General features: G+C 73.1%; 42 protein-coding genes. 22 read left to right on the top strand and 20 right to left on the bottom strand.

All coding sequences use genetic code 11. The features are described from left to right. Window positions 1-40 precede the first annotated feature (40 nt). On the bottom strand, window positions 41-2,905 hold the full coding sequence (locus ACFXMF_RS23920; protein ID WP_379992063.1) for a LuxR C-terminal-related transcriptional regulator: 2,865 nt from the start codon (window positions 2,903-2,905) through the stop codon (window positions 41-43). Between the two features lie 611 nt (window positions 2,906-3,516). Between ACFXMF_RS23920 and ACFXMF_RS23925 the strand changes: the two genes are divergently transcribed. Beyond that, complete coding sequence (locus ACFXMF_RS23925; protein WP_379992064.1) at window positions 3,517-3,756, top strand: DUF397 domain-containing protein; 240 nt, start codon at window positions 3,517-3,519, stop codon at window positions 3,754-3,756. Between the two features lie 99 nt (window positions 3,757-3,855). Next, window positions 3,856-4,806, top strand: coding sequence for a helix-turn-helix transcriptional regulator (locus ACFXMF_RS23930; RefSeq protein ID WP_360315192.1), 951 nt, complete (start codon window positions 3,856-3,858; stop codon window positions 4,804-4,806). Window positions 4,807-4,833: 27 nt separating this feature from the next. On the opposite strand, the gene ACFXMF_RS23935 is transcribed toward ACFXMF_RS23930, so the two are convergent. From ACFXMF_RS23935 to ACFXMF_RS23945, 3 genes are all read right to left on the bottom strand, one after another. Beyond that, the gene (locus ACFXMF_RS23935; protein WP_379992062.1) at window positions 4,834-5,646 is read right to left on the bottom strand and encodes an SAM-dependent methyltransferase; all 813 of its coding nucleotides are present in this window, start codon (window positions 5,644-5,646) and stop codon (window positions 4,834-4,836) included. A gap of 198 nt (window positions 5,647-5,844) precedes the next feature. Continuing rightward, window positions 5,845-6,354 (bottom strand): hypothetical protein, encoded by a 510-nt coding sequence (locus ACFXMF_RS23940; RefSeq protein WP_360315188.1) that lies wholly within the window; start codon window positions 6,352-6,354, stop codon window positions 5,845-5,847. Beyond that, the gene (locus tag ACFXMF_RS23945) at window positions 6,344-7,486 is read right to left on the bottom strand and encodes a helix-turn-helix domain-containing protein (RefSeq protein ID WP_379992061.1); all 1,143 of its coding nucleotides are present in this window, start codon (window positions 7,484-7,486) and stop codon (window positions 6,344-6,346) included. Before ACFXMF_RS23945 ends, ACFXMF_RS23940 begins: the two co-directional genes overlap by 11 nt. Before the next feature lie 906 nt (window positions 7,487-8,392). Here ACFXMF_RS23945 and ACFXMF_RS23950 point away from each other — a divergent pair. Next, window positions 8,393-9,205 (top strand): SAM-dependent methyltransferase, encoded by an 813-nt coding sequence (locus ACFXMF_RS23950; protein ID WP_379992060.1) that lies wholly within the window; start codon window positions 8,393-8,395, stop codon window positions 9,203-9,205. Window positions 9,206-9,296: 91 nt separating this feature from the next. Here ACFXMF_RS23950 and ACFXMF_RS23955 read toward each other — a convergent pair whose 3' ends face one another. The 6 genes from ACFXMF_RS23955 to ACFXMF_RS23980 all read right to left on the bottom strand — a co-directional run bounded on the left by ACFXMF_RS23955 (window position 9,297) and on the right by ACFXMF_RS23980 (window position 15,146). Continuing rightward, entirely contained in the window at window positions 9,297-11,600 is a 2,304-nt protein-coding gene (locus ACFXMF_RS23955) for an ABC transporter permease (protein ID WP_379990894.1), read from the bottom strand. 20 nt (window positions 11,601-11,620) lie between these two features. Beyond that, window positions 11,621-12,301 (bottom strand): ABC transporter ATP-binding protein, encoded by a 681-nt coding sequence (locus tag ACFXMF_RS23960; RefSeq protein ID WP_360315180.1) that lies wholly within the window; start codon window positions 12,299-12,301, stop codon window positions 11,621-11,623. Next, the gene (locus tag ACFXMF_RS23965; protein WP_360315178.1) at window positions 12,298-12,822 is read right to left on the bottom strand and encodes a PadR family transcriptional regulator; all 525 of its coding nucleotides are present in this window, start codon (window positions 12,820-12,822) and stop codon (window positions 12,298-12,300) included. The genes ACFXMF_RS23960 and ACFXMF_RS23965 overlap by 4 nt, the downstream gene beginning before the upstream one ends. A 230-nt stretch (window positions 12,823-13,052) precedes the next feature. Beyond that, on the bottom strand, window positions 13,053-13,844 hold the full coding sequence (locus tag ACFXMF_RS23970; protein ID WP_360315176.1) for a serine protease: 792 nt from the start codon (window positions 13,842-13,844) through the stop codon (window positions 13,053-13,055). A gap of 181 nt (window positions 13,845-14,025) precedes the next feature. Beyond that, on the bottom strand, window positions 14,026-14,343 hold the full coding sequence (locus ACFXMF_RS23975) for a peptidylprolyl isomerase (RefSeq protein ID WP_360315174.1): 318 nt from the start codon (window positions 14,341-14,343) through the stop codon (window positions 14,026-14,028). Window positions 14,344-14,537: 194 nt separating this feature from the next. Beyond that, window positions 14,538-15,146 (bottom strand): PadR family transcriptional regulator, encoded by a 609-nt coding sequence (locus ACFXMF_RS23980; protein WP_360315172.1) that lies wholly within the window; start codon window positions 15,144-15,146, stop codon window positions 14,538-14,540. A 150-nt stretch (window positions 15,147-15,296) separates the two neighbouring features. On the opposite strand from ACFXMF_RS23980, the gene ACFXMF_RS23985 reads away from it, so the two are divergent. The 4 genes from ACFXMF_RS23985 (at window position 15,297) to ACFXMF_RS24000 (ending at window position 17,768) form a co-directional block, all read left to right on the top strand. Continuing rightward, window positions 15,297-15,749 (top strand): hypothetical protein, encoded by a 453-nt coding sequence (locus ACFXMF_RS23985; RefSeq protein WP_360315170.1) that lies wholly within the window; start codon window positions 15,297-15,299, stop codon window positions 15,747-15,749. A 233-nt stretch (window positions 15,750-15,982) separates the two neighbouring features. Further along, the gene (locus ACFXMF_RS23990) at window positions 15,983-16,444 is read left to right on the top strand and encodes a hypothetical protein (protein WP_360315168.1); all 462 of its coding nucleotides are present in this window, start codon (window positions 15,983-15,985) and stop codon (window positions 16,442-16,444) included. 20 nt (window positions 16,445-16,464) lie between these two features. Next, window positions 16,465-16,971 (top strand): thiol-disulfide oxidoreductase DCC family protein, encoded by a 507-nt coding sequence (locus tag ACFXMF_RS23995; RefSeq protein ID WP_379990893.1) that lies wholly within the window; start codon window positions 16,465-16,467, stop codon window positions 16,969-16,971. An 11-nt stretch (window positions 16,972-16,982) separates the two neighbouring features. Beyond that, complete coding sequence (locus tag ACFXMF_RS24000) at window positions 16,983-17,768, top strand: TetR family transcriptional regulator (RefSeq protein ID WP_360315164.1); 786 nt, start codon at window positions 16,983-16,985, stop codon at window positions 17,766-17,768. On the opposite strand, the gene ACFXMF_RS24005 is transcribed toward ACFXMF_RS24000, so the two are convergent. Then, the gene (locus ACFXMF_RS24005) at window positions 17,696-18,715 is read right to left on the bottom strand and encodes a DJ-1/PfpI family protein (protein ID WP_360315162.1); all 1,020 of its coding nucleotides are present in this window, start codon (window positions 18,713-18,715) and stop codon (window positions 17,696-17,698) included. The genes ACFXMF_RS24000 and ACFXMF_RS24005 overlap by 73 nt on opposite strands. Window positions 18,716-18,805: 90 nt before the next feature. Between ACFXMF_RS24005 and ACFXMF_RS24010 the strand changes: the two genes are divergently transcribed. The 5 genes from ACFXMF_RS24010 (at window position 18,806) to ACFXMF_RS24030 (ending at window position 22,849) form a co-directional block, all read left to right on the top strand. Next, window positions 18,806-19,528 carry a DJ-1/PfpI family protein gene (locus ACFXMF_RS24010; protein ID WP_360315160.1) on the top strand — a complete coding sequence of 241 codons (723 nt, stop codon included), beginning with the start codon at window positions 18,806-18,808 and terminating at the stop codon, window positions 19,526-19,528. Window positions 19,529-19,715: 187 nt separating this feature from the next. Beyond that, on the top strand, window positions 19,716-20,333 hold the full coding sequence (locus ACFXMF_RS24015) for an HD domain-containing protein (protein ID WP_360315158.1): 618 nt from the start codon (window positions 19,716-19,718) through the stop codon (window positions 20,331-20,333). A gap of 86 nt (window positions 20,334-20,419) precedes the next feature. Beyond that, window positions 20,420-21,184, top strand: a complete 765-nt coding sequence (locus tag ACFXMF_RS24020) for a nucleotidyltransferase domain-containing protein (RefSeq protein WP_379990891.1) — start codon at window positions 20,420-20,422, stop codon at window positions 21,182-21,184. A 140-nt stretch (window positions 21,185-21,324) separates the two neighbouring features. Continuing rightward, the gene (locus ACFXMF_RS24025) at window positions 21,325-22,119 is read left to right on the top strand and encodes an SDR family NAD(P)-dependent oxidoreductase (protein ID WP_379990890.1); all 795 of its coding nucleotides are present in this window, start codon (window positions 21,325-21,327) and stop codon (window positions 22,117-22,119) included. A gap of 136 nt (window positions 22,120-22,255) precedes the next feature. Further along, window positions 22,256-22,849 (top strand): DUF1349 domain-containing protein, encoded by a 594-nt coding sequence (locus ACFXMF_RS24030; RefSeq protein ID WP_360315152.1) that lies wholly within the window; start codon window positions 22,256-22,258, stop codon window positions 22,847-22,849. A gap of 18 nt (window positions 22,850-22,867) precedes the next feature. On the opposite strand, the gene ACFXMF_RS24035 is transcribed toward ACFXMF_RS24030, so the two are convergent. The 3 genes from ACFXMF_RS24035 to ACFXMF_RS24045 all read right to left on the bottom strand — a co-directional run bounded on the left by ACFXMF_RS24035 (window position 22,868) and on the right by ACFXMF_RS24045 (window position 24,887). Further along, entirely contained in the window at window positions 22,868-23,083 is a 216-nt protein-coding gene (locus tag ACFXMF_RS24035) for a hypothetical protein (RefSeq protein WP_360315150.1), read from the bottom strand. Between the two features lie 108 nt (window positions 23,084-23,191). Continuing rightward, window positions 23,192-23,824 carry a YigZ family protein gene (locus ACFXMF_RS24040; RefSeq protein WP_379990889.1) on the bottom strand — a complete coding sequence of 211 codons (633 nt, stop codon included), beginning with the start codon at window positions 23,822-23,824 and terminating at the stop codon, window positions 23,192-23,194. A 166-nt stretch (window positions 23,825-23,990) separates the two neighbouring features. Next, the gene (locus ACFXMF_RS24045; protein WP_360315146.1) at window positions 23,991-24,887 is read right to left on the bottom strand and encodes a LysR substrate-binding domain-containing protein; all 897 of its coding nucleotides are present in this window, start codon (window positions 24,885-24,887) and stop codon (window positions 23,991-23,993) included. A 158-nt stretch (window positions 24,888-25,045) separates the two neighbouring features. Here ACFXMF_RS24045 and ACFXMF_RS24050 point away from each other — a divergent pair, with 158 nt between their 5' ends. Both ACFXMF_RS24050 and ACFXMF_RS24055 read left to right on the top strand, forming a co-directional pair. After that, window positions 25,046-26,287, top strand: coding sequence for an MFS transporter (locus ACFXMF_RS24050; RefSeq protein WP_379990888.1), 1,242 nt, complete (start codon window positions 25,046-25,048; stop codon window positions 26,285-26,287). Window positions 26,288-26,390: 103 nt separating this feature from the next. Beyond that, window positions 26,391-26,804, top strand: a complete 414-nt coding sequence (locus tag ACFXMF_RS24055; RefSeq protein WP_360315142.1) for a VOC family protein — start codon at window positions 26,391-26,393, stop codon at window positions 26,802-26,804. A gap of 4 nt (window positions 26,805-26,808) precedes the next feature. Here the strand turns inward: ACFXMF_RS24055 and ACFXMF_RS24060 are convergent, their stop codons facing one another. Further along, on the bottom strand, window positions 26,809-27,498 hold the full coding sequence (locus ACFXMF_RS24060; protein ID WP_360315140.1) for a helix-turn-helix domain-containing protein: 690 nt from the start codon (window positions 27,496-27,498) through the stop codon (window positions 26,809-26,811). A gap of 75 nt (window positions 27,499-27,573) precedes the next feature. On the opposite strand from ACFXMF_RS24060, the gene ACFXMF_RS24065 reads away from it, so the two are divergent. Next, window positions 27,574-27,783, top strand: coding sequence for a hypothetical protein (locus ACFXMF_RS24065; protein ID WP_379992769.1), 210 nt, complete (start codon window positions 27,574-27,576; stop codon window positions 27,781-27,783). On the opposite strand, the gene ACFXMF_RS24070 is transcribed toward ACFXMF_RS24065, so the two are convergent. From ACFXMF_RS24070 to ACFXMF_RS24080, 3 genes are read right to left on the bottom strand one after another with little or no spacing between them, the layout of a single operon-like run. After that, a complete protein-coding gene (locus ACFXMF_RS24070) occupies window positions 27,771-28,352 on the bottom strand; it encodes a GNAT family N-acetyltransferase (RefSeq protein WP_379992770.1) in 582 nt (193 codons plus the stop codon). The genes ACFXMF_RS24065 and ACFXMF_RS24070 overlap by 13 nt on opposite strands. Then, window positions 28,349-29,422 (bottom strand): tRNA (adenosine(37)-N6)-threonylcarbamoyltransferase complex transferase subunit TsaD, encoded by a 1,074-nt coding sequence (gene tsaD / locus ACFXMF_RS24075; protein ID WP_360315136.1) that lies wholly within the window; start codon window positions 29,420-29,422, stop codon window positions 28,349-28,351. Before tsaD ends, ACFXMF_RS24070 begins: the two co-directional genes overlap by 4 nt. A 9-nt stretch (window positions 29,423-29,431) precedes the next feature. Then, window positions 29,432-31,321, bottom strand: a complete 1,890-nt coding sequence (locus ACFXMF_RS24080) for a hypothetical protein (RefSeq protein WP_380017748.1) — start codon at window positions 31,319-31,321, stop codon at window positions 29,432-29,434. 216 nt (window positions 31,322-31,537) lie between these two features. Here ACFXMF_RS24080 and ACFXMF_RS24085 point away from each other — a divergent pair, with 216 nt between their 5' ends. After that, entirely contained in the window at window positions 31,538-33,820 is a 2,283-nt protein-coding gene (locus ACFXMF_RS24085) for an excinuclease ABC subunit UvrA (RefSeq protein ID WP_379992724.1), read from the top strand. 89 nt (window positions 33,821-33,909) lie between these two features. Here ACFXMF_RS24085 and ACFXMF_RS24090 read toward each other — a convergent pair whose 3' ends face one another. Further along, window positions 33,910-34,704 carry an ABC transporter permease gene (locus ACFXMF_RS24090; protein ID WP_360315130.1) on the bottom strand — a complete coding sequence of 265 codons (795 nt, stop codon included), beginning with the start codon at window positions 34,702-34,704 and terminating at the stop codon, window positions 33,910-33,912. Further along, complete coding sequence (locus tag ACFXMF_RS24095) at window positions 34,701-35,720, bottom strand: ATP-binding cassette domain-containing protein (RefSeq protein ID WP_379991028.1); 1,020 nt, start codon at window positions 35,718-35,720, stop codon at window positions 34,701-34,703. The genes ACFXMF_RS24090 and ACFXMF_RS24095 overlap by 4 nt, the downstream gene beginning before the upstream one ends. 265 nt (window positions 35,721-35,985) lie before the next feature. Here ACFXMF_RS24095 and ACFXMF_RS24100 point away from each other — a divergent pair, with 265 nt between their 5' ends. From ACFXMF_RS24100 to ACFXMF_RS24125, 6 genes are all read left to right on the top strand, one after another. Beyond that, window positions 35,986-36,783: a TetR/AcrR family transcriptional regulator gene (locus ACFXMF_RS24100; RefSeq protein ID WP_360315126.1), complete on the top strand. Its 798-nt coding sequence runs from the start codon at window positions 35,986-35,988 to the stop codon at window positions 36,781-36,783. Between the two features lie 134 nt (window positions 36,784-36,917). Next, window positions 36,918-39,569, top strand: coding sequence for a DEAD/DEAH box helicase (locus ACFXMF_RS24105; protein WP_379991029.1), 2,652 nt, complete (start codon window positions 36,918-36,920; stop codon window positions 39,567-39,569). Further along, window positions 39,566-40,384 (top strand): SWIM zinc finger family protein, encoded by an 819-nt coding sequence (locus ACFXMF_RS24110; protein WP_379991030.1) that lies wholly within the window; start codon window positions 39,566-39,568, stop codon window positions 40,382-40,384. The genes ACFXMF_RS24105 and ACFXMF_RS24110 overlap by 4 nt, the downstream gene beginning before the upstream one ends. Before the next feature lie 260 nt (window positions 40,385-40,644). After that, complete coding sequence (locus ACFXMF_RS24115) at window positions 40,645-48,753, top strand: SDR family NAD(P)-dependent oxidoreductase (protein ID WP_379991031.1); 8,109 nt, start codon at window positions 40,645-40,647, stop codon at window positions 48,751-48,753. Between the two features lie 178 nt (window positions 48,754-48,931). Next, window positions 48,932-49,381: a nuclear transport factor 2 family protein gene (locus ACFXMF_RS24120; protein ID WP_360315121.1), complete on the top strand. Its 450-nt coding sequence runs from the start codon at window positions 48,932-48,934 to the stop codon at window positions 49,379-49,381. A 49-nt stretch (window positions 49,382-49,430) separates the two neighbouring features. Next, window positions 49,431-50,846 (top strand): FAD-dependent monooxygenase, encoded by a 1,416-nt coding sequence (locus ACFXMF_RS24125; protein WP_360315119.1) that lies wholly within the window; start codon window positions 49,431-49,433, stop codon window positions 50,844-50,846. Window positions 50,847-50,883: the final 37 nt, after the last annotated feature.

Consider the following 50,883-nt stretch of genomic DNA (forward strand, 5'->3'; position numbering starts at 1 on the left):
GTGCGGTGCCGGGCGGCGCGGCCCCACCGCCGGACCGGGCCTAGTTCGGCGCCAGGCGGGTGGACAGGGCGGAGCGGCCGGTGATGCCCAGCTTGCGGTAGACGTGGGTCAGGTGCACCTCGACCGTGCCGCGGGTGACGCACAGGAACTCGGCGATGGCACGGTTGGTGTGCCCGGCCGCGGCGAGTTCGGCGATCTGGCGTTCCGAGGGAGTCAGTGAGCCGGGACCGGACAGGCTGGTGCGGCGCAGTCGGCCGCCGCAGGCCAGCAGGTCCTTGTGCGCCCGCTCCACCAGCAGGTCCCAGCCGCACTCCTGGGCCAGGCCCATCCCGCGCCGCAACGACTGTCGGGCCGCAGCGGCCTGCCCGGCCAGCGCGTGGACCCGACCCGACTCGACGAGGGACTCGGCCAGTTGCAGTCGGGCTCCGGAGTTCTCCAGGACGGCGACCGACTCCTCCAGCAAGCGGGCCGCGACGCGCGGGGGTTCGATCCGGGCCCGGTTGCGCAGCGCCTCGCCGATGGTGGCCGCCGCACCCCAGCGCCGGGCCGTCTCCAGGCCCTCGTCCAGCAGTGACACCGCCTCGTCGCGTCGGTCCAGTTCGGTCAGCGCCAGGCCAGCGCCGCCGCGCCAGTCGCTCGACGCCGGGTTGACGATGCCCAGTTCGGCCAGTCGGCGGCCGCATTCCAGATAGTCGGCCAGTGCTCCGCGCAGGTCTCCCGTCGCATGGCGACATCGCCCGCGCACGCCCAACGCGGTGGCCCGCGCGCGCGGGACGCCCAGTGCCCCGCGCAACATCACGGCGGCGGTGTCGTATTGGCCCAGGACGACCCGGATCCGGGCCAGTTGCACCCGGGTGAGCTGGGCCAGTGCGGACAGTTCGGGGCCGCGCGCGAGTCGGCCGGCGGTGCGCGCCTCGGTCAGCGCCTCGGACAGGTTCCCGGCCCGCAGCGCGATGTCCGCGCACAGGCAGTGGGCGACCACGGCGGGCAGGCCGATCCGCGAGTGCGCGGGCCCGATCGCCGCGCCCGCGGTCAGACCGGCGGCCCAGGTGCGTGCCTCGTCCAGCCGCCCGGCCCAGGCCAGCACCACCACGCTGCGCAGCAGCAGCAGCCCCGAGGCGCTGCCTCGGGCCGGCTCGCCGGCGAGCGCGCGTTCGATCAGGTCCAGCGCCACCGTGCTCGGTTCGGCCCGGCACGCGCTGTCCGAGGCCAACGCGGCGAGCAGTTCGCGTTCGCCTGCGGTGACCCCGGTGACCTCGGCCGGGAGTTGGGCGCCGTACCGGATTTCCCGGGTCGAGGGGGCGCCACCGGGTGCCGCCTGGTGCATCACCGCGCGTAGCCGCAACCGCAGGTCCGGGTCGAGGCAGTCCTGTGCGGCCAGTTCGCCCAGCCGGGACGCGGCGCCGTGGGTCGGGCGCATCACCGATTCGACGCAGTCGCCCTCGCGCAAAACCTGCGCATGGCACAGTTCGAGGATCGCCTCGGCGCGCTCGACCGGATCGGTGAGCAGCCGCAGCGCCTCCTCCAGATGGCGACCGGCGGCCTCGGGTGCGGTCGGCACCTCGGCCCGGCCGAGCAACACGAGCAGCCGCGCGCGGTGTTCCGGGGCCGGGTCGTCGCGCAGCGCGCGCCGGGCGTACTCGGCGCAGCGCAGCGTGGCCCCCGTCTCCAGCGCGATGCGCCCCGCCTCGTAGAGCACCGCGCCCGCCCAGGCGTGGTCGTCCGCGTCCAGCGTGTCGATCCGCAACAGGTGGTCGGCGACGCGCGTAACCGGCGCGCCGTAGTCGCCCAGCCGGCGGGCGGCCCGCAGGTGCCGATCGCGCAGCAGTGCCTCCGGGATGGTGTCGTGCACGGCGTCGCGCAACTCGGGGGTGCGGAACATCAACCGGCTGCCCGCCGGCGCCCGGCGCAGCGCGCCGATCCGGACCAGTTCGGCCAGCGGGCCGTCCAGCCGGTCCGGGCCGGTGCCCAGCAGGTCGGCCACGATGTCCAGGTCGGCGCCGTCGCCGAAGAGCGCGGTGGTCCGGGCCAACGCCCGGACCCGTTCCGGTTGGCGGGCCAGTCGGGTGGTCACCGCCGCGGCCTCGATCCGGGCGGCGATCCGGCGGATGTGGTCGGCCCGGGTCAGCCGGGGCCTGCCGTCGACGTGGCCGGCGACACGGGTGATGCCCAGTTCGGGCGGCAGCCCGGCCTGGAGTTGGGCCTCGATCAGCCGGGTCAGGTATTCGGGCACGCCGCCGGTGACGTGGTGGCACAACCGGACGAAGGGGTCGTCGGGCACGCGCCCTGCGTAGGCCCGTTGGACGAGTTCGCGGGCGCTGTGCACGGAAAGCGGACGCAGCGTGGTCTCGTGGCAGGCGGCCTGGGCGCCGATGTCGTCGAGGACGTCCCGGGCCGGGAGGTCGTCGTCGGTGCGCACGCCCAGGACCACCAGCAACGGCAGCCGGGACAGGCGCCGGACCAGGTAGGCGAACCAGCGCAGCGAGGCGTCGTCCATCCACTGCGCGTGGTCGGCGACAATCACCCGGGGACAGCGGCGCACGGCGGGCAGCAGTGCCTCGTAGAGTTCGTCGAAGAGTTGCCGATCGTTGTCGGGGACGGTGTGCGGCAGGGCTCGGCGCAGTTCGTCGAAGCGGCCGTCTCCGGGACTGTCCGTCGCGTCGTCGAAGCCGGTGAGCAACTGGCGCAGCGCGGCGAAGGGTTCGTGCGCGTCGCGGTGCTGGCAGGAGACCAGGATCGGCGCGGCGCCGGCCCGGCGTTGCCGGTCGGTGAACTCGACGAGCAGTGCGCGGCACCACATCCCGGACGGGGTGCGGATGATCACGGCGCGACCACCGGCGCCGGTTCGCGAGGCGCGTGCGTGCGCCAGCAGATCGGAAAGTTCGGATACCCGCTCCGGTTCCACTGAAGCGTTCCCCTTCCCCCGGGCGCGGCCCGCACCGCGGCGCTGTGCGGGGAGATGACAGCGTTGCTCGTCGGGAACGCCGCCGACGGCTCCCCCGCGGGGCCGGTGCGGTGTGTCGCGATCGGGGACGTGGGGTGCCGCCGTCCCGTCCTGGTCCGGTCGTGCGTTGGTCGATCCGGTTCGTACGACGCCGCCCCCCGTGGTCGGGTTCCCGCGGTCGCGGAACCGCGGTGTGGGGCACGCCGATCAGCTCTGTCACACCGTCAGCGGGTTCCTTGTTACGCCATCGTGGCGGCCTGCCACAAGCCCCGATTGCCAACTGTGCGCAAGGATCTTGTGACCATCCGTCGAACGCCGGGCAACTTCGCTCGGGGCTTCGGCAAACCCCTGGATTTCGGCTGAATCCGGCCGCCGGCGACCGGATTCGGGGGGTCGCGTCGGCGAGTGGGCGCCGGGGGTACGGGCACTCTTTCGAGGGACTTCGCTCCGGGATTCCCGTGACTAGGCTTCTCGTCGGTTCCATGATGCAAATGCAGGTGGCTTTGCACGACCGCGGTCGCGTCCGTGATCGCGCCGTGGCGGCCACGAGCGGGCGGGATCGGAAGGGAATGATGACCATGCGTGCCGGCAACGGGGATCCGGCGGACTCGTTCGGGTCCGTGACGTGGGTGAAGAGCAGTGCGAGCACGGCCGAGGGCAACTGCGTGGAACTGGCCGCGCTGCCCGGCGGGGAGGTCGCGGTCCGCAATTCACGGTTCGCGCGGGGACCCGCGCTGGTCTATACGCGAGCCGAGTTGGCCGCGTTCGTGGCGGGTGCCAAGAGCGGCGAGTTCGACTCCTTGATCGACTGATCCCGGCGGTTCGGCCGGACCGCGGCCGACCGGATCGACGGACAGGCGGGTTCCGAACTCGGGATAATGGGGCGTCGACATCCCATTCCTGGAGCCCGCATGTCCGCCGACCGCCCGGCCCGCGCACCGTCGATCGCACCCGTGGTGTCACTGACCCAGCAGAGCAGTCCGGCCGCCGCGGTGAAGGTACTGGGCGCCACACTGCGCAAGTTGCGCCTGGACAACGGCAAGGGACTCAAGGACGCGGCCGAGGCGATCCGGGCTTCGATGTCCAAGATCAGTCGGTTGGAGCGGGGCGAGAGTCCGCCGCGGGCCCGGGACGTCTTCGACCTGGTCCGCTTCTACGGCGTGCACGACGAGCAGTCCCTCTCCGAAATAGAGGAGTTGCTGAAGAAGGCGCTGGAGCGTGCCTGGTGGAGCCACTACAGCGACGTGTTGCCGGGCTGGTTGGCCCGGTTGATCGGCATGGAGGACGCGGCGACCAAGATCGACACCTACGAGGTGCACGTGGTCCCGGGCCTGTTGCAGGTGCCCGCCTACACCCGCGCGATCGTCCGGACGGGACTGCCCCGGGCGGATCGCGAAGAGGTCGAGCGCCGGATCGAACTGCGGCGACAGCGACAGGCGTTGCTCGCCGACGAGCGCCGGCCGGACCTGACCGCGCTGCTGGACGAGGGCATCCTGCGGCGGCCGGTCGGCGGTCCGGAGGTGATGGCCGAGCAGATGCGGCACCTGCTGGCGGAGTCGGCCCGGGACCGGATCAACATCCGGGTCGTGCGCTTCGACCGGGCGGCCAGCATCACCCCGCCGTCGCCGATGACGTATCTGCGCTTCGCCTCGGGCGGCCCGAGCGAGATGATCTACCTGGAACAGGCCAACAGTGCCACGTACTTGAGCAGGCGCACGGACATCGACGCCTATCGGGAGATCCTGCTGCGGCTCTGGGCCGTGGCCGAGGACCGCCAGTCCAGCCAACGCATGTTGCGCGACGCCGAGCAGCGCTTCACCGCGGCCGGCCAGGACCCGGACGATGCCCGGGCCCTGCCTTAGGCCGCACACCCGTCCCGCCGCGCCGGTTCAGGAAATTCGGCCCAGGCCGCCGTACTCGATCCACTCCTCGGTCTTCTGGCGCACGGTGACATGCGAGTCGGGCCGCCAGGTGGACACCTCGACCAGGCCCGGCTCCAGGATGGTCAGTCCGTCGAAGTAGCCGTCCACCTGTGCGGGTTCGCGCACGCGACCCCAGTTGTTCCCGGTCGCCTCGGCCATGAAGTCGCTGACCCCGTCCCGAATCGCCGGGTCGTCGCTGACCAGTTGGCAGATCACCATGAAGCTGCCCGCCGGCAGCCGCTCGGCGACCCGGCGGATCATCGCGGCGGGCTCGGCCGACTCGGGCAGGCAATGCAGGACCGACACGAACAGCGCGGCGACCGGCTCGTCGAGGCGGATCAACCGGCGGACCTCGGGGTGCTCGAAAATGCCTTCGGTGTCGGTCATGTCCGCCTGGATCACCGCGGTGTTGTCGTTCTCCTCCAGCAACATCCGGCCGTGCGCCAACACGATGGGGTCGTTGTCGACGTAGACCACCCGGGCCGCCGGGTCGACACCCTGGGCCACCTGGTGCACGTTCTCCCGGGTCGGCAGACCCGATCCGTGGTCCAGGAACTGCCGGATCCCGTATTCGGCAGCCAGCACCCGGACCACCCGCTGCAGGAACGCCCGGTTGTTGAGCGCGAGTTCGCAGGTGCTCGGGACGATCTTGAGCAGTTCCTCGCAGGCCGCCCGATCGGCGGGGTAGTTGTCCGTGCCGCCGAGGTACCAGTCGTACATCCGGGCCGCGCTGGGTGTGTCCACGTCGATCTCGGAAACGTGTTTCTCCCCGTGCCCCATGCCGCCCCCTCGATGTCGCGCCCGCGGGTGCGCCGCCACCGTCCCGACGCCCACCGGCCATGCTAGGCGCGCGGATGCCGCGGGGGCAGGTACTCGTCCCGGAAGCACCCGCCCGTTCGCGGCGCGAAACGGGGTGCGCGGGGACACGGCGGAGGGAGAAACGGGTCGCGCGCGAGGGAACGCGCGACCCGCGCCCTCTCATCGCTCGTACTGCCCGGGCCCGATCTCGCCGGCGGGGCCGCGGCCGAGGGCTTTGACCACGTCGGTGGGCAGGCTGCGTTCGGCCGACACCAGGTGCGCCGCCACCTCGGGCGGCTCGGCGCCCATCAGGTCGGCGGTCGCGGTGAGCGTCAGGCCCAGGCGATAGTGCAGCAGCACCGCGTCCGCCTGCGGCCACGGCAGCGCGTCGTGCAGGGGGTTGGACACGGGCCCGGGCGAACCGGTGACCGCGCGGCCCAGAATGCGCCAGGCCCCGGCGGTCGGCTTCGGCCCCCGCAGGATGTCCGGCCAGTTCGTGGCCAGTTCGGCGACCGCCGACTGCACGGCCCGTTCGCCGCGGATCGGGTCGCCCACCCGCAGCCGGGCGTACTGCGCCCAACGCGGGCGGTACAGCAGGCAGAACGCGGCGAAGTCGAGCGGAGCACGGGACCGCCCGACCACCACGACGCCGGCGACGCCGGATCGCCCCGAGGCCGGATCACGGGACATCGGCACCACCGGACCGGGCCGGCGCGTCCCGATCCACGTCACCGGGCCGGGCGGCCGCCCCCGGGTCCACCTCGCCGGCCCGGCTGTGCCCTCCCGGACCGGGCCCGCCGAGCGCGCCGAACGCCAGTCCGCCGGCCGGGAATCCGGCGTCGCCGAGGCGGATCAACACGCCGTAGTGCACCTGGGTCCACAGTCTGCGCACCACGTCCGGATGCGCCCCCAGGCGTTCGGCCAGGACCTCGGCGCCGGCCCGATCCGGGATCAGTGCGCCGGCCAGGATACGCGCCGGCGCATCGGCGGTCAGCGGCGGCGCGCCGAGCAGCTCCGGTGCGGGTCGCCCGGCGGCCAACCACAACCCGCGCAACATCGCCGCCAGCAGCTCGACCAGGTCGCGCAGTTCGCGCCGGATGCCGTGATCGATGCCCCGCGAGCACTCCCACAACGCCCGCAACTCGTGGGCGTCGCCGTCCAGTTTCCCGACCAGCGTCTCCACCACCGGCCACGATGCCCACACCTCGCCGGCCAGGATGCGATCCAGGAACCCCTCGCTGATGCCGGCCTGCCAGGCCAGGTCGGCGACGGTGATCCCCCCGACCCGGCGCAGTTCGCGCAACGCGGCGGCCAACCGCTCCCCCGCGTATTGCGCGCTGGACAGGTCCTCGTCGCGACCGGCGTCCGCACCGGGATGCGCCCGGGCACCCAACCGCGCGGCCAATTGCGCGGACCACTGCGGGCGCGGCGGGATCCGCGCGGCCGGATGCGCCTCGCCCACCACCGCCCGATAGCGCCGGGTCTCCCCACTCAGCCGATCCGCGTACGCCAGGCGCACCCGCAGCGGCTCGCGGGTGCGCTCGGCCTCCTCCAGGGCGCAGGCCACCCGGCGCAGGATCGCCACGATGCCCGCCTCCAGGCCCTGCGGGTCGGCCGGGTCGCTCGGGTCGCTCGGCTCGCTCGGGCCGAGCGGGGCGTCCGGACCGACCGGCGCCGGCGCCCCCCGTTCGCGTTCGCGCGCCCGCTGCGCCCGCCGTCGACACGTCGGATCGCAGTACAGCCGCTTGCGGCCGGTCGCCATGCGCTGGGCGAAGCGCCGCCCGCACGCCGCGCACCTGGTGATGCCCCTTTGGGCGTTCATTCCCTGTTTCTCCTTCCGGTTCCGGGCGAGGCGATCACGGAATCCGCCGTAGGGCGGTGCACACGCACCGCGCCACCGGCGCCTCGGCGCTCGGCCGGAGCTGGACATCCGCAATCTCCGCACTCCCCGTCGTTTCCCCGGAGGGAAACCACGGAATGGTGCATTCGGGAATCGTCGAGGGGTGCTGGGACAACTCTCCGGCGGATAATTCGATCAACATCCGTGATTCCTTGATCGTTGTTCCCGACGACCCCGGAGCGATGCTCGCCATCCGGGGTCGTTCGATGTTCCGGAAGCTACTCCCAGACTTTCCCGGACATCAACGAATCCACGGAAATGCAAATGCGCGGCGCCCGCCTCCGCGCTCCCGAACCGGTCGAGGACGTCCTCTCCGACCGACCACATCGACCGGTCGACGCACTGGGAACCGCAGGTCCCGAGGCACAAACGCACATACGCCAACGAGACTCGATCGGAAAACGTCAAAGCCTCGGAACGGCCCCATTTCCACGCCCATCATGGAGAGGACGGGCCCGGTCGTCGAATCCACCCTCCCGAGTGACACCCATGCAATTGCATATGCAAAAGGCCGACCTCCGCCCGGATTCGAAAATGCCGACAATACCGACACCCTTCCCGCCCGCGACGCTCCCGCGTCCGCGCCGGCGCATCCGCACACTCTGAACCGACCGCCCGCGCACAACCCCCGGAAAACGCGCGGACCCGACGGCGCGGACCGGCGGACCCGGCAACCGATCGCGGCCCGACACGCCCATACACCGCAGCCGGCCGATCCACACGGGCCTGGCACAATGGTTCGGGAATCGGTTCGATCGCGCCGATCGACGCAACCTTTCGTTCGGAGCGTGCCGACCGAACGGCGTCCAGGGATAAGGAACCACCCCCGTGAGCGAGAGTCGACCCGCCGAGGGCCCGCCGACATCGAGCCAGGACGTGGCGCACAACGCCCGAGTCTGGAACCACTGGTTGGGCGGCAAGGACAACTACCCGATCGACCGCAAGGTCGGCGACCACGTCACCGACATGTTCCCCTCGATCGGCGAAGTCGCCCGGGCGGACCGCGTCTTCCTGGGCCGCGCGGTGCGGTTCCTGGCCGGCGAGGTGGGCGTGGACCAGTTCCTGGACATCGGCACCGGGCTGCCCACCGCCGACAACACGCACGAGGTCGCCCAACGGGTGAACCCCGCCGCGCGGATCGTCTACGTGGACAACGACCCGCTGGTGCTCGCGCACGCCCGCGCCCTGCTCACCAGCACCCCCGAAGGCGCCACGGACTACATCGACGCCGACGCCCACCACCCGGACACCATCCTCCGGGCCGCCGCGGCGACGCTGGACTTCGAGCGGCCGGTCGCGGTGATGTTGCTGGGCAGCCTCAACTTCATCCTGGACACCGACGAGGCGGTGGACATCGTCCGCAAACTGATGGCCGCGGTGCCCTCGGGCAGCCACCTCGTGGTGACCCACCCGACCACCGAACTGGGCGGCGAGGCCAACGTCGAGGCGATGCGTTTTTGGAACGAGAACGCCAAGCCGCCGATCACCGCGCGCAGCCGCGCCGAGTTCGAGCGGTTCTTCGAGGGCCTGGAGCTGCTCGAACCGGGCATCGTCTCCTGCGCACGCTGGCGCGCCGCCTCCCCCACCGACGAACTTCCGCCGGTCGTACCGCAGTTCGGCGCGGTCGCCCGCAAACCCTGAGCACCCACCACGACACCGCCCCGAACCCGCCACCGAGTGGCCGCTCCCACGGCCGCCCGGTGGCGGGTTCGCTCGCGAGAGATGCCCGCGCCTACTCCGTGCGCAGCCCGTCCGGGCGCATCAGCCGCCACAGCGGCGGCAGGCTCAGCGCCGTGACCAGCAGCACCACCCCCGCGCCGATCCCGATCATCGACGCCATGCCGGTCCAGTCCACGGTGAACGGCCGACCCACCATCCCCAGCAGCGCGGCACCCAGCCCCACGCCCGTGCCCGCCGCGAGCACCAGGCCCAGGGCGACCGGAACCGCCGTCTGGTACAGCACCGACCAGCTCAGCGTGCTGCGCCTGGTGCCGAACGCGACCAGCACCGACAACAACTTCCGCCGCTCGCGCAGTTGCTCCAGCATGGTCACCAGCAGACTCGCGCCGATCAGCAGCAGCACCACGGCCGTGCCGATGAACAGCGCCGTGCGCACGTTCGCGAACCGCCGCGACTCCTGGGTCCGGGACAGGTCGTAGACCGTGGACAGCGGATCGACCCGGGCGGCGGCGTTGCGGACCAGGTCCCGAGCGTCCGGGACGGTCGGGTCGATCTGCACGTCCATCCAGTAGGTCAGTTTCCTGGCCGCCGCAGGCACCGCGCCCGGCGTCGCCAGCACCCCGTCGTAGCGCGTCCCGTGCGCGTCGGCTCGACCCGGCACGGTCGGCGCGGCCGCGGGAATCCGCCACGGCGTGCGCGACGGGGCCGCCCCCTCGATCATCCCGTAGGCCGGATCGATGACCACCTGCCGACCGGGGGTCGGCCGCATCTCGCCGACGACCCGGTCCGAGGACCCGCTCGCCTCGATGATGAACGCGTCACCGTCGGCGCAGCGCTCGATCCGGGCCAGTTCGCGCAGTGCGTCGCACGTCCCGATGGTCAGCGTCGCCCCCTCGGCCGGGTTGTCGCCCCGATCGCCGATCCGGGTGCCCGAGTGCCCGAAGGCACTGCGCACCCCCTTGGTCCGGCGGATCCCGTCGGTGATCTCGGTGACCCGGTCGCTGCCGATCGACCCGCTGGACGACACCGACATCTGCGCCCGGGCGGTGTCCTGGCCGGTGTCCCTGACGTAGTCCTTCTCGATGCCCATGAAGAGCATCTGCAGAGCGATCGCACCGGCCACCGCGACCGCGATCCCGTTGACCGAGCGGGCCGCCGCACCGCTGCCCAGTTGCAGCCGACGCACCGCGAGTTGCCACGACACCCGGCCCGCGCCGAGTCGGGCCACCATCGCCTCGACCAGCCACGGCAACAACGCGGTGACCCCCAACAGCAGGAGCACCGTGCCGCCGATCACCTGGAACCGGTTGAACTCCCCGGCGTCGGCGCCCCGACGGATCAACGGGAAGAGCAGGGCCACGCCCACGACCGGCAGCAGCAACCGCCACCACACCCGGCGCCGGGCCGGGGTACCGGTACGCACCACCCCGAGCGGCTCGATCACCACCGAACGCAGCGCGAACAGCGTCACCGCGACGGCGGCGGCAGGCACCGCGAGCACCACCAGGACGACCAGCGGCACACTCGGATCCAGGTCGCCGGGAAAGATGCTCAGGTCGAACGCCGCCGCCGCGCCGGTCAGTTGCCGACCGATCAGGAAGAAGCCGAGCCCGAGGACCAGCCCGAACAACGATCCCGCGAGCGCCTCGCCGGCCGCGATCCATCGGGTAGTCCGGGCATCCGCACCGACCAGCCGCAGCGCCGCGAGCCGCCGGTCGCGCCGGTCGCCGCCGAACCGCACGGCCGTGGCGATCAGCACCGCAACCGGCATCAGCAGCACCACGAACATCACCACGACGAGCAGGAGCAGCCGGGGATCCAGCTTTTCCGCGGGGAAATCATTGCCGAACGCGGTGACCCGGACCGCCGTGTTCGAGTCCCCGGTGAGGGCGTCGCTGCCGAGGTAGAAGGTCAGGTCGTCTGGACCGATCAGGCCCCGGTCGGCGATTTTTCCGACCGTACGGTAGGGCAGGCGCTCCTTGAGCAGCGCGCCCCGCTTCGAGGCCAGCAGGTCGGCCAGGGCGGGCGAGACTATCATCTCGCCCGGGGCGGGCAACCGGCTGAGCCCCGGCGGGACCGGCGCCCGGGGCCCCTCCGCGCGAAGCGCCCGGCCGCGGATGTCGTCGCCCTTGTAGGTGGTGTCGATCGTGGCGATCAGCAGGGTGTTCTCGGCGGCCTGCTGCGCCCGCCCCGACAACTCGTCCCGACCACGCCCGCGGTCGTCCCGCGCGCCCAGCGCCCCGGGGATCGCGGTGGTCAACAGCAGCAGCGCCACGCCGAGGCCGACCCCGATCGCGGTCAGCAGCGTTCGGGTCCAACCCTCCCGGCCGCCGGTGACCGCGAAGCCGGCGCCCATCCTCAGATCGCGGAACACGTTCACGCGGCACGCGCCATGTCCCGTGACCGGCCGTCGCGGACGACGATCTCCCGGTCGGAGTAGGCGGCGATCCGGGCCTCGTGGGTGACCAGCACGACCGCGGCCTTGGTGGTGCGGGCGGCCTCGATCAGCAGCTTCATCACCCGTTCCCCGTTCAGCGAGTCCAGCGCACCGGTGGGCTCGTCGGCGAAGACCACGCGGGGGCGGATCACCAGGGCTCGGGCCACCGCGATGCGCTGGCCCTGGCCGCCGGAGATCTCCCCGGGTCGTTGGCCCGCGAGGTCGGCGACCTCCAGGCGCTCCATCCACTCCCGCGCCTTCGACTCGGCCTCCCGGCGCTTGACCGCGTTCAGCCGCAGCGGCAGCGCGACGTTCTCCAGGCAGGTCAGCTCGGGTACCAACTGGCCGAACTGGAAGACGAAGCCGAAGTCGCTCCGGCGCAGTGCGCTGCGCCGGGCGTCCGACATGGCGGTCAAGTCGCCGCCGTCGTAGCGGATGGTGCCGGAGTCGGGGCGGACGATGCCGGCCAGACAGTGCAGCAGGGTGGACTTGCCCGATCCGGACGGACCCATGATGGCGACGATCTCGCCCGCGCCGATGGTGAACTCGGCACCGGCCAGTGCGGGCGTCGCACCATACGTCTTGTGCAGCTCGTGGCCGCTGAGCAGGGCGTCGGTCACTTGCGGAGCTCCTGGGTGAGTTCGCCGAGGCGGGCGGTGGTCAGTTCCAGCCAGCGCAGGTCGGCTTCGAGGTGGAACAGCGCGTGGTCGCAGATCAATCGGTCGCTGAGATCGCCGTCGAGCTTGCGCCGGGTGAGGTCGCGCATCATCCGCAGATGTTCGGCGCGTTGGGTGTCGAGGATCTCGTTGGCGTCCCGGCCGGTGAGCAGCGCGAGCACGACCTTGGTGTAGAGCGTCGACTGGAGGTAGGGCTCGGGCTTCTCGGGTTGGCCGAGCCACTGCTCGACGTCGGTGACGCCGGCGTCGGTGATCGAGTAGCGCTTGCGCTCGGGCCCGCCGCTGGTTTCGAGGCCGTCTATCTCCACGAGCCCGTTCTTCAGCAGCCGCGACATGGTCGAGTAGACCTGGCCGTAGGCGAGCGAACGATCCCGGCCGAAGCGTTCGTCGAAGCTGCGTTTGAGGTCGTAGCCGTGGCAGGGCCCGGACTCCAGGAGTCCGAGCAGGGTGTGTCCGATTGACATGCGGAGGACTATACACACCAGGTATACCTGGTGTGTATAGCGGGCTCGACGGGGTCGGGACGCTCCGATCGACGGGGGTGGGAGGCCCCAACGAAGAGGGCGCGCCGCCCTGTCCGCGACGCGCCCTCGACCTGATCGATGCACTTGTTCGGGCACGCGAGCCGGGTCCGGCGGGCTACGAATCGGCCGGCCCGCCACCGCTCACGCGCCGCCCCGCCGCCGCGGACGGCTCAGAGGCCGAGGCCCTTGGTCACCGCGCTCGCCCGGGTGAACACCGACTCGGGCTGCTCGCCCGTGCAGTACTTGTTGCCGGTGGACACGATCCCGATCAGCTTGCCCTTCTCCACCAGCGGCCCGCCCGAGTCGCCGCGGCAGATGCTGCTGCCGGGGTTGTTCGCCGGCGCCTGGCCGCACACCCGGGTGGCCGGGCTGTCCGTGGGGAACGTGTAGGGCGCGCACTCGGCAAGCGGTGCGAGCACCAGGGTGGTCTGCTTGAGCCGCGTGGTCGACACGCCGCCGTCCGTCTTGCCCCACCCGTAGACCTTCGCCTCGTTGCCGACCCGGTAGAGCGCGTCGTCCTTGGCGCCGGCGATCGGCAACGGCTGCTGCTTCAGCGGTCGGTCCAGGTCCAGCACGGCGGCGTCGTAGGTGAGCGTGCCCTGCTCGAACTTCGGGTGCACCCTGCTCTTGGTGACCGCGCGGGTCTGTCCGCCCGTACCCGCCAGGTCCAGCCGCCCGGCGACCACGGTGATCGCGGTCGGGTCGTCCAGGCCGCTCACGCAGTGCGCCGCGGTGAGCACCTTCTTCGGGGCCACCAGCGTTCCGCCGCAAAGCTGCTGGCCGTCCGCGGTGAACAGGGCCACGGCGTACGGCGCGGCGCCGGCGGGCGCGTCGGTGCCGAAACGCACGGCCGAGGCGGGTGCCGCGCAGACACCGATGGTGGCGAGCGCGACGGTCGCCGCCGCGAACATCTTCACCGACGTGCGTCCGCAGGTGTCCTGCGTCTGCCGAGTACGAATCATCTCGCGATCCCTTTCGATCGGACGGCCGTGCGACGGGGGCTCCCGGCGGAGCCGACGGCTCTACTCCCTGCACGCGCGCGGTCGCCCTGCGGATGCATTCCCGTTCGCTCCGGCACCATCCGCCGCCGACGCGGACCCGCACCGAACGGCCCCGACGGACCGCGGCCGGTCCGCCCGCCCGTCAGTCCTCGTCGACGAAGCGGGCCGGACGGGTGTTCGCGAGCTTGATGATGTGGAAGCCGTACTGGGACGCGACGAGGTCGCTGAACTGGCCCGGGCGCAGCTTGACCAACGCCTCGGCGAACGCCTCCGCGTAGTCGTCCTCCTGCCCCCAGCCGAGATCGCCGCCGTGCGCCGCGGACAGCGGGTCCTTGGACCGTTTCCGGGCGATCTCGCCGAACCGGCCCGGATCCCGGGCGAGTTCGTCGAGGATCGCGCGGCCCTCGCTCTCGGTCTCCACTGCGATGTGCAGGGCGTGGTACTCCAGCGCGTCGGACAAGGTCGCTCCCGGGGTCGTCGCCACCCGGCGCGCCCGGGCCGAGCGCGGTCACCGAGTCGTCGATCATGTGGATGATACGGCCGCCACCCGACCGAACCGGCCCGCCCCGGACGCGGCGCGTCGGCCGCGCGAGAACGGCCGGCGGGGCGGCGACCCGCCCGAGTCGGTGCGGGCCGCGTCGGCGCGTTCGGGCTCTACTGCGCCACCGGCTCCGCGAACGCCGCGAGCGAATCCTGGCTCCAGCTCAGCCGACCCTCGGCCAGGTCGACCAACACCGCCTGCACCCAGGCCAGTTCCGCCCCGGTGACCGCACGCAGGTATTCGTCCTCCAGGGTCAGCACCCGCGGCAGGGCGAACCCGGCCGCGTTCGTCGCGTCCGCGTCGAGCGCCGCCAGATCGGCGACGAGCCGGTCCCGACGCCGGGTGAGCAGCGCGCGCGTGGTCTCCGGGGTGAGCAGGGCCAGGAAGGACAGCGCGGCGGGGAACTCGGGGAACTCGTTGCGCGGGGTGTCGAGCATCTCGGCCATCCAGGTGTGGCACGCGATCCGACCCGCCTCGGTGATCTCGTAGACGGTGCGCTCCGGGTACTGCTGATCGCGTTCGGTCTCGCGCACCGCGACCAGGTCGGCCTCGCGCAGCCGATTGATCGTCTTGTACAGCGACGCGCGCTGGCCCACGTTGACGACCTTGTCCTTGCCCCACTGCTTGATCCGCTGCTGGATCGCGTACGGGTGCATCGGCTCGCGGTAGAGCAACCCCAGCAGCGCCAGGGCCAGCGGTGATCTGCGGAAGGTCGTCGTCATATGCCTCAGCGTACTGGATGCCCGGAAACTAACTCCAGCGATACTAGTTGCCGAAACACTAGTCGCCATGCCACTATTCATGCATCGGCAGCGAGCGGGGAAATCCGGCCCCGCCGTCGGCCGAGGCGTCACCGTCCGAGAGGAACCGCCATGACCACCACCCCGATTCGCATCCACGCCGACCACACCACCACCAAGCACCTGGGCAACTGGACGACCGGAACCTCGTTCGAGGTCCGCGAGCGCCGCGCCGCCACCGTGCTGGACCTGCGCTCGCCGCGGATCGACGCGGGCGACATCGAGATTCGGGTCGACCTGGACCACGCGATGCTCAAGCTGCTGGTCGCCGACGACGCGGTCGTCGAGCAGGACGGGCTGCGCTGGACCGGCCGCGGTCGGGTCAAGGACGCCGGCCGGCCCACCGCCGCCAAGGGTCGGACGATCCGCCTGGTCGGTCACATCGATCACGGCGAGGTCCGGATCCACCGGGGCGGCGTCGCGGTGTTGTCCGCGATGTTCAGCCGCGCCTGGATCGAGGACGTCCGGCGCGCCCACCGCGACGGCGACCGGCCCACCGTCGCCGACCCGGCCGCGGCCCGCTGACCCGGCCCCGATGCCGCGCCGATCCGGCGACCGAGGTCGCGACGGGCCCGTCACGACCGATCACGCTCCACCGACTCCCGCCGATCAGCCCGCATTTGCGGTGCGGTCGGCGGGTTTCGCCGTTTTCGGCCGGGTCTCCGACACCGACCCCTCGGCGACTTGAACGTGTTCAAAAACAGGTCTACAGTCACGCTCGTCGGCCGGTTTGAACACGTTCAAAAAGGAGCCGGGTCATGGATATGACCGTCGTCACGTACGCCATCTATCTGCTCGTCAGCATCGGGCTCACCATCTGGGTGGCCCGCACCCTCAGCCGCAGCGGGCAGATCTTCCTCCGGGACGTCCTGCACGGCCGGGAGGAACTCGCCGCCGCCGTCAACCACCTCCTGGTGGTCGGCTTCTACCTCGTCAACCTCGGCTTCGTCGCGCTCTACCTCAAGGTCGGCGACGCCGTCGAGAACGCCCGCGAATCGGTCGAGGCACTGTCCGTCAAGCTGGGCACCGTACTGCTGGTCCTGGGCGTGTTGCACCTGCTCAACGTCTACGTGCTGAACCGGATCCGGCAGCGCGGTCTCGACGACGAGGCGTACCGCAGCGGCACCGGCGGGGCGCCCCGCGCGCACAAGATCTCCGGCCGCGACCTGATGCCGCCGGTGGTCCCGCAGAGCACGACCCGCCCGGCGCCCGGGGTCTGATCCCGATGATCGCCGAACCCATGAACACCGTGCCGGGCCGATCGGAGGGGACGGCCCGGCACGGCGTGTCCGACCCCGAGCCGCCCGCCCCGATCCGCCGACTCACCGTCCTCTACGACGCCGGCTGCCCGCTGTGCACCGCGCTCAGCGACTGGATCGCCCGGCAACAGACCCTGGTCGCCGTCGATCTGCTCCCGGCCGACTCGCCCCGGGCACACAACCGTTTCCCCGAACTCGACCACCCCGCGACCGTGCGCGAACTGACCGTCGTGGGCGGTGGCGGCGAGGTGTGGTCGGGCGCCGCCGCGTGGATCACCGTGTTGTGGGCACTGCGCGCCTATCGCGGCCTGTCCCGCCGGCTCGCCACCCCCGTGGGCATGCCGATGGCCCGCGCCGCCGTACTGGCCGCGGCCCGGATCCGGGCGGTCAGCCGCCGCGAACCCCTGCCGCCCTATCCCTACGCCGACCCCTACCGGGAACCCTGGACGGTGGTCGCGTGTGACGACCGGTGCGAGATCGCGCACTAACCTTGCCTGTCGTGGAGCACGTGGAAGACACCGACGCATCGACCCCGGCCGGCAAGGGCGACCCGCCGGACCGGGGTGGTCGCCCCGGCAAGAGCGAGCAGACGCGGTCTCTGATCCTGGAGACCGCGCTGCGGCTGTTCCGCGAGCGCGGCTACGACAAGACCACCATGCGGGCCATCGCCCAGGAGTCCGGCGTCTCGGTCGGCAACGCCTACTACTACTTCGGCTCCAAAGAACACCTCATCCACGGTTTCTACGATCAGGTCACCCACGAGCACGTCGACCGGTGCCGGCAGGACCTGCGCGGTGTCCGCGACTTCGGCGAGCGGCTCCAGGTGGTGCTCTCCGCGTGGTTGGACGTCGCCGAGCCCTATCACGCGTTCGCGGTGCAGTTCTTCCGCAACGCCGCGGACCCGGAGAGCCCGCTCAGCCCGTTCTCCGCCGAGTCCTATCCGATCCGCGCCCAGGTCACCACGTTGTTCGCCGAGGTGCTGCGCGGCTCCTCGCTCCGGATCGACGACGAACTCGCCGAGTTGTTGCCCGAGTTGTTGTGGCTGCACCTGATGGGCATCGTGCTCTTCTGGGTCTACGACCGCTCGCCCGATTGCGCCAAGTCGCGCGCGTTCGTCGCCCGCACCACGCCGATGGTGGAGCGGGTGATCACGCTGTCGCGATACAAGGTCTTCCGTCCGCTGGTACGCGACGCCGAACGCCTGATCCGCGACTACATCGTGCCCGAGGGCGCGGCGGCGGCCGATGCCGACGGCCCGACCGCGGCGCCCGCGGATCGCCGATAGGCCGACGGCGAGCACGCGTACAACTCGGCGAAGGCCGACCGCAGCGTCTCGGTCGTGCCGAAACCGCACCGGCGCGCGATCGCGCTCAGCGGCAGTCGGGTGGACACCAGCAGCCGGGCCGCGGCCTCGGTCCGGGTCACCCGCACATGGCGCGCCGGCGAGGTGCCCGGTTCGAGCCGGAAGAGCCGGGACAGGTGCCGGGCCCCGACGCCCACCTCGCGGGCCAGTGCGGCAGTGCTCAGGTCGGCCTCCAAGTTGCCCGTCACGTAGGCCATCGCCCGCCGCACCAGCGGATGTTCGGGGGCCGGCGCGGCCACGAACATGGACACCTGGGCCTGATTGCCCGGCCGTTGCAGATAGGTGACCAGGCCGCGCGCGGTGTGCCTGGCCAGTTCCGGGCCGTGATCCTCCTCGACGAAGGACAACGTCAGGTCGAGCGCCGCGGTCACCCCGGCCGACGTGGAGATCCGGCCGTCCCGAATGAACAGCGGGGCCGCGTCCACCGTGACGGCGGGCCGGTCGGCGGCCAGTTGCCGGGCGTACGCCCAGTGCGTGGTGGCCCGTCGGCCGTCCAGCAGCCCGGTCGCGGCCAGTACCGAGGCACCCGTGCACACCGATGCCACCCGGCGCGCCGGCCCGGCCGCGCGCCGCACATGGCCGACAAAGCGCTCGTCCCGGGCGGCCCGCTCATGGCCCTGTCCACCACAGATCAGCAGCGTGTCCACCGGGCCCACCACATGCTCCAGCGGAACGTGCGGGGTCAGCTCGAAGCCGCCGGAGCACGGCAGCGGCCGGCCGCCGAGACCGGCCAGCCGGATGTCGTACGGCGGGTCGGCGCCGAGCGTGTTGGCGGTGGCCAACGTCTCGGTGACACACGCGATGTCCAGCAGCGCGGAGTCCGGGTAGCCGACCACGATCATCCGGCGCGCGTCCGGGCGGAGGTCCATGACCCGAAAACCTAGTGTCCGAAGGACCGGGATCACAAGGATCCGGACATCGTCCTCGTGCCCCCGGCGCGCACGCGCGAGGGTCGGCCCATGACCTCATTCGCCGAGCACGACACCGCCGCTCCCGCGCCCAAGACCATCGCCTTCCTGCTGTATCCGGGCCTGACCCTGCTGGACCTGGTCGGTCCGCTGGAGGTGTTCACCAGCCTGAGCCGGTTCGGCACCGACTACGAGGTGAGCGTGGTCGGCGCGCACACCGACCCGATGCCCACCGATGCCCCGTTGCGGGTGGCCGCCGACCGCACCTTCGCCGAGGTGCCCGCGCCCTACCTGCTGTGCGTGCCCGGCGGCGAGCAGGCGACCCTGCGCGCGCTCGCCGACACCGCGCTGCTCGACTACGTGCGGACCGCGTCCGCCGCCGCGACCTGGACCACCTCGGTGTGCACGGGTTCGCTGATCCTCGGCGAGGCGGGACTGCTGGCCGGCCGCCGGGCCACCAGCCACTGGTTGTTCCGGGACCGGCTGACCGCCTTCGGTGCCGAACCGGTCGCCGAGCGCTGGGTCGAGGACGGCGACGTGATCACCGCCGCCGGGGTGTCCGCCGGCATCGACATGGCGCTGCACGTGGTCGAGCGGATCGCGGGCGCCGACGTGGCCCGCTCGATCCAATTGGGCATCGAGTACGACCCGGAGCCGCCGCAGGGCCCGATCGACTGGGCCGGCACCGACATCGCCGCGTTCGCGCCGATGGCGACCGCGATCGTCGAGGGCGCGTTGGCCGACCTCCCCGCCCTGCTGACCAAGTTGCGTTAGCTCCGCGGGCTCGGGTGTCGGCTCGACCCCACCGGGGCCGGGTCGGCCCAAGCGCATTGCATATCGTGGAGGTGTCCGCGATCTTCGCCGCGCCGCGCGCCGGCGGCGGTCGACTGCCGGCCGCCGCCCGGGCGGGTGGGGGTGCGACGATCCGGACGCCGCCCGATCGTTCGACCGAGGAGTCGCCTTGTCCGGTGTCCCGCTGTTCCCACCCACCGACGCGCACCTGGCCGCGCAGATCGGCTTCGTCCTGGAGATCGACCGGCTCAAGGGCGTGGTCCGGCGCAACCTGATCGCGGACGCGTCGCGACGCGAGAACACCGCGGAGCACTCGTGGCACCTGGCCATGCTCGCGGGCACCCTGGCCGAGCACGCCGCGACCGAGGTGGACGTCGCGCGGGTGACCCGGATGTTGCTCATCCACGACCTGGTCGAGATCGACGCGGGCGACACCTTCTACTACGACACGGTCGCCGAGGCGGACCAGGCCGAGCGCGAGCAGCGGGGCGCGGCCCGGATCTTCGGCCTGCTGCCCGCCGAGCAGGGCAAGCAACTACAGGCGCTGTGGGAGGAATTCGAGGCCCGCGAAACCCCGGACGCCCGCTTCGCCAAGGCGGTCGACCGGTTCCAACCGTGCCTGCTCAACTTCCACACCGAGGGCGGCACCTGGCGCGAGTACGACCTCACCCGCACGGAGGTGCTGGCCAAGCAGGGCAGCACGATCGCGGACGGCTCGCCGTCGTTGTGGACCTACACGCTGGAACTGATCGACGAGGCGGTCGCCCGCGGCTACCTGCGTCCCTGACCGACGCGGCCCCCGGGCCCGATCGGCGGCGGCCGGCCCCCGTGGGGCTGCGCCGATCCGGTCCGGGGGCGAGATAGCCTGCGATCATGACCAGTGACGCATCCTTCACCACCCACGTCACGGAACGACTGGCCGCGCTGCCCGGCGTCGCGGCCGTCGCACTCGGCGGATCGCGCGCCCAGGGCACCCATCGCCCGGACAGCGACTGGGACTTCTCGGTCTACTACCGGGACGGGTTCACCCCGGACGCGGTCCGCGGCCTGGGCTGGCCGGGCGAGGTCTCCGAGTTCGGCGCGTGGGGCGGCGGGGTCTTCAACGGCGGCGCCTGGTTGACCGTCCAGGACCGGGCGGTCGACCTGCACTACCGCGAACTCGCGGACGTGCAGCGGCGGTTGGCCGATGCCCGGGAGGGCCGGTTCGAGGTCGAACGGCTGCTGTTCCACCTGGCCGGCGTGCCCACCTACCTGGTGGTGGCCGAACTCGCGGTCAACCGGGTGCTGTTCGGCGAACTGCCGCGCCCCTCCTACCCGCAGGCGCTGCGCCGGGCCGGGCACACCCGGTGGAGCAACGACGCGCGGCTGACCCTGGACTACGCGGACCGGGCGCATGCCGACCGGGGCCGTCTCACCGACGTGGCGGGCGCGATCGGCCGCGCGACCTGCGAGGCGGCACACGCGGTGTCGGCCGGCCGCGGCGAGTGGGTGACCAACGAGAAGACGCTGGTGGATCGGGCGGGCCTGCGCGGCGTCGACGAGATCGTCTCCCGGCTGACCCCCTCGACACTGTCCACCGCGATCGCCGAGACCGGCGCCCTGCTCGACGCGGCATTCACCGCGAGCCGACCCGGCTGATGCGGTGGGACGCCACGTACCGGCCGACTCGTCGGCCCTCCCACGCACCCTCGGCACGTGCCCCCGCTCGCGCTTGCCTCCCGGAACGCGACGGCGATTTTCCGCCAGCAATGAGTTTTCCGCGAAGCAATGATTGAGCCATGAACTTGAACCTGAAGAACAAGGTCGTCGTGGTCACCGGTGGCAGCAAGGGCATCGGCCTGGCGATCGTGCGCGGCTTCGCCGAGGAGGGCGCCCGAGTGGTCGCCGGCAGCCGCACCGTCACCCCCGAACTGGCGGCGCTGCGCGAGGAGTTCGACGTACTCCCGGTGGCCGTGGACCTGACTCGCCCGGACGGTCCGGCCGAGTTGGTCCAGGTCGCCGTCGACGCGCACGGCGGGCTGGACGTACTCGTCAACAACGTCGGCACCGGCGCGCCGACCCCCTCGATCATCGAGGTCGAAGACGCCGAGTGGCGGCGGATCTTCGACATCAACCTGTTCAGCGCGGTGCGCGCGACCACGGCCGCGATGCCGGCCATCCTGGCCCGGGGCGGCGGCGCGGTGGTCACCATCAGCTCGCTGAACAGTCACCTGCCGTCCGCGTCGCTGGTGCACTACTCGGCCTCCAAGGCCGCGCTCAGCTCGTACTCGAAGTCGCTGGCCGAGCAGTTCGGCCCGCAGGGCGTGCGGGTCAACACCGTCTCGCCCGGTCCGGTGCGCACCCCGCTGTGGACCGCCCCGGGGCAGTTCGCGGACCTGATGGCCGCGTCCGCCGGGACCACCGCGCAGGTGTTCATGGACGAGGTGTTGCCGCAGGCGATGGGGGTGCTCACCGGCCGCGTCTCCGAACCGCAGGAGGTCGCCGACGTGGTGCTGTTCCTGGCCTCGGAGCGGGCCGCGAACATCATGGGTGTCGACTACATCGTCGACGGTGGCATGCACAGGTCGATCTGACGCGGGGTCGGTCCGACTCGGGCCGATCCGACCGTCCGTCGGGCCACCGAGGCGATGTCGGCGGCGAGGAGCGTTCCGCGCCCGAACGCTCCGAGTCCGCCGCCGTCGTCTCGGCGGCCCGCACTACGCTCGGTGGATGAGCACCGAGGATGTGGACTGGGACGACGCACACTGGCTCAACCCGCCCGCCGCGGCCCGACGGGTCGGCGCCGCGCTCGTGGTGACGCCGCACGCCGGCGCCGACTTCTGGCGACAGACCTCGTACGGCTTCACCCGGGACACCGGCAGCGCGCTGCTGACCGAACTCGCCCCGGACACCTCGGTGGAGGTGACCTTCGACGGCGACTTCGACACGCTCTACGACCAGGCCGGCCTGTTCGTCCGCGTGGACGAGCGGACCTGGGTCAAGGCCGGCGTCGAGGTCACCGACGGCGCGTTGCACGTGGGCGCCGTGGTCACCCGGGAGATGTCCGACTGGTCGATCGCGCCGGTGCCCGAGTGGGCGGGCCGGTCGGTCACCGTCCGGGTCAGCCGAGCCGGCGACGCGCTCACCATTCGGGCGCGCGCCGAGGACGACCCGTGGCGCACCATCCGACTGGCGCCGTTGGCCCGGGACGCGGATGCGTTCGCCGGGCCGTTCTGTTGCTCGCCGGAACGCGCGGGTCTGCGCGTACGTTTCACCCGCTTCGTCGTCGGGCCGGCCGACGCGGGGTTGCACGAGAACCCCTGAGCCGACCCGGCGCGCGGGTCAGGCGCCGTCCGCCGGTGGTGGGACCGTCACGCCGTATTCGCGGGCGGCGTGCAGCGCGTCTTCCAGTTCGTCCAGCGCGGGCGACAGTGCGTTCGTATCATGCGCGGCACTGGCCTCGGACAACACCGCACGAGCCTTGATCACCCGCTCGCGCACCACCCGGACGACCTCCGCCTGGTCGGTCGCCGACTTCTCGTCGTATCCAGCCGTCATCACTTCCTCATTTCCCGCAGCCCCCGCGCGAGCACCCATACACCCCTTGGTGTTCCGACCTGGGAAGCGTTTCAACCGGCTTTGGGGCGCACCGGCGCAAGAAGTACGTCAGGAAGTGTTTCGGGGAGCGTCCACCTCGACAAAAGTGCGCCCCGTCTCCCGGGCGCTCGCCCGGCCGCCGGTCAGGTCGGTCAGTCGGGCGGTGAAACGCTCCCGGTCCGGCTCCGGCACACACACGTCGATCGCCACCTCGGCGCCGTAGCGGATGTCGCGGACCTGGTGGCCGAGCCCGCGCAGGTCGTTCTCCAGCCGGCCGGCGTGGGTGTGGTCGACGTCGACGGTCAGCACCAGCATCGGCCGCAGTTCGACCACTCCCACGGTGTCCACCGCCTCGGTGACCGCCGAGCCGTACGCCCTGATCAGGCCGCCGGCGCCGAGCATGATGCCACCGAAGTAGCGGGTCACCACCGCGACCGTCCCGGTGAGTTCGCGGCGCCGGAGCACCTGGAGCATCGGCGCACCGGCCGTGCCGGACGGTTCGCCGTCGTCGTAGCCCTTTTCCTGACCGCCCGCGATCCAGGCCGAGCAGTTGTGCCGCGCGGACGGATGCAGCGCCCGGCGGCGCGCCAGGAACGCCTGCGCCGCGGCGTCGTCGCCCACGCGCGCGACGGCGCACAGGAAGCGTGAGCGACGGACCTCGATCTCGACCTCACCTTCAGACTTGATCGTGAGCAGCGGCATGACCAGGTCCTTCGGTCCGAGACGGGTTGACGACCTCACGGTATGCCCCCGGGGCGGCACTGCGGCCCGGGGGCGGGGCCGACCCGACTCGACCCCGTCGACGACGTCGTTTTGTCGATGGATCGTCATGTTCCGGCGCCGCCGAGTCGACCCGGTCGCGACCGGTTCAGGCGGCCCGCGTCGACAGTCGGGTCGACGCGGCGACGAAGGAGCGCAGCAGATTCGTCTCCTGCCCGGCGCGCCAGGCGAGCGTGACGGCCGACTCGGGCAGGCCGGTGACCGGTACGAACGCCACGTCGGGTCGCCCGTTGTAACCGGCGAACTGCGCGCAGAACAGCAGTACCCCCAGGTCGGCGGCGATCAACGACAACGCCTCCTGAAGGGTGCCGGCACCCGGTCCGTGGGTGATCTCCCGGCCACCCGGCGTGGCCGTCGGCGACTGGAGCTCGCGCCAACGCGCGGGCGCGGGGCCGGCGATGTCCACGAACAGGCACTCGGCCAACTCCTCGGCGTCCACCAGGTCCCGCGCCGCGAGCGGGTGACGGGTGGAGACCCCGAGCACGAGCGGGTCGACGGCGATCACCGGGCCGGTGCGCAGCGCCGGGTCGACCACCGGCAGGGTCACGAACGCCGCGTCGATCTCGCCGCGCAACAGCGGGCCGAACGGATCCGACAGCGGGGTCTCGACCAGGTCGGCGCGCGCCTGGGGATGACCGGCCCGGAAGTCGCCGACCAGGTCCAGCAGGGTGCCGTAGGGCGTGCCGACGAAGCCGATCCGCAACACTCCCTCGATGCCGCGGGCGCGGGCCCGGGCCCGGTCGACCGCGTCGACCATCGCGCCGTACGCGGGCCGGACCTCGGCCAGGAACAGCTCGCCCTGCGAAGTGAGCCGGACCCGGCGGCTGTTGCGCTCGAACAGCCGGGTGCCGATCCGCTCCTCCAGTTGCCGCAACAGTTGACTGACCCGGGCCTGCGACGTGTAGAGCCGCGCGGCGGTACGGGTGAAATGCAGTTCCTCGCTCAGTACGACGAAGCACTCCAACTCGCGGAACTCCACGCTCATCCGCACTCTCCTCCCCCTCGGGCACCCCCGAAGCCGCCCACACGGGGTGCGTGCTCGGCCGGGCACCGGACTTCGACCTGCGAGCATAAGCGAGGCTTGTGCTCGCATGCGATCTTGGCCGTTGTCGGGGGCCCGGTGCGCCGGCCAGGCTGAGCGGCATGCCCAACCCAGTCGTCGACACCGCCTCCACCGCTGCGTCCGCCCCCGACCCCGGACCCCACGACGAGCCCGCTTCCGCTCCCGAGACCGCCGGCGCCCGCTCCTGGCTCGCCGTCACGACCATCGCCGCAGGCACCTTCACCGTGGTCGGCACCGAGATGCTCCCGGTCGGCCTGCTCACCCCGATCTCGCAGGGCCTGCACGTATCCGAGGGCACCACCGGCCTGGCCATGACGCCGGCCGCGGTGGTGGCCGGCCTCGCCGCGCCGCTCGTACTGGTCGCCGCCGGTCGGGTGGACCGGCGGATCGTCCTGGCGGCGATGATGCTCGTGCTGCTCGCCGCCAACACGATCAGTGCGTTGGCGCCGAACTTCGCCACCCTGCTGGTGGCCCGCCTGCTCGTGGGCGCCGCCATCGGCGGCTTCTGGGCGATCGGCGCGAGCCTGCCGGTGCGCCTGGTGCCCGCCCGATCGGTCGGCCGGGCCGCCGCGGTGATCTTCGGCGGGGTCTCGATGGCCTCGGTGATCGCGGTGCCGATCGGCACGATGATCGGCGAATGGGCCGGGTGGCGCGTCGCGTTCGCGGTGATGGCGGGGCTCGCCGCCCTCGTCCTGATCGTCCTGCTCGTGTTGTTGCCACCGCTGCCCGCCGAGCGGGCCGTGCGACCACGCGAGCTGGGCGCGCTGTTGGGTCGACGCACCGTACTCATCGGCACCGCCGGACTGGTCCTGGTGATCGCCGGCCACTTCGGCGCCTACACCTACATCCGGCCGATCCTGGAGCAGGTCGGCGACCTGGGGCCGGGACCGATCGGCGGGCTGCTGTTCGGCTACGGCGTGGCGGGTGTGCTGGGCAACTTCGTGGCCGGCGCGTACATCGGGCGCGCCGCGTACGGCACGCTCGCGGTCGCGGCCGGGCTGCTCGCCTGCTCGATGGTGCTGCTCGCGCTGTCCGGGCCCCGGACGCCGGGCACCGTGACGGCGATGCTCGTCTGGGGCCTCGCCTACGGCGCGGTACCGGTGGGCCTGCAGGCGTGGATGTCGCGGTCGGCCCCGGACGCGCCCGAGGCGGCGTCCGCGGTGTTCGTCACCGGGTTCCAGGTCGCGATCGCGCTCGGCTCGTTGCTCGGCGGCATCACGGTGGACGCCGTGGCCACGTCGGCGGTGTTGTGGTTCGGCGGTGCCCTGGCCGCGGCGACCACGTTGCTCGCCCTGACGGCGGCCCGCCGAGAGCGCGGCTGAGCGACGCCGGGCACCCGTCCGGCGCGTGCGGCCGGCCCGACACGCCGGCGGACACGTCCGATTCGTTCAAGAACGCGACCACGGGGCCGGCTAGCGTGCGGGTATGACTTCTCGTGCGTTTCGTTTCCACTTCATCGGGCTCGTGGTCGCCGACATGGCCGCGTCGCTCGCGTTCTACCGGGCGCTCGGCCTGGACATCCCCGCCGAGCACGACGCGCTCCCGCATGTCGAGGTGTCGTTGCCCGACGGGCCGCTGTTGGTGCTGGACACGGTCGAGACGGTCCGCTCGTTCGCCCCCGGGTGGACCGCGCCGACCGGCGACCACCGGGCCTCGCTGGCCTTCGCGTTCACCGATCCGGCCGACGTGGACCGGGTCTACGGCGAGCTGGTCGCGGCCGGGCACACCGGATATCTGGCGCCGTGGGACGCGTTCTGGGAGCAGCGGTACGCGGTCCTGCACGACCCGGACGGGAACGCCGTGGACCTGCTCGCGCCGCTGCCGAAGCAGGCTCCGTAGCGCGTCAGCCCGACAGCAGGGTCCGCAGCGGGACGCCGGCCAGGGCCTTGACGTCGCGGGCGAAGTGGGCCTGGTCCGCGTAGCCGGCGTCCGCGGCGACCCGGGCGGCCGGCAGCCCGCCGCGGGCCAGGTCCAGCGCGCGGTCCAGGCGCAGCACCCGGCCCAGCGTCTTGGGCCCGTAGCCGAACGCGGTGAGCGAGCGCCGGTGGAGTTGGCGCTCACTCAGATTGACCTCGGCGGCGATCGCGGCGATGTCGGCGCCGGCCCGCAGTTCGCCGACCACCGCGTCGGCGAAGCGGGCCGCGTCGGCGTCGTGGTCGCGCAGCCGCTCGGCGGCCAGCCGTTCGAGGAAGGCGGCCGGATCGGCGGCGCCGGCGATGCGTTCGGTCAGCACCCGCACCGCGCGCTCGCCCCACACATCGGCCAGCGGGACCCGTCGATCGCGCAGCGTGTCGGCCGGCAGCCCGAACAGCGCGGGCCCGATCCCGGGCACGCAGCGCACCGCCGCGTAGCGGGCCCCCGGCGTGTTCTCGACCGCGTGCGCGAGGGTGTCGGGGCCGGCCACGATCAGTTGCTCGCCGGACCAGATCAGGTCCATGCAGCCGTCCGGCAGCACCCGTTCGGATCCGGCGACCTCGACCGTGCGGGTCCAGACGGTCAGCGGTGCCAGGCGGGAACGACGTTCGGCGTACACGGTCCCAGTATCCCCGCGGCGAAGAGCGCTACCGTTGGGGCGTCAAGGTGCACGGCTCGGACAGGGCAGGGGCTCATGGACATCGAAGAACAGCGTGAGCGGCAGCAGCCGAAGGAATCCGCCGGCGAGGGCGTCGAGCAGGCCGATCGGGCCGCCCGTTGGGGCAAGCTGCCCGAGCGGGTCGCGGCGGCCGACCAGGTCGAGGAACTCCCGGCCGATCCGCCCAACGATCCCGAGTTCGGTCGCAACGCGGACAACGACTGGATGTTGCGCTACACGCCCTGAGGCGGCGACGCCGGCCCGTCGGGAGCCGGATGCCGAGGGTGCAGCAGCAGCGCGGTGTCCGGCGACTCGGTGTGGGCGACGCGGCGCCAACCCTGCCGGGCGTAGAAACGCAGCGCCGGTTCGGCCCGGGTCGAGGTGAGCAGCCAACACCGGCCGTCGGGCACATCCGCCGTCACCGCGTTCAGCAGCGCGGCGGCGGTGCCGGTGCCGCGGGCCAGGCCGCCGACCGCGAGTTCGTCCACCTCTCGCGCACCGCACAGCCACGCCGCGGTCCGCGCCGGGCCCAGGGCCGGGGCCACGTCGCCGTACGAGCGGCTCGTGGGCATCGGTGTCGCGGTGGTCCAACCGGTCGCGAACCCGAGCACGGCGCCGGTGTGTTCGGCCACCGCGATCGCGCCCACGAAGCCCGGTCGACCGGTGTCCGCGGCGAGCCGTCGCGCGTATTCGACGGCCTGTTCCGGACCCTCGTGCCACGGCGGTTCGGCGAACGCCTCGGCGTAGACGGCTCGGATGCCGGCCGTGTACCGGGTGAGGTCGGCGGCGGTGAAGCGGCGGATGTTCGGGTTCATCCGGCCGCCCGGGTGGGTGTCGCCACGGGGTGCAGGCACGCGTACTCCAGGGGTGCGGACGGGTCGATGGACACGTCGAGCGGAGCAGGCGCCTTGCCGGCCCGGATCAGCAGGTCGCCGACGGCGGCGATCATCGCGCCGTTGTCGGTGCACAGCCGGGGCGGCGGCACCCGCAGCGTGATGCCCGCCGCGGCGCAGCGTTCGGCCGCGAGCGAGCGCACCCGGGAGTTGGCCGCGACCCCGCCGACCACGACCAGGGTGCGCACGTCGTGCGCGGTGCACGCGGCGACGGCCTTGCTGGTCAGTACGTCGGCCACCGCCTCCTGGAGCGCGGCGGCGCCGTCGGCGACCGGCAACGTGCCGCCGCCGGCCCGCGAGCGCTCGGCCCAGCGGGCGGCGGCGGACTTGAGGCCGGAGAAGGAGAACGCGTACGGGTCGTCGCGCGGGCCGGTGAGTCCGCGCGGGAAGGCGACGGCGTTCGGGTCGCCCTCGCGCGCGGCCCGGTCGATCGCCGGTCCGCCCGGGTAGGGCAGGCCGAACACCCGGGCCACCTTGTCGAAACACTCGCCCGCCGCGTCGTCGAGGGTGTCGCCGAGGTGGACGATCGGGTCGCGGGCGAAGTCGCGCACGAGCAGCAGCGAGGTGTGGCCGCCGGAGACGATCAGCACCACGCACGGGTCGGGCAACGGGCCGTGTTCGAGGGTGTCGGCCGCGACGTGTCCGGCCAGGTGGTGCACGCCGTACAGGGGCACGTCCAGCGCGAGCGCGAAGCCCTTGGCGGCGGCCACGCCGACCTGGAGAGCGGTGGCCAGGCCGGGTCCGGTGGTCACCGCGACCGCGCCGATGTCGCGCCGACGCAGCCCGGCCGAGTCCAGTGCGGCCCGCACGGTGGGGGTGAGCGCGTGCACGTGGGCGCGGGCCGCGATCTCCGGCACCACGCCGCCGAATCGGGCGTGCTCGGCCATGCTCGTGGCCACCGCGTGGCCGAGCAGCCGGCCGTCCCGGACCAGGCCGACGCCGGTCTCGTCGCAGGACGATTCGATGCCGAGGACGATGGGTGAAGCGGTCATGGCACGAGCTTAGTTGCCGGCACCCAGCAGTTGCGTACTACTGGCAACAGCCGCGAGGATCCGGGCCCGCGCCGCCCGGGCCCGCTGGACCAACCGCTCGTCGCGGATGACCTCGTCGTCGTCCTCGTCCGGCCCGGGCGCCCGTTCGCGACGGTCGATGATCGAGTCCAGGGCGGGCAGGATCGGCGCCGCCGCCGCGCCCATGTCCCCGAGCAGGCGGTAGACGAACGATCCGTAGACGTCGGCCTCCAACAACTGCGGCAGCGCCGCGAGCAGGACCGGCAGGGCGGCCTCCCCGGCGTGCCGCCACAGCGGAACCAGGACCGGCCCGTAGGTCCGGGTCGGGTCCGCCGCCAGCGACCACAGTTCGGCGGAGTGGCGTGCGTTCAGGCCGCCGTGGTCCACGAGCCAGTCGAGCAGGACCACGGCCTGACGTGGACGTCGGACCGCGGGTCCGAGCGCGTCCAGGCGAGCCTCCGCGAGCGCGCGGTCGCCGGTGATCCGGATCAGCGCCAGGGCCACGTGCCGCTCGGGGGCGTCGGCGGCCAGGCGTTCGAGCAGCGGTACGGCATCGCCGGCCGCCGGGCCGAACTCGCCCAGCAGTTGCGCGAGCCGGCCGCGCGGCCAGGTGTGCGCCTCGACGCTCGTCACGTCGGCCAACGCCGCGATCAGCGCGGGCACCGCCGCGGCCGCGCCCGGTAGGCCGGGGTTCAGTGCGGCCAGCGCCGCGGGCAGCAGGCAGCCGCGCTCGCGGAGCGAGCGTACGCAGGCGGCGGCGTCGTGCCCGGCCAACCGGCCGAGTGCGGCGTCGCGCAGGGGAGCCGACGGGTCGTCGGCGAAGCCGGCCGCGGCCCGCGCCAGTCCGGGGTGCGTCGTGTCCGTGGCCGTCGTGGCCAGCACCGCGCGCACCGTCGGCAGGGCCCGGCGATCGCCCTCCCGGGCCAGGGCGGCGGCGGCCGGCAGGCCCACGATCGCATCCGCGGTCAGTCGCGCGAGCGCGTTCGCGGCGCTGCGGGTGGCGTGGGTGGAACGGCCGATCGTGTGCACCGCGGCCGCTCGTACGTCCGGGTCCGGGTGGTCGAGCGCGTGCCCGAGGGCCGGCCACAGTCGGGCCGGTCCGGCCCGCCAGGTGCGGATCGCCTGGTACCCGAACCCGATGCCCACCCGCGCCGTCGCCGGGTCCGGGGAACGAATCAGCAGGTCGGCCCACAGGTACCAGTCGGCCTCGGCACGCCCGCCGCGCACCAGCGCGGAGGCCAACAACTCGGCCGCGGTCCACCGGACCCGCGAACCCGGGCCGGCCAGCCGGTCGGCCCAGGCCAGGGCACCCCGGATCACCCGCTCCCAGGTGTCGTGGCGCTCGGGTGCGCACAGCGCGAGCGCCGCCAGCCCCGCGCGCAGCCGCACGGCGGGGTCCGGGTGCTCGCGCAGGTGCTCCGCCAGATCCAGTCGGGCGGCGTCCGCGTCCCGAGCCCAGCGGCCGAGCGCGGCCTCCACGAGCGCCAGGCCGGCCACCGGGTCGGCGGGCGGCTCGTACGCCGCGCGCAGCGCCCGGTCGAGATCGACGTGTGCGAGCAGCCAGGCGGCGGCGCGGCGGACCCGTTCGTCGGGGTCGGTCGACAGGTGCGCGGCCACGTCGGCGGCGGCCGGCCACCGCTCGCCGTCGTGGCCGACGTCGGTCAACAACGTCAGGGCGCGCAGCCGGACTGCCGCGTCCGGGTCCGCGGTGCGCGCGAACATCTCGCGAGCCGTCGGGCCGTCGCGGTCGGCCTCGATCGCTCGGTGCGCCGCGTCCCCGTAGCCGAAGCGGGGTGCGTCGTGCCCGGCCCGGCTCGACGGCGCGGTGCTCGGGCGAGGTTGCGGGTCGGTCGGCTCGGCGGCCGGCGTCGGGGCGGTCACGCGCCCGGGCGGTCGCCGCCCTTTCGGTTCGTGGTGTGCGTGGTCTTCGCCAGGTTCGTCATGGCGGCGATGGTGCTCGATCGGGTCCGCGCGGCGCAACCGCTTTCCCGGCCGTCGCGCGGTCGGCGACGACGGTTCGCGACTGCTGGGGGCAGTGCGCAATCGTTCCGAAATCCTTGACAACACCTGTCAGGGACACCTTCGTACGTTGGCCACATGGACTACGACCACATCGTGATCACCGGCGCCCGGGAACACAATCTCAAGGGCGTGTCGCTGCGCATCCCGAAGAACCGGATCGTCGTCTTCACCGGCGTGTCCGGTTCGGGCAAGTCGTCGATCGTCTTCGACACCATCGCGGTCGAGTCGCAGCGGCAACTCGCCGAGACGTTCACCACGTTCATCCGCAACCGGCTGCCCAAGCACGAGCGGCCCACGGCGGACACGATCGAGAACCTGTCGACCGCGATCGTGGTCGACCAGCGCCCGGTCGGCGGCAACTCGCGGTCCACGGTGGGCACGATGACCGACATCCACCCGCTGCTGCGGGTGCTGTTCTCCCGGCACGGCACACCCGGGGCCGGGCCCGCCAACCACTACTCGTTCAACGACCCGAACGGCATGTGCCCGACCTGCGAGGGGCTGGGGCGCACCGTCCGACTGGACCTGGACGCGCTGCTCGACCCGTCCCTGGCGATCCGCGACGGCGCGATCCGACACCCGGGGTTCGCGGTGGGCGGCTGGCAGTGGCAGTTGTACGCGAACCACGACCTCTACCCCACCGACGTCCCGGTCCGCGAGTTCACCGACGAACAGTGGCGACTGTTCCTGTACGGCACCGGCGCCAAGGTGGAGATCGTCAACAGCAACGGCCGGCACCACATCGACTACGAGGGGCTGGTGGACCGGTTCAACCGGCTCTACCTCAACCGCGACACCTCCGCGCTGGCCGAGCGGAGCCGCGAGACGATCGCCCGGTTCGTCGCCGAGGGGGCGTGCCCGGACTGCGCGGGTGCCCGACTGAACGAGGCGGCGCGCGCGTCGCTGATCGAGGGGCAATCGTTGTCGGACTACGCGGCGATGGAGATCGGCGACCTGGTCGGGGTGCTCACCGGGTTGGCCGACCCGGTCGCCCGCCGGGTGGCTCGCCCCGCGGCGCTCGCGCTGGAGCGGATCGTCGCGATCGGGCTCGGCTATCTGCACCTGGATCGGCCCACCTCGACGGTGTCCGGCGGTGAGGGGCAGCGGCTGAAGATGGTGCGCTACCTGGGGTCGAGCCTGACCGGGATGACGTACATCTTCGACGAGCCGAGCGTGGGGCTGCATCCGCGCGACGTGGTGCGGCTGGGTGATCTGCTCACCCGGCTGCGGGACAAGGGCAACACCGTGCTGGTGGTCGAGCACGATCCGGACGTGATCGCGATCGCCGACCATGTCGTGGACGTCGGGCCCGGGGCGGGTATCCACGGCGGCACCGTCACGTTCGAGGGCAGCTTCGCCGAGTTGCGCGTGTCGGATTCGCCGACCGGGCGGGCGCTGCGCCGGGCCGGCCCGCTCAAGCCGGACTTTCGCCGGCCCACCGGCGTGCTGGAGATTCGCGGCGCGAACCTGCACAACCTGCGCGACGTGGACGTGGACATCCCCACCGGCGTGCTCACCGTGGTCACCGGGGTGGCCGGTTCCGGCAAGAGCACGCTGATCTCGGACGTCCTGGTCGCGGCACACCCGACGGCGGTGGTGGTCGACCAGTCGGGCGTGGGGATCTCCTCCCGCTCGACGCCGGCGAGCTATGTCGGGGTGGCGGACCCGCTGCGCAGGTTGTTCGCGAAGGCCAACGGCGTGGATCCGGGGCTGTTCTCGTTCAACTCGCTGGGCGGCTGCCCGCAATGCCAGGGGCGTGGCGTGGTGCGCACCGACATGGCCTTCATGGATCCGGTGACCACCCGTTGTACGGCGTGCGCGGGGCGGCGGTTTCGCGACGAGGTCCTGGCGTACTCGCTGCGCGGCAGGTCGATCGTGGACGTGCTGGCGTTGACCGCCGAGGAGGCGATCGACTACTTCGTCGAGGAGGCGCTGCGCACTCGGGTGCGGTCGCTGGCCTCGGTCGGCCTGGGCTATCTGACCCTGGGACAACCACTGAGTTCGCTCTCCGGCGGCGAGTTGCAGCGGCTCAAGCTGGCGAGCGAGCTGCACAAGACGGGCAGCGTGTACATCCTCGACGAGCCGACCACGGGCCTGCACATGTCCGACGTGGACACCCTGATCCGGCTGCTGGATCGGCTCGTGGACGCGGGCAACACGGTGGTGGTGGTCGAACACAACCTGGACGTGGTCAAGCGCGCCGACCACGTGGTCGACCTGGGCCCCGGTGGCGGCAAGCACGGTGGCACGGTCGTCTTCGCGGGCACGCCGGCCGAGTTGGTCAAGGCGGAGGACTCGGCGACCGCCGAGTTCCTGCGGGCGGCGTTGGCCTGCGCCGAACGGGCCCGGACGGCCTGACCGACTCCGGCCCGCGCCGCGCGATCCGCCGCCCGCACGGTCCGCCGCTCGCGAACCGGCGAGCGGCGGACCCTCGGCGGGCGCCCGGGTCAGCGGCCGAGTCCGCGATACCGTCGCACCGACAGCGGCGCGAAGACGGCGATCAGCACGAGCGGCCAGCCGAAGGCCATCAGGATCGTGTGATCGGCGACCCAGCCGCCGCCGGACCAGCCGGGATTGCCGAACAGTTCGCGGCCGGCGCCCGCGCTCGCGGAGAGCGGGTTCCACTCGGCCACCGTGCCCAGCCAACCCGGCATCGTGTCGGGCGAGACGAACACGTTGGACAGGAAGCCCAGCGGCCAGACCAGGATCTGCAGGACCGCGACCGACTCGGGCCCCTTGGCGCGCAGCGCCAGGTAGATGCCCAGCCACAACACCGCGAGCCGCAACATCAGCAACATCGCGACGGCGAGCGCCGCTCGCGCGGGCCCCTCGTGCCACCGCCAACCCACCGCGAGTCCGCAGCAGATCAGCACCGCCAGCCCGACGGCGGCGTGCACCATGTCGGCGAGCACCCGCCCGCCGACCACGGCCGAGTGCGACATCGGCATCGACCGGAATCGGTCGGTGACCCCGCGCGCCGCGTCGCCGGCGACCGCGGTGAAGGTGGATTCGATTCCGAAGACCATCGTCATCGCGAACATGCCCGGCAACAGGAACTCGCGGTAGTCACCACCGCCCGGCACGTCCATCCCGCCGCCGAACAGGTAGCCGAACATCAGCACCATCAGCACCGGGAACAGCAGCCCGACCAGCACCGGCGCGGGCTGCCTGGCCCAGTGCGCGAAGGTACGGCGGGTCAGCGTCCAAGTGTCCGGGAGGGCCCGGCGCAGCGCGGCGCTCATGCCGCCACCTCCTTCGCGTCGCCCGTGTCGGGTCTGCCCGCCCGGCGCGACCCGTGCGCGCGCTCGACCGGTCGTTCGTCCCGGCGCACGCCGGTGATGGTCAGGAAGACCTCGTCCAGGGTGGGTCGGCGCAGCGCGATGTCCTCGGCCTCGATGCCGGCGTCGTGCAGTGCCCGCACGGTGGCGGTGAGCGCACTCACCCGATCGGTGATCGCGATGCCCACTCGGCGCTCGTCGGCCCGGACCTCCGGGTTGCCGTTGCCGACGCCGGCCAGGATCGTCGCCGCGGCGCTCAGGTCGAGCGGTTCGCGGACCACCACGTCGATCCGGTCGCCGCCGAGTCGGGACTTGAGCTCGGTGGGCGTGCCGCGGGCGATCACCCGGCCGTGGTCGACCACCGAGACGGTGTCCGCGAGCCGATCCGCCTCCTCCAGGTATTGCGTGGTCAGCAGCACGGTCGTGCCGCCCGCGACCAGTTCGCGCACCGCCTCCCACACCTCGGTGCGGCCCCGCGGGTCGAGCCCGGTGGTCGGCTCGTCCAGGAAGAGCACCTCGGGTGCCTGGATCAGCGACGCGGCCAGGTCCAGCCGGCGACGCATGCCGCCCGAGTAGGTGGTCACCGCGCGCTCGGCGACGTCGGTCAGCGCGAACCGCGCCAACAACTCGTCCGCCCGGGCCCGGGCCGCGCGGGCGCCCAGGCGGTACAGCCGGCCGAACATCTCCAGGTTCTGCCGTCCGCCGAGCACCTCGTCCAATGCGGCGTACTGCCCGAGCAGCCCGATCCGGGTGCGCACCCGCGCCGCGTCTCGCAGCACGTCGAATCCGGCCACCTCGGCCCGTCCGCCGTCCGGACCCAGCAGCGTGGTCAGGATCCGCACCGCCGTGGTCTTGCCCGCGCCGTTGGGGCCGAGCAGCCCGTGCACCGTGCCGGTCGGCACCTCCAGATCGAATCCGTCCAGCGCCCGGGTGGCGCCGCGCGTCTTGGTCACACCTTCGGCGGAGATCGCCAGTGGCATGTGGGCCCCTTCGTGTGTCGCCCGTCGCGTTCGATCGAACCGCACGGGAAGGCGTTCGCGAGCCGACTCCGTACAAGATACGAAGTTGTCTCGTACGCCGTACCGTACGTCATACGGAGTTGGCGCGCAAGAACTTCCGAGGGCTTGCGGCGCCGTTCGATCAGCCCTTCGATCAGCCCTTCGATCAGCCGGTCGATCAAGCTTGTCGATCAACTCCGGATGACGTACCGTACGCTCTACGGAGTTTTCGGGAGAAGGTACGTACGTGGCACGAGAGAAGAGTGGGCGCGCCGATCCGGCCCGCACCCTCGCGTTGTTGTGGCGCACCGGCGAGGGACCCACCCGCGGCCCCAAGCAGGGGCTCACCGTGGATCGCATCGTGCGGGCGGCCGTGGAGATCGCCGACGCCGACGGGATCGGCGCGCTGTCCATGCGCGCGGTCGCCGAGCGACTCGGCGTGGGCACCATGTCGCTGTACACCTACGTGCCGGGCAAGGCCGAACTGCTGCACGTCATGTTCGACACCGTGCTCGGCGAGTCCGCACTGCCCGACGCGGCCGGGCTCGACTGGCGCACCGCGCTGGAACGGCACGCGCGCGCCGACCACGCGCTCGCCCAGCGGCATCCGTGGGTGGTGCAACTGTGGGGCCCCGGCCTGCTGTTGATGGGCCCGCGGGTCACCGCCCGGGCCGATTCGGCGCTGCGCACCGTTGCCGATCTCGGCCTCACCGAGGCCGAGATGACCCACGTCGTCGGGCTCGTCGACGCGTACGTCCGCGGCATCACCCAGGTCGCCGTCGACGTCAATCGGGACGCGGTCACCAGCGGCGTGGGCTACGAGGACTGGTGGGCGGAGAGCACGCCGTATCTGGAACGGCTCATCCAACCCGCCCGCTTCCCCACCCTCACCCGGGTCTGGGCCGCCGGCAGCTACGAGGAGGCCCCCGACGCGGGCTTCGAGTTCGGTCTGGGTCTGGTCCTGGACGGCATCGAGACCCTGATCCGCTCGCGCCGGCCCGCACCGGCCGTCGCCCCGGCGCAATCCCCCGCACCGCAGGAGTAGCGAACATCGACACCCGCAGCACGCACGCCCCGACCGACCTGATCCGGCACGCCGCCACCTTCGCGCCGGCCGACCCGCCCCGCGCCGGCGCCGTCGCGTTCTGGCCGCACGCCGACGGCACCGACACCGTCACCGTGCTCGACGCCGACGGCGCCGAGCAGGTCCACCCCGCCGTCCTGGTGCCGGTCGCCGACGCGGTCCGGCTGCTCTCCCGGGCCCGCCGGACCGCCGACGCCCACCCGGCCGCCGCGTTCTGGGGGGCGGCCACCGTGCTCGCCCTGCAATTGGTGGCCCGCGGCCGGATGTTGCCCGGCCTCTCTCCCGGCGACCACGACGCGTGGCGGGCCGGGCCGCTGGACGCCGCCGACGTGGAGCGGGTGCGGGCGCTCGCCGACGCGATGCCGGGTGAGGCCCGGGCGATGCCGACGGGGGGCGGCGCGTTGTTGCCGGAGGCGGCGCCGTTGATCCGGGCCTTCCTGGACGCGGTCGCCGACACGATGCCGCGCACCGCCGCCGCGCCGCGGGGCGGGCTCGCCGGCGCGTTCGCCGCCACCGACCCGCACCGGCTGCCCGAGTTGCGCTCCTGGTCGGATCGAATCGCCGCCGACGTCGACACCGGCGTACGGATCTCGTTGCGGCTGGAGACGCACGACATCGAACACGCGCCGTTCCGGGCGATCGTCCAGGTGCACTCGCTCGCCGATCCGAGCGCGGTGATCGACGCGGACACCCTGTGGACCGGCACCGACCCGCGCTTCGGCGAACGGGCCCGGCTGGACGTGCTGCTCGCGCTGCGTCGGGCCGCCCGGGTGTGGCCCGCGCTGGAGCCGCTGTTGAACGCCGGCGTGCCGGACCGGGTGGTGGTCGGCGACGACGACCTCGGCGCGCTGCTCGGCGCCGCCACCGCGCGCCTGGCCGCGGCGGGGGTCGAGGTGCACTGGCCGCGCGACCTGGTGCGCGATCTCACCGCCCGGGCCGTGGTCGGCGCGCACGACGGGCCGCCCGGCGACCTGCGCGCCTTCCTCGGCGGCGACACCCCACTCGGCTTCGACTGGCAACTCGCCCTGGGAGAGCAGGTGTTGACCGCCGCCGAGATGCACGCGCTGGCCGAGTCGCACCGACCCGTGGTGCGCCTGCGCGACCGGTGGGTGCTGGTCGACCCGGCCCTGATCGCCAAGGCCCGCAACCGCTCGATCAAGCCGCTCACCCCGATCGAGGCGCTCACCGCGGCGCTGACCGGCGGCATCGAGGTGGCCGGCAAGCGCATCGAGGTGGGCACCTCGGCGTGGCTGGACGAATTGCGCGAGCGGCTCGCCGATCCGGACGGCGGTGCCGAGCCGATCGCCGCACCCAAGGCGCTCGCCGCGACCCTGCGCGACTACCAACTGCGCGGCCTACGCTGGCTGGACCGGATGACCTCGCTGGGTCTGGGCGGTTGCCTGGCCGACGACATGGGCCTGGGCAAGACCGTCACGCTGATCGCGCTGCACCTGCACCGGCGGGCCGCGGCGCTCGACGGCGCCGACCCGGCCGGCCCGGCGCCGACCCTGGTGGTCTGCCCGGCATCGCTGCTGGGCAACTGGCAGCGGGAGATCGAGCGCTTCGCGCCGGGCACGCCGGTGCGCCGCTTCCACGGCACCGGCCGCACCCTGGACGACCTCGTCGACGGCTTCGTGCTCACCACCTACGGCACGATGCGCCTGGACCGGGCGCGGCTGGCCGACGTGGCGTGGGGCCTGGTGGTCGCGGACGAGGCGCAACACGTCAAGAACCACACCTCGGGCACCGCCAAGGCGCTGCGCACGATCCCCGCGCAGGCGCGGATCGCGCTCACCGGCACCCCGGTGGAGAACCGGCTGTCCGAGTTGTGGGCGATCCTGGACTGGACCACCCCCGGCCTGCTCGGCGGCCTGGCCGCGTTCCGCCGTCGCTGGGTCAAGCCGGTCGAGGCCGATCGGGACGGTCCCACGGCCGAGCGACTGGGCCGACTGATCGCGCCGTTCCTGCTCCGCCGGCGCAAGAGCGATCCGGGCATCGCGCCGGAACTGCCCGCCAAGACCGAAACCGACCAGCCGGTGTCGCTCACCCGCGAGCAGGCCGGCCTGTACGAGGCGGCGGTGCGCGAGGCGATGGCCGAACTGCGGGAGAGCACCGGCATGGCCCGACGTGGGCACATCATCGGCCTGCTCACCGGGCTCAAGCAGATCTGCAACCACCCCGCGCAATACCTCAAGGAACCCGAGCCCCGCCTCGACGGTCGCTCCGGCAAGCTCGAACTGCTCGACGAGTTGCTCGACACGATCCTCGCCGAGGACGGCTCGGTCCTGGTCTTCACCCAGTACGTCACGATGGCCCGGCTGCTGGCCAAGCACCTGGACGGGCGCGGCATCGGCAACCAACTCCTGCACGGCGGCACCGCGCCGACCCGCCGCGACGCCCTGGTGGCCCGTTTCCAGGACGGCGCGGTACCGGTGTTCCTGCTCTCGCTCAAGGCCGCCGGCACCGGGCTCAACCTCACCCGGGCCGACCATGTCGTGCACTACGACCGCTGGTGGAATCCGGCCGTCGAGGAACAGGCCACCGACCGCGCGTACCGGATCGGCCAGACCCGGCCGGTCCAGGTGCACCGCTTCATCGCCGAAGGCACCATCGAGGACCGGATCGCCGCGATGTTGCGCGACAAGCGGGCGCTGGCCGACTCGGTGCTCACCGGCGGCGAGGCCGCACTCACCGAACTCTCCGACACCGAACTCGCGAACCTGGTCGAGCTCAGGAGCAGCCGATGACCACCGAACCGGCCCGCGTCTTCCCCGCGTTCGCCCCACGCCGCAGCCGCGGTGCCAGGGGCACCACCTGGTGGGGCCACGCCTGGACCGACGCCCTGGAGGAGGCCGCGCTCTCCGGCGAGCCGCTGCGCAAGGGGCGCGCGTACGCCGGCTCCGGTCGGGTCGGCCCGATCACCGTCGGCCCGGGTCGGATCGCCGCGTCCGTGCACGACGCGGACGGGTCGCAGTACGAGACGGCCGTGCACATCGAGCGGCTCACCGACGCGCGGTGGGATCGTTTCCTCGACCAGGTGGCCGCCAAGTCCGGGCATCTGGCCGCGCTCCTGGACCGGGACATGCCGCAGGAGCTGGTCGCGGCGGCCGAGGACGCGGACGTACCGCTGCTCCCGGGCATCGGCGATCTGGATCCGGATTGCGACTGCCCGGACTGGGAGTTGCCCTGCCGACATGCCGCCGCGCTGTGCTACCAGGCGGCCTGGCTGCTGGACGCCGACCCGTTCGTGTTGTTGCTGCTCCGCGGGCGGGGCGAACGGGCGTTCCTGGACGGCCTGCGGGCGCGGGACCCGGGCACCCGGGCACCCGGCTCGCCGGCCGCCGCGCCGGGGGTCGCCGCCCGGGAGGCGTACCGCCCGGTCGACCCGTTGCCCGCCGACCCGCCGCCGGTGCCGGACACCGTGCCGTCGGTGCGGATCACGCCGCCGCCCGGGATCCCGGCGGGCGCCCTGGAGTCGCTCGTCGCCCGAGCCGCCCACCGGGCCCGCGAGTTGCTCGACGAGCGCGGTTCGGGCCCGGTAGGGGGTCCGCGCCGGGCATGAGGGGATTGCCCGGCCCAAAGATGGGGTCGGGTTCCGATATCGCGCCGATTAGCTTGAGGACAGTCCTGTGGTGATCGTCCGCCGGCACCGTCGGCGAAACGGGAGTCCTCCATGCATCGTTTTCCGACTGTTTCCGCACGGGTGACCGAATCGCGCCCCCGGGGTGTGGTGCCGGAACGGGGGACGATGCGCGGGCCGGCCGAACACCCGCCGGCCCGAGCCGCCGCCCCGTCCCGTCGCCGCGACGAGCGGGGTTCGGCGTGACCGCCTCCCCCGATCGGCTCGTCGAGGCACTCCGGGCGTCGTTGACCCGGAACGAGGAACTGCAGGCCCGGAACGAGCAGCTCAGCGCGCGCAACGCGGAACTGGCCGACGGCGCCGGTGAACCGATCGCGATCGTGGGCATGAGCTGCCGCTTCCCCGGCTCGGTGGCCGACCCGCAGGATCTGTGGCGACTGGTCGTCGAGGGCACCGACGCCATCGGGGACCTGCCCGACGATCGCGGCTGGAAGCAGCAGGTGCTCGACCTGGCCGCGACCGGCATCGGCATCGGCGCGCTTCCGCAGGGCGGTTTCATCGATCACGCCGACCGTTTCGACGCCGCCGTGTTCGGCATCGCGCCGCGCGAGGCGCTGGCGATGGACCCCCAGCAGCGGCTCCTGCTGGAGACCTCGTGGGAGGTCTTCGAAAGCGTCGGCATCGTGCCGTCCTCGTTGAAGCGCAGCCGGACCGGCGTCTTCATCGGCGCCACGGCCACCGGTTACGGCACCGGCGTCACGGAACTGCCCGAGGGGGTGGCCGGCCATCTGGTCAGCGGCACCGCCGGCAGCGTCATGTCGGGCCGACTCTCCTACGTCTACGGACTGGAGGGCCCCGCGGTCACCGTGGACACCGCCTGCTCCTCCTCGCTTGTCGCGCTGCACCTGGCCGCCCAGGCGCTGCGCACCGGCGAGTGCTCGTTGGCCCTGGCCGGCGGCGTGACCGTGATGTCCACCGCGAGCATCTTCTTCGGGTTCGGCAGCCAGGGCATGATGGCCCCGAACAGCCGCTGCAAGCCCTTCGCCGCCGCGGCCGACGGAACCTCCTGGGCCGAGGGCGCCGGCCTGCTGTTGCTCGAACGACTCTCCGACGCGCGCCGCAACGGCCGCCGGGTGCTGGCCGTACTGCGGGGTTCGGCGGTCAACCAGGACGGCGCGTCGAACGGGCTGACCGCCCCCAACGGCCCCTCCCAGCAGCGCGTCATCCGGGCCGCCCTGGCCGATGCCGGACTCACCCCCGACCAGATCGACGTGGTCGAGGCGCACGGCACCGGCACCACGTTGGGCGACCCGATCGAGGCCCAGGCCCTGCTGGCCACCTACGGCCGCGACCGGGACCCGCAACGGCCGCTGTGGCTGGGGTCGATCAAGTCCAACATCGGTCACTCCCAGGCCGCTTCGGGCATCGCGGGGGTGATCAAGACCGTCCTGGCGGTGCGCCACGCACACGTGCCGCGCACGCTGCACGTCGACGCCCCCTCCCCGCACATCGACTGGTCCGCCGGGGAGGTCCGGCTCGCCGACGAAGCCCGCGACTGGCCGCCGGTGGACCGGCCGCGGCGCGCCGCGGTCTCCTCGTTCGGACTCAGCGGCACCAACGCGCACGTCATCCTGGAACAGGCCGATCCGCAGGACGACCCACCGCCGGCCGAGCCCTCGGAGCAGCGTCCGGCCGGGCCGCTCGGCCGCGGACCGGTGCCGTGGTTGTTGTCGGCGGCCACCCCGCAGGCGTTGCGGGCCCGGGCCGGACAACTGGCCCGCTGGTGCGCCGGCGAGGCGCGGCCGGACCCCGCGCGGGTGGGCGCCGCCCTGGCCCGCACCCGGACCGCCTTCGAGCACCGGGCGGTCGTCCTGGTCGAGGACTCGGACCGAGCCCACGAGCCGCTGCACGCACTGGAGTCCGGCACGGCGTCCGCGCTGCTGGTCGAGGGGCCCGCCGTGGTCCGCGGCAAGGTGGTCTTCGTCTTCCCCGGCCAGGGCTCGCAGTGGACCGGGATGGCCGGCCGACTGCGCCGCGAGAGCCCGGAGTTCGCCGCGCACCTCGCCGAGTGCGAGCAGGCCCTCGCGCCCTGGATCGACCGACGGTTGACCGAGGTGCTGGACGACGAGGCCGCTCTGGCCCGGGTCGACCTCGTGCAACCCGCCCTGTGGGCGGTACTGGTCTCGCTGGCCCGGCTGTGGCAGGACCACGGCGTGCGGCCGGCCGCCGTCCTGGGTCACTCCCAGGGCGAGATCGCCGCGGCCTGCGTGGCCGGCGCCCTGTCGCTGGAGGACGGCGCCAAGGTCGTCGCGCTGCGCAGCCGGGCCATCGCCGCCTCCTTGGCCGGACACGGCGGGATGGCGTCGGTGGCACTGCCGGTCGCCGAGGTGCAGGCTCGTTGCGAGCGCGCCGGCCTGCGGTTGTCGATCGCCGCCCACAACGGCCCCCGCTCCACCGTCGTCTCCGGGCTGCCGGGGCAACTCGACGCTTTCGTCCGGTCCTGCGAGGCCGACGAGGTGCGGGTGCGCCGGATCCCCGTCGACTACGCCTCGCATTCCGCGCAGGTGGAGTCGCTGCGCGACCGGCTGATCGCGGACCTGGCGGACATCACGCCCCGCACCTGCGCGGTGCCGTTCCGGTCCACCGTCACCGGCGACTGGATCGACACGGCGCTGCTGGACGCCGACTACTGGTATCGCAATCTGCGCCGGACCGTGCTGCTGGAGGAGGGCGTGCGCGCGCTGCTCGCGAGCGGGCACGGTGTCTTCGTCGAAGTCGGTCCGCACCCGGTGCTCACGGCGGCCATCGAGGAGTGCGCCGAGCACGCCGAGGCGGACGCCGCCGTCGTCGCGACGCTGCGCCGCGACGACGACTCGCTGCTGCGCTTTCGCACCTCGCTGGGCGAGGCGGCGGTCCGCGGCGCCCGGATCGACCTCGGCCCGCTGTTCGCCGGGATCGGCACCGCGGATGTCGCCCTGCCCACCTATCCGTTCCAGGGCGCCCGCTACTGGCTCTCGCCCGGCCCGAACACGGCCGAACCCGCCGCGCTGGGCCTGGACCCGGCCGACCATCCGATTCTGGGCGCCGCGGTGGAGTTGGCCGACCACGACACGGTCGTGCTCACCGGCACCGTCGACGCCCTCGACCCGCTCGGGCGCGCCGGCGCCGGCGCGGTGCCCACGCTCGGCGCCGGCACCCTGGCGGAGTTGGCGGTGCGCGCGGCCGACGAGGTCGACGCCGGCGTGGCGGACCTGACCCTGGACCGGCCGTCGGTGCCGGCCGCGGACGGTGCCACCCGCATCCAGGTGACCGCGGCCCGGGCCGGCCGCACCCTGACCGTGCATGCCCGCCATCCCGCCGTCGCGGACGGCCGCTGGGTCCGCCACGCGAGCGCCGCCCTCACCGCCGCGTCGCCTCCCCCGGCCGCCGCCGCGGACCACGATTGGCCGCCCCGGGACGCCGACCCGCTGCCGCTGCCGGAGCCCGACGGCGGGTCCGACCCGGCGGTGATCCGCGGGTTGTGGCAGCGCGGCGACGAGGTTTTCGCCGACGTGCTGCTCGACGCCGACTCCGGTGCGGTGCGCGGCTACCGCATCCACCCCGCGTTGTTGGACGCCGCGCTCCGGGCCTGGCACCTGGCCCGCCCGGCGCCGGCGGACGACACCGGGCACACCCTGTTGCCCACCTCGCTCGGTCGCGTCGCGGTACACGCCACCGGCGCCGACAGCGCCCGGGTGCACCTGCGTCCCGGCGCCGACGGCACGGTCACCGTGACGCTCGCCGACGCGGCCGGGCAACCACTGGCCGACCTCGGCCCGGTGGTGTTCGAGCAGGTGGCCGCCCCGGGGCCGACGGCCGGCGCGGGCCTGCCGCGCGACACGCTGTTCACCGTCGAGTGGGCCCCGGTGACGGTGGCGCCGGAGCCGGTACCCGGGACCTGGGCGGTGCTCGCCGAGGGCCCGGACCGGGCCGGGCTGTCCGCCGCGCTGCGCGATCCGGACGCCGAGGTGTACGTGCACCGCGATCTGGCCGCGCTGACCGCGGCGGTCGCCGCGGGTGCCCGCGTCCCGGACACCGTCGTCGTCCCGGTCGTCGTCGAGGACTGCGGACCCGAGACCGTCGCGGGCGCGACGCTGGAACTCCTGCGGGCGTACCTGGCCGACGAACCGCTCGCGGCCGGCCGCCTGGTGCTGCTCACCCGGTCCGCGGTCGCCGCGATCCCCGACGAGGCTCCGGACCTGGCCGGCTCGCCGCTGTGGGGACTGGTCGGCTCGGCCGACGCCGAACACCCCGGTCGGGTCGTGCTGCTCGACACCGACGCTCCCGTCTCGGCCGACCTGCTGCGCGCGGCCCTGGCGGCCGGGGAACCCCGGCTGGCCGTACGCGCCGGCCGGCTGCTCGCGCCCCGGCTCGGCCGGGCCGCCGGCACCCCCGCCGCGGAGCCCACGCCGCTCGACCCGAACGGCACCGTGCTGATCACCGGCGGCACCGGCACCCTCGGCGCGCTGGTGGCCCGCCACCTGGTGCACCGGCACGGCATCCGGCACCTGGTGTTGCTCAGCCGGCGCGGCGCGGATGCCCCCGGTGCCCGCGAACTCGTCGCCGAACTGGGCGAGTCGGGAGGCCAAGTCACCGTCGCCGAATGCGACGCGGCCGATCGGGACGCGCTCGCCGCGGTGTTGGCCGCCGTGCCCGCGGCCCACCCGCTCACCGCGGTCGTGCACGCCGCCGCCGTCCTCGACGACGCCGTCCTGGACGCGCTGACCCCACAACGCGTCGCCGCGGTCTTCCGGCCCAAGGTGGACGCCGCGCTGCACCTGGACGAACTCACCCGCGCCGCGCCCCTGGCCGCGTTCGTGCTGTTCTCCTCGGCCGCCGGGGTGCTCGGCACCGCCGGCCAGGCCAACTACGCCGCCGCCAGCACCTTCCTGGACGCCCTGGCCGCCCGCCGCCGGGCCGAGGGCCTGCCCGGCACGTCACTGGCCTGGGGCATGTGGGCGGAACTGAGCGAGCTGACCCGGCGCATAGAGCCCACGGGCCGGGACCGGATGGTCGACGCCGGCTTCGGCACCCTCTCCAGTGCGGACGGCCTGGCCATCCTGGACGCCGCGATCCGCACCGACACCGCGCTGTTCGTACCGCTGCCGACCGACCTCGGCGCGCTCTCCCGGCAACTCGCCGGCAATCCGCCGCCGCCGCTGTATCGCGGCCTGCTCCGTACCCCGGTGCGGCGCGCCGTCGGCGCCACCCGGAGCGAGGACCCGCAACTCGCCGCCCGGCTGGCCGGCGAACCCCCCGCGGAGCGCACCCGCATCCTGCTCGACATCGTGCGCGGGCAGGCCGCGGCCGTGCTCGGTCATCCCACCGGCGACGCGGTCGCGCCCGGTCGGCCCTTCCGCGAGTTGGGCTTCGACTCGCTCAGTTCGGTCGACCTGCGCAACCGGATCGCCGCCGCCACCGGTCTGCGCCTGCCGGTCGGCCTGATCTACGACCACCCCACCCCCACCGCCCTCGCCCAGCACCTGCGCACCCGGCTCACCGGGGACCCGGCCGAGCCCGTCGGCTCGACCGCCCCGATCGCCGACCGCCGCGCGGAACCCGACGGCGAGGACGACCCGGTGGTCGTGGTCGGGATGAGCTGCCGGCTGCCGGGCGGCATCGAATCCCCGGACCGGTTGTGGGACCTGCTGGTGTCGGGCGGCGACGCGATCGGGCCCGCCCCGGACGATCGCGGCTGGAACCTGGACCGATTCGCCGCCTGGAACAGTGCGATGCCCGGCGTCGGTCTGCTGTCCCAGGGCGGCTTCATCACCGGCGCCTCGGGATTCGACCCGGCGTTCTTCGACATCGGCCCGGACGAGGCGCTGGTGATCGACCCCCAGCAACGGGTGTTGCTGGAACTGGCCTGGGAGGCGTGGGAGCGTGCCGGCGAGGATCCGCGTCGGTTGCGCGGCTCGCGCACCGGGGTCTACCTCGGCACCTTCTTCCAGAACTACGTCTCCGACCTGCGGCAGGTGCCGAAGGCGAGTCTGCCCTACGTGTCCTCCGGCGCCGGTTCGCCGTTCGCCTGCGCCCGGGTCGCCTACACCTTCGGGCTCGAAGGGCCCACCCTCGCCGTCGACACCGGCTGCTCGTCCTCCGGTGTCGCGCTGCACCTGGCCTGCCAGGCGCTGCGCCGCGGCGAGTGCGCCTCCGCGCTGGTCGGTGGCGTCACCGTGCTGGCGTTCCCGGCCGCGTACGAGAACCTCGGCGGCATCGCCTCCGACGGCCGCTGCAAGTCCTTCTCGGCGGACGCCGACGGCACCGGATGGGGCGAGGGCGCCGGCATGCTGGTCGTCGAACGCCTCTCCGAGGCGCGTCGCCGCGGCCACCCGGTGCTCGCGGTGATCCGCGGCTCGGCGCTGAACCACAACGGCGCCAGCAACGGACTGACCGCACCGCACGGCCCCTCGCAGAGCCAGGTCATGCAACTCGCCCTCGCCGAGGCCGGTCTCGGTCCGGCCGACATCGACGTGGTCGAGGCGCACGGCACCGGCACCCCCCTGGGCGACGCGGTCGAGGCCGAGGCGGTCATCGACGCGTACGGCCGGCACCGTCCCGCCGACCGTCCGCTGTGGTTGGGCAGCGTCAAGGCCAACATCGGCCACCCGCACGCCGCCTCCGGCGTCGTCGGCGTCATCAAGACGATCCTGGCCATCCGGCACGGCGTCGTGCCCGAGGCGTTGCACGCCGCCGAACCACTGCCCGACGTCGACTGGCAAGGCAGCGGCATCGCCCTGGCCCATCGGGCGGTGGCCTGGCCGGAGACCGGGCGCCCGCGCCGCGCCGGGGTCTCCTCGTTCGGCGGCAACGGCACCAAGGTGCACCTCATCCTGGAACAGGCCCCCGACGAACCCCTCGCGGCACCGCCCGCGACGAACGGCTCCGCCGGCGGATCGGCCCCGCCGCCCTGCCTGCTGTCCGCCCGCAGCGCCCCGGCCCTGGCCGCACTGGCCCGCCGGCTGCACGAGCGGCTGGCCGGCGACGACACCCTCGCTCCGGCCGACGTCGCCTGGTCGTTGGCCACCACCCGCACCGCGTTCGAGCAGCGCGCCGCGATCCCGGCCCGGGACCGGGCGGAACTCCTGGACGCCCTGGCCGCGTTGGCCGCCGGCGCCGCCCATCCCGCGCTGCTCACCGGCCGCTCGGCCGACGAGGGCGCCCGCCTGGTGGTCCTGCTGCCCGGTGCCGGGGAGCGGTCGGCCGACGCCGAGGCCGCGCTGTATGCCGCGTTTCCGGCCTACGCGCACGCCTGGGACGAGGCCGCGGCCGCCCTCGCGCCGTACCTGGACGAGCCGCTGCCCCGGCCCGGCACGGACGACGAACCGCCCGTCGCCGCGGCCACGTTCGCGGCGCACCTCGCCGGCCACCGGCTGCTGGAGAGTCTGGGCCTGCGCCCGGACGCGCTGGTCGGTCGCGGCATCGGCCGGATCGCCGCCGCCCACCTCGGCGGCTCGCTGACCCTGCGTCAGGCGGCGGCCGTGACCCTCGGTCGCGCCGACGAGTCGCCCGATCGCACGGTCGCGCCCGCGCGCCTTCCGGTGCTGACGGACGACGGCGCGAACCTCGACGCCGAGGCGCTGCTCACCGGCGCCGCGCCCGCGGCCGGCGAACCGACCGAGGCGACCGGCACTTTCGCGGCACGCGACACCGACCTGGTCGTGCATCTCGGCGCCCCGGACCGGGATCGGCCCGACACCGGCGCGGCGCTCACCCTGCACCTGTACGCGGACGCGGCGCTCGCACCCGGGGCGTTCGCGTCGGCGCCGGCGCGGCTGTACGTGGCCGGGGTCGACCCGGACCACACCGACCTGTTCCGCGGAGTGTCCGCACGGCGCATCGACCTGCCGACCTATCCGTTCCAACGCGAGCCGTACTGGCTGGGCGCGTTCCGATCGAGTGCCACCGACGGAGGGAGCACCATGACCGACGAGCCGACCCGCAAGAAGATCATCACCGAGTACTACCGCCGGCTCAACGCCGGGGACGTCGACGGGGTGGTCGCCATGTTCGCCGGCGACGGATACATCGAGGACCCGCTGGGCGCCCCGGTCACCCGCGGCCACCAGGCGCTGCGGCACTTCTACGACGTCACCATCAACGGGGCCGACATCAAGGACACGGTCAACTCGATCGTCGGCGCGCACGACGATCGGCACGTCGCCGCGGCGGTCACCGCCGACCTGATCAACGTCGAGGACCCCGAGCGCAAGCGGGTCACCGTCGACGCCGTGATGACGTTCCGCATCGACGACGACGGACTGATCGAGGAGGCCCGGACCTTCTGGGGCGCCACCGACGTGACCATGTGACCCGGACCCGGTGCCCTCGGTGCAACCGCCGGCCGGCCGGCGGTGGGACCCCTGACTTCGTCGGGCACACCCCTGAACCGCCGTTGTGCGCGAACTCCGGACGGGCCCGCGTGGCACAGTCCGATCATGCCTGTCTCCACTACGTCCCGTGCCGAAGCGCGGGCAGCGGGAGGTCGTCGTGCCCGATGAGAATCTGCGCAAACACCTGGTGGTGGAGCACTGTCGCCGGGTGAACGCCGCCGATCTGGAAGGGCTGCTCGCCCTCTACTCGCCACACGTGCGCTTCGAGGACCCGGTGGGTACCGGGTTGCAGACCGGGATCGAGGCACTGCGCGCGCACGCGGGCGCGGCCATCGAATGCCGGGCCTTCGAGGACTTCGGTGTCCCTGTGGCGGCGCAGGACGGCACCACCGCCGCGGTACCGGTCGTCACGACCATGAACTACCTGCCCTGGGGCCCGAATCTGGTGCGCCTGGGGTTCGTGCCCGCGCCGCCCGAGGACAGCGGGCCGGGGACACGCATCCGGTTCGACTACGTCATGGCCGTAACGGTCGGGGCCGACGGCCTGATCACCGGGATGCAGGGCTACTGGGGCCGGTCCGACGTGGTGTTCCTGGGCCCCGAATGACGCGGGCCCGCACTGCCGCGAACGACGACTGGAAGGGTGTGGCGTACCGATGACCGACTCGAAGCGCGCCGTGGTGCTGGGTGCCGGGCTCGCGGGCATGCTGACCGCACACGTGCTGGCCGACCACGTGGACTCCGTGACCGTGGTGGACCGCGACACGATGCCCGACGGGCCCTACCCGCGCAAGGGCCTGCCACAGGCGCGGCACGCGCATCTGCTGATGTCGGGTGGCGCCCGGGCGATCGATCGCCTGCTCCCCGGCATGACCGAGCGCCTGCTCGCCGCCGGCGCACACCGCGTCGCGCTCCCCGCGGATGTGGTGTCGCTGACCGCGTACGGCTGGCAACAGCGATTCCCCGGCGACCAGTTCATGATCACCTGTAGTCGGGAGCTGCTCGACTGGACGGTACGGGACACCGTGCTGCGCAATGCACGGATCACCGTGCTCGACGGGATGGACGTGCTCGCCCCGCTGACCGAGGCCGGGCGGGTGACCGGGATCGGCCTCCGGCCGCGCGACGGCTCGGCGGGACCGAGCGAGTTGGCGGCGGACTTCGTGGTCGACGCCACGGGCCGCGGGTCGCCGGCCAAGAAGTGGCTGGCCGATCTGGGACTTCCTCCCGTGCGGGAGGAGACCGTGGACGTCGGGCTGCGCTACTCCAGCCGGATCTTCCGGGCCCCCGCCGGGGCGGAGAAGGGCTTCCCCGTGGTCAGCGTGTATCCGGACCACCGCTCGGGCGGCCCGGGGCAGAGCGCGGTGCTCGTCCCGATCGAGGACGGCCGGTGGATCGTCACGATCTCCGGGACCCGGGGCGCGGAACCGCCGAACGGCGAGGAGGGCTTCGTCGAATTCGCCGCGGCGGCACGGCACTCGATCGTCGGCGACCTGATCGCCGCCGCCGAGCCGGTCACCGAGGTCCAGGGCTCGCGCAGCACGACGAACCGACGCCTGCACTACGAACAGGTCACCCCTTGGCCCGAGGGCTTCGCCGTACTCGGGGATGCGCTCGCCGCCTTCAACCCCGTGTACGGACACGGGATGAGCTGCGCCGCGCAGAGCGCGCTGGCCCTGGACGGCGAGCTGCGCCGACTCGGCGGCCTCGCACCCCAGCTCGCCCGGCGTGTCCAGCGGGCGGTGAGCGCGGCGATCGACGACGCGTGGATCCTGGCGACCACCCTGGACCTGGACTATCCCGGCTGCCGCTCGGACGTCACCGACGCCCGGCTGGCCAACCCCTCGCCGGCCGGCCGACGGTTCGCCGAACTGGTCTCGACCGCGGCGCTCTACGATCCCGCGGTGGCGACCGCGACGATGGAGGTCACCACGCTGTCCGCGCCGCTGACCCGACTCCAGGCACCGGATGTGTTCGCCGCCGCCCAGCGGTTCGCCGCCCGGCCCGCCGGCGGGCCGATCTCGGACGAACCGCCCCTGAAGCCGGACGAGTCGGCGCTGCTGGGCCGCTGACCGGGGGTAGCCCGAACGGACAGGAACAGGGGAGGGG

The sequence above is a fragment of the Embleya sp. NPDC059213 genome (genome assembly GCF_042754445.1).
Taxonomy (GTDB): Bacteria; Actinomycetota; Actinomycetes; order Streptomycetales; family Streptomycetaceae; genus Embleya.

Excerpts from the sequence above, each read along its gene's own strand:
- ACFXMF_RS23925 (WP_379992064.1), top strand. The coding sequence starts at position 3,517 with ATGACCATGCGTGCCGGCAACGGGGATCCGGCGGACTCGTTCGGGTCC.
- ACFXMF_RS23930 (WP_360315192.1), top strand. The coding sequence starts at position 3,856 with ATGTCCGCCGACCGCCCGGCCCGCGCACCGTCGATCGCACCCGTGGTG.
- ACFXMF_RS23935 (WP_379992062.1), bottom strand. The coding sequence starts at position 5,646 with ATGGGGCACGGGGAGAAACACGTTTCCGAGATCGACGTGGACACACCC.
- ACFXMF_RS23940 (WP_360315188.1), bottom strand. The coding sequence starts at position 6,354 with ATGTCCCGTGATCCGGCCTCGGGGCGATCCGGCGTCGCCGGCGTCGTG.
- ACFXMF_RS23945 (WP_379992061.1), bottom strand. The coding sequence starts at position 7,486 with ATGAACGCCCAAAGGGGCATCACCAGGTGCGCGGCGTGCGGGCGGCGC.
- ACFXMF_RS23955 (WP_379990894.1), bottom strand. The coding sequence starts at position 11,600 with ATGGGCGCCGGCTTCGCGGTCACCGGCGGCCGGGAGGGTTGGACCCGA.
- ACFXMF_RS23965 (WP_360315178.1), bottom strand. The coding sequence starts at position 12,822 with ATGTCAATCGGACACACCCTGCTCGGACTCCTGGAGTCCGGGCCCTGC.
- ACFXMF_RS23970 (WP_360315176.1), bottom strand. The coding sequence starts at position 13,844 with ATGATTCGTACTCGGCAGACGCAGGACACCTGCGGACGCACGTCGGTG.
- ACFXMF_RS23980 (WP_360315172.1), bottom strand. The coding sequence starts at position 15,146 with ATGACGACGACCTTCCGCAGATCACCGCTGGCCCTGGCGCTGCTGGGG.
- ACFXMF_RS23985 (WP_360315170.1), top strand. The coding sequence starts at position 15,297 with ATGACCACCACCCCGATTCGCATCCACGCCGACCACACCACCACCAAG.
- ACFXMF_RS23990 (WP_360315168.1), top strand. The coding sequence starts at position 15,983 with ATGGATATGACCGTCGTCACGTACGCCATCTATCTGCTCGTCAGCATC.
- ACFXMF_RS23995 (WP_379990893.1), top strand. The coding sequence starts at position 16,465 with ATGAACACCGTGCCGGGCCGATCGGAGGGGACGGCCCGGCACGGCGTG.
- ACFXMF_RS24005 (WP_360315162.1), bottom strand. The coding sequence starts at position 18,715 with ATGGACCTCCGCCCGGACGCGCGCCGGATGATCGTGGTCGGCTACCCG.
- ACFXMF_RS24010 (WP_360315160.1), top strand. The coding sequence starts at position 18,806 with ATGACCTCATTCGCCGAGCACGACACCGCCGCTCCCGCGCCCAAGACC.
- ACFXMF_RS24020 (WP_379990891.1), top strand. The coding sequence starts at position 20,420 with ATGACCAGTGACGCATCCTTCACCACCCACGTCACGGAACGACTGGCC.
- ACFXMF_RS24025 (WP_379990890.1), top strand. The coding sequence starts at position 21,325 with ATGAACTTGAACCTGAAGAACAAGGTCGTCGTGGTCACCGGTGGCAGC.
- ACFXMF_RS24030 (WP_360315152.1), top strand. The coding sequence starts at position 22,256 with ATGAGCACCGAGGATGTGGACTGGGACGACGCACACTGGCTCAACCCG.
- ACFXMF_RS24035 (WP_360315150.1), bottom strand. The coding sequence starts at position 23,083 with ATGACGGCTGGATACGACGAGAAGTCGGCGACCGACCAGGCGGAGGTC.
- ACFXMF_RS24040 (WP_379990889.1), bottom strand. The coding sequence starts at position 23,824 with ATGCCGCTGCTCACGATCAAGTCTGAAGGTGAGGTCGAGATCGAGGTC.
- ACFXMF_RS24045 (WP_360315146.1), bottom strand. The coding sequence starts at position 24,887 with ATGAGCGTGGAGTTCCGCGAGTTGGAGTGCTTCGTCGTACTGAGCGAG.
- ACFXMF_RS24050 (WP_379990888.1), top strand. The coding sequence starts at position 25,046 with ATGCCCAACCCAGTCGTCGACACCGCCTCCACCGCTGCGTCCGCCCCC.
- ACFXMF_RS24055 (WP_360315142.1), top strand. The coding sequence starts at position 26,391 with ATGACTTCTCGTGCGTTTCGTTTCCACTTCATCGGGCTCGTGGTCGCC.
- ACFXMF_RS24065 (WP_379992769.1), top strand. The coding sequence starts at position 27,574 with ATGGACATCGAAGAACAGCGTGAGCGGCAGCAGCCGAAGGAATCCGCC.
- ACFXMF_RS24070 (WP_379992770.1), bottom strand. The coding sequence starts at position 28,352 with ATGAACCCGAACATCCGCCGCTTCACCGCCGCCGACCTCACCCGGTAC.
- tsaD (WP_360315136.1), bottom strand. The coding sequence starts at position 29,422 with ATGACCGCTTCACCCATCGTCCTCGGCATCGAATCGTCCTGCGACGAG.
- ACFXMF_RS24085 (WP_379992724.1), top strand. The coding sequence starts at position 31,538 with ATGGACTACGACCACATCGTGATCACCGGCGCCCGGGAACACAATCTC.
- ACFXMF_RS24090 (WP_360315130.1), bottom strand. The coding sequence starts at position 34,704 with ATGAGCGCCGCGCTGCGCCGGGCCCTCCCGGACACTTGGACGCTGACC.
- ACFXMF_RS24095 (WP_379991028.1), bottom strand. The coding sequence starts at position 35,720 with ATGCCACTGGCGATCTCCGCCGAAGGTGTGACCAAGACGCGCGGCGCC.
- ACFXMF_RS24110 (WP_379991030.1), top strand. The coding sequence starts at position 39,566 with ATGACCACCGAACCGGCCCGCGTCTTCCCCGCGTTCGCCCCACGCCGC.
- ACFXMF_RS24125 (WP_360315119.1), top strand. The coding sequence starts at position 49,431 with ATGACCGACTCGAAGCGCGCCGTGGTGCTGGGTGCCGGGCTCGCGGGC.